The sequence below is a fragment of the Paenibacillus sp. 276b genome, from assembly GCF_900107875.1.
Lineage (GTDB): Bacteria > Bacillota > Bacilli > Paenibacillales > Paenibacillaceae > Paenibacillus > Paenibacillus marchantiae.
This window is the reverse complement of the sequence record NZ_FNRR01000007.1, coordinates 173,015-230,685: the sequence shown is the minus strand read 5'-3', so window position 1 is coordinate 230,685 and position 57,671 is coordinate 173,015. Positions and strand designations below refer to the sequence as shown.

Annotated in this window: 52 protein-coding genes (2 of these 52 running past the window's edge); 43 read left to right on the top strand and 9 right to left on the bottom strand. The window is 47.7% G+C overall.

The window, feature by feature from the left end; translation table 11 throughout:
* From BLV50_RS26585 to BLV50_RS26570, 4 genes are all read left to right on the top strand, one after another.
* On the top strand, nucleotides 1–501 hold the 3' portion of the coding sequence (locus tag BLV50_RS26585; RefSeq protein WP_090810769.1) for a hypothetical protein. 366 nt of this gene lie to the left of the window's left edge; 501 of the gene's 867 nt are visible here — the last part of the coding sequence; its start codon lies off the left edge, out of view; its stop codon occupies nucleotides 499–501.
* A 110-nt stretch (nucleotides 502–611) separates the two neighbouring features.
* Nucleotides 612–1,727: an aminopeptidase gene (locus tag BLV50_RS26580; protein WP_072735360.1), complete on the top strand. Its 1,116-nt coding sequence runs from the start codon at nucleotides 612–614 to the stop codon at nucleotides 1,725–1,727.
* Between the two features lie 96 nt (nucleotides 1,728–1,823).
* Complete coding sequence (locus BLV50_RS26575; RefSeq protein ID WP_024631140.1) at nucleotides 1,824–2,069, top strand: HPr family phosphocarrier protein; 246 nt, start codon at nucleotides 1,824–1,826, stop codon at nucleotides 2,067–2,069.
* 226 nt (nucleotides 2,070–2,295) lie between these two features.
* The gene (locus BLV50_RS26570; RefSeq protein ID WP_024631139.1) at nucleotides 2,296–2,589 is read left to right on the top strand and encodes an Fpa/YlaN family protein; all 294 of its coding nucleotides are present in this window, start codon (nucleotides 2,296–2,298) and stop codon (nucleotides 2,587–2,589) included.
* 191 nt (nucleotides 2,590–2,780) lie between these two features.
* Here the strand turns inward: BLV50_RS26570 and cax are convergent, their stop codons facing one another.
* Entirely contained in the window at nucleotides 2,781–3,851 is a 1,071-nt protein-coding gene (gene cax / locus BLV50_RS26565) for a calcium/proton exchanger (protein WP_063565584.1), read from the bottom strand.
* A gap of 183 nt (nucleotides 3,852–4,034) precedes the next feature.
* Here cax and BLV50_RS26560 point away from each other — a divergent pair, with 183 nt between their 5' ends.
* Complete coding sequence (locus BLV50_RS26560) at nucleotides 4,035–4,397, top strand: Asp23/Gls24 family envelope stress response protein (protein ID WP_024631137.1); 363 nt, start codon at nucleotides 4,035–4,037, stop codon at nucleotides 4,395–4,397.
* A 158-nt stretch (nucleotides 4,398–4,555) separates the two neighbouring features.
* Here BLV50_RS26560 and ftsW read toward each other — a convergent pair whose 3' ends face one another.
* Together ftsW and BLV50_RS26550 are read right to left on the bottom strand one after the other, a co-directional pair.
* Complete coding sequence (ftsW, locus tag BLV50_RS26555; RefSeq protein WP_063565585.1) at nucleotides 4,556–5,842, bottom strand: putative lipid II flippase FtsW; 1,287 nt, start codon at nucleotides 5,840–5,842, stop codon at nucleotides 4,556–4,558.
* Between the two features lie 13 nt (nucleotides 5,843–5,855).
* A complete protein-coding gene (locus BLV50_RS26550) occupies nucleotides 5,856–6,203 on the bottom strand; it encodes a YugN family protein (RefSeq protein WP_090810767.1) in 348 nt (115 codons plus the stop codon).
* A 212-nt stretch (nucleotides 6,204–6,415) separates the two neighbouring features.
* Between BLV50_RS26550 and BLV50_RS26545 the strand changes: the two genes are divergently transcribed.
* The 8 genes from BLV50_RS26545 to BLV50_RS26510 all read left to right on the top strand — a co-directional run bounded on the left by BLV50_RS26545 (nucleotide 6,416) and on the right by BLV50_RS26510 (nucleotide 14,974).
* On the top strand, nucleotides 6,416–7,585 hold the full coding sequence (locus BLV50_RS26545) for a M20 family metallopeptidase (RefSeq protein WP_090810765.1): 1,170 nt from the start codon (nucleotides 6,416–6,418) through the stop codon (nucleotides 7,583–7,585).
* 200 nt (nucleotides 7,586–7,785) lie between these two features.
* A complete protein-coding gene (locus BLV50_RS26540) occupies nucleotides 7,786–9,462 on the top strand; it encodes a DNA repair helicase XPB (protein WP_063565588.1) in 1,677 nt (558 codons plus the stop codon).
* A 50-nt stretch (nucleotides 9,463–9,512) separates the two neighbouring features.
* Nucleotides 9,513–11,423: a helicase-associated domain-containing protein gene (locus BLV50_RS26535; RefSeq protein WP_090810763.1), complete on the top strand. Its 1,911-nt coding sequence runs from the start codon at nucleotides 9,513–9,515 to the stop codon at nucleotides 11,421–11,423.
* Between the two features lie 141 nt (nucleotides 11,424–11,564).
* On the top strand, nucleotides 11,565–12,002 hold the full coding sequence (locus tag BLV50_RS26530) for a YlbF/YmcA family competence regulator (RefSeq protein ID WP_063565590.1): 438 nt from the start codon (nucleotides 11,565–11,567) through the stop codon (nucleotides 12,000–12,002).
* Nucleotides 12,003–12,082: 80 nt separating this feature from the next.
* Nucleotides 12,083–12,346: a YlbG family protein gene (locus tag BLV50_RS26525; protein WP_063565591.1), complete on the top strand. Its 264-nt coding sequence runs from the start codon at nucleotides 12,083–12,085 to the stop codon at nucleotides 12,344–12,346.
* 217 nt (nucleotides 12,347–12,563) lie between these two features.
* Entirely contained in the window at nucleotides 12,564–13,001 is a 438-nt protein-coding gene (locus BLV50_RS26520; protein ID WP_063565592.1) for a hypothetical protein, read from the top strand.
* 131 nt (nucleotides 13,002–13,132) lie between these two features.
* Nucleotides 13,133–14,050 carry a selenium metabolism-associated LysR family transcriptional regulator gene (locus BLV50_RS26515; RefSeq protein ID WP_063565593.1) on the top strand — a complete coding sequence of 306 codons (918 nt, stop codon included), beginning with the start codon at nucleotides 13,133–13,135 and terminating at the stop codon, nucleotides 14,048–14,050.
* 63 nt (nucleotides 14,051–14,113) lie between these two features.
* On the top strand, nucleotides 14,114–14,974 hold the full coding sequence (locus BLV50_RS26510) for a PHP domain-containing protein (RefSeq protein ID WP_090810762.1): 861 nt from the start codon (nucleotides 14,114–14,116) through the stop codon (nucleotides 14,972–14,974).
* A gap of 156 nt (nucleotides 14,975–15,130) precedes the next feature.
* Here the strand turns inward: BLV50_RS26510 and BLV50_RS26505 are convergent, their stop codons facing one another.
* Nucleotides 15,131–15,577: a GNAT family N-acetyltransferase gene (locus BLV50_RS26505; protein ID WP_090810760.1), complete on the bottom strand. Its 447-nt coding sequence runs from the start codon at nucleotides 15,575–15,577 to the stop codon at nucleotides 15,131–15,133.
* Nucleotides 15,578–15,774: 197 nt separating this feature from the next.
* On the bottom strand, nucleotides 15,775–17,541 hold the full coding sequence (locus BLV50_RS26500) for an Rqc2 family fibronectin-binding protein (protein ID WP_063565596.1): 1,767 nt from the start codon (nucleotides 17,539–17,541) through the stop codon (nucleotides 15,775–15,777).
* Nucleotides 17,542–17,855: 314 nt separating this feature from the next.
* Here BLV50_RS26500 and BLV50_RS26495 point away from each other — a divergent pair, with 314 nt between their 5' ends.
* The 20 genes from BLV50_RS26495 to BLV50_RS33190 all read left to right on the top strand — a co-directional run bounded on the left by BLV50_RS26495 (nucleotide 17,856) and on the right by BLV50_RS33190 (nucleotide 39,649).
* Nucleotides 17,856–20,720 carry a cation-translocating P-type ATPase gene (locus BLV50_RS26495; protein ID WP_090810758.1) on the top strand — a complete coding sequence of 955 codons (2,865 nt, stop codon included), beginning with the start codon at nucleotides 17,856–17,858 and terminating at the stop codon, nucleotides 20,718–20,720.
* 184 nt (nucleotides 20,721–20,904) lie between these two features.
* Complete coding sequence (gene dapF / locus BLV50_RS26490) at nucleotides 20,905–21,738, top strand: diaminopimelate epimerase (RefSeq protein WP_090810756.1); 834 nt, start codon at nucleotides 20,905–20,907, stop codon at nucleotides 21,736–21,738.
* A gap of 176 nt (nucleotides 21,739–21,914) precedes the next feature.
* Complete coding sequence (locus tag BLV50_RS26485; protein ID WP_064636607.1) at nucleotides 21,915–23,804, top strand: bifunctional homocysteine S-methyltransferase/methylenetetrahydrofolate reductase; 1,890 nt, start codon at nucleotides 21,915–21,917, stop codon at nucleotides 23,802–23,804.
* Nucleotides 23,805–23,823: 19 nt separating this feature from the next.
* Complete coding sequence (locus tag BLV50_RS26480; protein WP_064636609.1) at nucleotides 23,824–24,723, top strand: YicC/YloC family endoribonuclease; 900 nt, start codon at nucleotides 23,824–23,826, stop codon at nucleotides 24,721–24,723.
* A gap of 51 nt (nucleotides 24,724–24,774) precedes the next feature.
* Nucleotides 24,775–25,035, top strand: coding sequence for an extracellular matrix/biofilm regulator RemA (gene remA / locus BLV50_RS26475; protein WP_006209218.1), 261 nt, complete (start codon nucleotides 24,775–24,777; stop codon nucleotides 25,033–25,035).
* 13 nt (nucleotides 25,036–25,048) lie between these two features.
* Nucleotides 25,049–25,621: a guanylate kinase gene (gene gmk, locus BLV50_RS26470; protein WP_024631121.1), complete on the top strand. Its 573-nt coding sequence runs from the start codon at nucleotides 25,049–25,051 to the stop codon at nucleotides 25,619–25,621.
* Nucleotides 25,622–25,775: 154 nt separating this feature from the next.
* Nucleotides 25,776–25,991, top strand: a complete 216-nt coding sequence (gene rpoZ, locus BLV50_RS26465) for a DNA-directed RNA polymerase subunit omega (RefSeq protein WP_024631120.1) — start codon at nucleotides 25,776–25,778, stop codon at nucleotides 25,989–25,991.
* A 120-nt stretch (nucleotides 25,992–26,111) separates the two neighbouring features.
* On the top strand, nucleotides 26,112–27,347 hold the full coding sequence (gene coaBC / locus BLV50_RS26460) for a bifunctional phosphopantothenoylcysteine decarboxylase/phosphopantothenate--cysteine ligase CoaBC (protein WP_090810754.1): 1,236 nt from the start codon (nucleotides 26,112–26,114) through the stop codon (nucleotides 27,345–27,347).
* Nucleotide 27,348: 1 nt separating this feature from the next.
* A complete protein-coding gene (gene priA / locus BLV50_RS26455; protein WP_090810752.1) occupies nucleotides 27,349–29,898 on the top strand; it encodes a primosomal protein N' in 2,550 nt (849 codons plus the stop codon).
* A gap of 181 nt (nucleotides 29,899–30,079) precedes the next feature.
* Nucleotides 30,080–30,568, top strand: coding sequence for a peptide deformylase (def, locus tag BLV50_RS26450; protein WP_024631117.1), 489 nt, complete (start codon nucleotides 30,080–30,082; stop codon nucleotides 30,566–30,568).
* Nucleotides 30,569–30,580: 12 nt separating this feature from the next.
* A complete protein-coding gene (fmt, locus tag BLV50_RS26445; RefSeq protein WP_090810750.1) occupies nucleotides 30,581–31,534 on the top strand; it encodes a methionyl-tRNA formyltransferase in 954 nt (317 codons plus the stop codon).
* The gene (gene rsmB / locus BLV50_RS26440; RefSeq protein WP_090810748.1) at nucleotides 31,531–33,051 is read left to right on the top strand and encodes a 16S rRNA (cytosine(967)-C(5))-methyltransferase RsmB; all 1,521 of its coding nucleotides are present in this window, start codon (nucleotides 31,531–31,533) and stop codon (nucleotides 33,049–33,051) included. The genes fmt and rsmB overlap by 4 nt, the downstream gene beginning before the upstream one ends.
* Nucleotides 33,052–33,281: 230 nt before the next feature.
* Complete coding sequence (gene rlmN, locus BLV50_RS26435) at nucleotides 33,282–34,322, top strand: dual-specificity RNA methyltransferase RlmN (RefSeq protein ID WP_063565754.1); 1,041 nt, start codon at nucleotides 33,282–33,284, stop codon at nucleotides 34,320–34,322.
* Nucleotides 34,323–34,329: 7 nt separating this feature from the next.
* Nucleotides 34,330–35,106 (top strand): Stp1/IreP family PP2C-type Ser/Thr phosphatase, encoded by a 777-nt coding sequence (locus tag BLV50_RS26430; protein ID WP_063565604.1) that lies wholly within the window; start codon nucleotides 34,330–34,332, stop codon nucleotides 35,104–35,106.
* A complete protein-coding gene (gene pknB / locus BLV50_RS26425) occupies nucleotides 35,103–37,310 on the top strand; it encodes a Stk1 family PASTA domain-containing Ser/Thr kinase (RefSeq protein WP_090810746.1) in 2,208 nt (735 codons plus the stop codon). The genes BLV50_RS26430 and pknB overlap by 4 nt, the downstream gene beginning before the upstream one ends.
* 62 nt (nucleotides 37,311–37,372) lie before the next feature.
* On the top strand, nucleotides 37,373–38,290 hold the full coding sequence (gene rsgA / locus BLV50_RS26420) for a ribosome small subunit-dependent GTPase A (protein ID WP_063565606.1): 918 nt from the start codon (nucleotides 37,373–37,375) through the stop codon (nucleotides 38,288–38,290).
* A 1-nt stretch (nucleotide 38,291) separates the two neighbouring features.
* Nucleotides 38,292–38,951 carry a ribulose-phosphate 3-epimerase gene (rpe, locus tag BLV50_RS26415; protein ID WP_090810744.1) on the top strand — a complete coding sequence of 220 codons (660 nt, stop codon included), beginning with the start codon at nucleotides 38,292–38,294 and terminating at the stop codon, nucleotides 38,949–38,951.
* Nucleotides 38,952–38,953: 2 nt separating this feature from the next.
* Nucleotides 38,954–39,205, top strand: coding sequence for a hypothetical protein (locus BLV50_RS26410; protein WP_063565607.1), 252 nt, complete (start codon nucleotides 38,954–38,956; stop codon nucleotides 39,203–39,205).
* A gap of 167 nt (nucleotides 39,206–39,372) precedes the next feature.
* A complete protein-coding gene (gene spoVM / locus BLV50_RS26405; protein WP_019424875.1) occupies nucleotides 39,373–39,453 on the top strand; it encodes a stage V sporulation protein SpoVM in 81 nt (26 codons plus the stop codon).
* 1 nt (nucleotide 39,454) lies between these two features.
* Nucleotides 39,455–39,649 (top strand): hypothetical protein, encoded by a 195-nt coding sequence (locus BLV50_RS33190; RefSeq protein WP_063565608.1) that lies wholly within the window; start codon nucleotides 39,455–39,457, stop codon nucleotides 39,647–39,649.
* Here BLV50_RS33190 and rpmB read toward each other — a convergent pair whose 3' ends face one another.
* Nucleotides 39,650–39,838, bottom strand: coding sequence for a 50S ribosomal protein L28 (rpmB, locus tag BLV50_RS26395; protein ID WP_024631107.1), 189 nt, complete (start codon nucleotides 39,836–39,838; stop codon nucleotides 39,650–39,652).
* 644 nt (nucleotides 39,839–40,482) lie between these two features.
* Between rpmB and BLV50_RS26390 the strand changes: the two genes are divergently transcribed.
* The 4 genes from BLV50_RS26390 (at nucleotide 40,483) to BLV50_RS26375 (ending at nucleotide 45,640) form a co-directional block, all read left to right on the top strand.
* On the top strand, nucleotides 40,483–42,291 hold the full coding sequence (locus BLV50_RS26390; RefSeq protein ID WP_090810743.1) for a DAK2 domain-containing protein: 1,809 nt from the start codon (nucleotides 40,483–40,485) through the stop codon (nucleotides 42,289–42,291).
* Nucleotides 42,292–42,319: 28 nt separating this feature from the next.
* The gene (locus tag BLV50_RS26385) at nucleotides 42,320–43,183 is read left to right on the top strand and encodes a DegV family protein (protein ID WP_090810741.1); all 864 of its coding nucleotides are present in this window, start codon (nucleotides 42,320–42,322) and stop codon (nucleotides 43,181–43,183) included.
* A gap of 10 nt (nucleotides 43,184–43,193) precedes the next feature.
* A complete protein-coding gene (gene recG, locus BLV50_RS26380) occupies nucleotides 43,194–45,239 on the top strand; it encodes an ATP-dependent DNA helicase RecG (protein WP_090810739.1) in 2,046 nt (681 codons plus the stop codon).
* A 113-nt stretch (nucleotides 45,240–45,352) separates the two neighbouring features.
* Nucleotides 45,353–45,640 (top strand): stage VI sporulation protein F, encoded by a 288-nt coding sequence (locus BLV50_RS26375; protein ID WP_063565612.1) that lies wholly within the window; start codon nucleotides 45,353–45,355, stop codon nucleotides 45,638–45,640.
* Between the two features lie 419 nt (nucleotides 45,641–46,059).
* Here the strand turns inward: BLV50_RS26375 and BLV50_RS26370 are convergent, their stop codons facing one another.
* Complete coding sequence (locus tag BLV50_RS26370; protein ID WP_063565613.1) at nucleotides 46,060–46,641, bottom strand: hypothetical protein; 582 nt, start codon at nucleotides 46,639–46,641, stop codon at nucleotides 46,060–46,062.
* A gap of 704 nt (nucleotides 46,642–47,345) precedes the next feature.
* Here BLV50_RS26370 and BLV50_RS26365 point away from each other — a divergent pair.
* From BLV50_RS26365 to glsA, 5 genes are all read left to right on the top strand, one after another.
* A complete protein-coding gene (locus BLV50_RS26365; RefSeq protein WP_079694304.1) occupies nucleotides 47,346–48,998 on the top strand; it encodes a sensor histidine kinase in 1,653 nt (550 codons plus the stop codon).
* Nucleotides 48,999–49,008: 10 nt separating this feature from the next.
* A complete protein-coding gene (locus BLV50_RS26360; RefSeq protein ID WP_072735342.1) occupies nucleotides 49,009–49,821 on the top strand; it encodes a LytR/AlgR family response regulator transcription factor in 813 nt (270 codons plus the stop codon).
* Nucleotides 49,822–49,941: 120 nt separating this feature from the next.
* Entirely contained in the window at nucleotides 49,942–51,231 is a 1,290-nt protein-coding gene (locus tag BLV50_RS26355) for an L-lactate MFS transporter (RefSeq protein ID WP_177031265.1), read from the top strand.
* Between the two features lie 203 nt (nucleotides 51,232–51,434).
* A complete protein-coding gene (locus BLV50_RS26350; protein ID WP_177031264.1) occupies nucleotides 51,435–51,917 on the top strand; it encodes a GNAT family N-acetyltransferase in 483 nt (160 codons plus the stop codon).
* A 114-nt stretch (nucleotides 51,918–52,031) separates the two neighbouring features.
* Entirely contained in the window at nucleotides 52,032–52,973 is a 942-nt protein-coding gene (gene glsA, locus BLV50_RS26345; protein WP_063565616.1) for a glutaminase A, read from the top strand.
* Between the two features lie 346 nt (nucleotides 52,974–53,319).
* Here glsA and BLV50_RS26340 read toward each other — a convergent pair whose 3' ends face one another.
* Together BLV50_RS26340 and BLV50_RS26335 are read right to left on the bottom strand one after the other, a co-directional pair.
* On the bottom strand, nucleotides 53,320–53,661 hold the full coding sequence (locus tag BLV50_RS26340) for a YolD-like family protein (protein ID WP_064636634.1): 342 nt from the start codon (nucleotides 53,659–53,661) through the stop codon (nucleotides 53,320–53,322).
* Nucleotides 53,658–54,902 carry a DNA polymerase IV gene (locus tag BLV50_RS26335; protein WP_063565618.1) on the bottom strand — a complete coding sequence of 415 codons (1,245 nt, stop codon included), beginning with the start codon at nucleotides 54,900–54,902 and terminating at the stop codon, nucleotides 53,658–53,660. The genes BLV50_RS26340 and BLV50_RS26335 overlap by 4 nt, the downstream gene beginning before the upstream one ends.
* An 861-nt stretch (nucleotides 54,903–55,763) precedes the next feature.
* On the opposite strand from BLV50_RS26335, the gene BLV50_RS26330 reads away from it, so the two are divergent.
* On the top strand, nucleotides 55,764–57,671 hold the 5' portion of the coding sequence (locus BLV50_RS26330; RefSeq protein ID WP_090810735.1) for a hypothetical protein. The gene runs 318 nt beyond the window's last position; only the first 1,908 of its 2,226 coding nucleotides appear in the window; its start codon is at nucleotides 55,764–55,766; the stop codon falls past the right edge of the window.

Below are 57,671 nucleotides of genomic sequence, written 5' to 3'. Positions count from 1 at the left end.
AAACAAGGACAGTGGATGGCTTTAACTGCCCAACATGAGCCCCTGCGCGGATCGCTGTCCCGTTTTAATCCCATCGCTCAAATGGAAAGTATCGATCGGTTGAACAAAACGATAAAGTCCGAGTACGGTTCAGGTCGTCGAACGAAAACACTGCGAATTGAACTCGCACCAAAAGACGCCAAAACGTGGGCACTCGCGCAGCTTAACGACGAGATGAATGCGATTCGGGCAGAGTATATGCACAAGGCAACTGCGGTTAAGGGAGGCAGTCAGGAGAAGCTTGAGAAGGATTTGAACAAAGTGTGGGAACAAGGGGAAACATCGATGCAAGAGATGATGAAGCAGGCCGAGGTACAGACGGTGTATCATCTAACCGTAGATCGGAAAACTAGCTTGCCCTTGCGACTTTCTTCGGAAAGCCAGGTGAGCTATAAGGACATGAACAGCAAAAGGAATAAAGAAGCTCTTGTCACAGATGTAAACTTCAGGGCTTATGAATAGATAAGTTGCGGGGCTGCCTGCTGACGAGATCGTTGTAGCGTGCTACAATAGTATCGTAATTTACCGTTGTTCAATTCAAGGAATGGCGGATGACAGGAGGAGTTTACACGATGAAGGATCCAAGAATTCAGAAGCTCGCAGCCAATCTGGTGGGCTACTCTGTAGATGTACAGCCCGGCGAGAATGTGCTGGTTGAGATGATCGGCACGGAACGTGATCTGATTAATGCAATTATTGAAGAAGTAGGCAAAAAAGGCGGTAACGTCTTTGTACAGCTGACTGACAAAACAGTACAGCGTGCCATGTTCAAAAATGCGACAGAAGAAATGATGAAAACCTGGGCAGAGATCGATCTGAACCGGATGAAACAAATGGATTGTTACATTGGTATCCGTGCAGGGGAGAATGTGAACGATTTGTCCGATGTGCCGGAAGAGAAAATGAAAATGTACAATTCACTTTATTCCCATCCGGTACATAGCGAGCAACGGGTAAAACATACAAAATGGGTTGTGCTTCGTTACCCGAATGCAAGTATGGCACAGCTGGCGAATACAAGCACAGAAGCGTTTGAAGATTTCTACTTCGACGTATGTAACCTGGATTACGCTAAAATGGACAAAGCACAGGATTCATTGGCTAATCTGATGAAACGCACGGACAAAGTGCGTATCACTGGACCGGGAACAGACCTGAGCTTCTCCATTAAAGATATCGGTGCAGAGAAATGTTCTGGCCAAAAAAATATTCCGGATGGCGAAGTGTACAGTGCCCCTGTACGTAATTCAGTGAACGGAACGATTAGTTATAACGCGCCAACGCTGTATAACGGCATTACTTTTGAAAATATTAAATTCACCTTCAAAGACGGTAAAATCGTTGAAGCAACAAGCAACGATACAGACCGCATCAATGAAATTCTGAATTCAGATGATGGCGCTCGTCATATCGGAGAATTCGCAATTGGATTTAATCCACATATCCTGCACCCAATGAAGGACATTCTGTTTGATGAAAAAATTGCAGGCAGCTTGCACTTTACGCCAGGCCAGGCATATGAAGAAACAGATAACGGAAACCGTTCCTCCATTCACTGGGATCTGGTGTTGATCCAGCGTCCAGACTACGGTGGTGGCGAAATTTATTTTGATGATGTATTGATCCGTAAAGACGGGATTTTCGTTATTCCTGAGCTGGAATGCCTCAATCCGGATCGTCTGAAATAGGAACAGTATTTTGCTGTTGCTAGGAAAGCGGATTCACGGTATCATGTAGTGGTAATTAATAGATGATACCAAAAGTGAAAAGACGGAGGGATTCCTATGTCGAGTAATAACGCAGCGGTAGTGGAAATTGCTCAAACAGCGAGCAAGTTTACTTCTTCAATCGTGCTTCATTCAGAGAACAAGTATATCGATGTGAAAAGTATTCTCGGACTGTTTACAACGCTGATCAGCACGCACAGCTATGAACTGCACGTTCATGGCCCGGATGCAGCTGAAGCCAAAGCAGCTATGTCAGAAGTATTTGCCAAACATGGACTGAATGTAAGTATCGCATCCGAGTAATGGCACTAAGAAGCATCTCTGCCTATTATGGCAGAGGTGCTTTTTTTTGCATGAGATAATTCAGGTGTACGGCAAGACCTCCGTAAAATAGGGGGATTAGGCAGGAATAAAGCTCTCCATAATCTATGGTTATTTTGGTCAGGTTCTTGTATTAGCTCCTGATTTCGTCTAATATTAGAGGTAGAACGTCTTTACGCGATTTTTGGGACATAGGGGGGAAAAATGCATGACTTCATCTGATCTGCAGGACCAGTTGCACTTGAAAGCGATCAGTCTTCTTCAAGAAGATGCAGATAAAATACAGAAGCTTATTGAAGTACAGATGGAGAATCTGGCTACCCGCTACTGCCCTCTCTATGAGGAAGTATTGGATACACAGATGTATGGGTTCTCCAAGGAAGTCGATTTTGCTGTTCGTGCAGGGCTTCTTCCAGAAGGTGCTGGTAAGCAGCTGGTAAGCGCGCTTGAGCGGAATCTGGCGATTCTATATGAAGCTTTGAACAAGAAGAATGAGCAATAGCCTGCAATAGCGTGGGTCAGAATAGAAGGCATGCAGGTGTTTGCATGCTTTTTTTGTGCGCCTGAATTGAAACAGCTCGTCTGATGTGGTTTAGGCGAGGGAGAAAAGAAAAAACAGCCTGGAAATGCGATTTCCAGGCTGCCTTTTACGCGCTAATTTTTTGTCTATTATTTAGGATGATGGGAGTACTGTTATACCAGGAAGAACGATACACCCAAAATAACATACACAACCATTAGGAGTAGACCTTCGTACCAGTTCGTTGAACCGTCCTGGGTGATGGACTTGGCGATAAATACGGCTACGCCAATGGCGACCAGCTCAATCGTTGTAAACACAATGTCCATCGTTCTGCCTGTGAAGTAGCTGACAAAAACGAGCACAGGAGCTACAAAGAGTGCGATTTGTAAACTGCTGCCGACTGCGATCTCAACTGCGGCACCGATTTTGTTTTTCATGGCAAGCATAATGGCTGCACTATGTTCCGCGGCGTTACCGATAATGGCAACGAGGAACGCACCGACGAACAGTTCGCTGAGTCCAAATTGTTCAGTAAACACCTCAAGGGTGCCAACGAGCCATTCACTGACGAAGGCAACCATGACGGTTGCAAGAACAAGATAGAGAATTGATTTTTTCTTAGACCACTCGGGTGCATGTTCATGCGGCAACTCTTCATCTTCATCCACAGTGACATCTGCGAGATAGTTCTTGTGCGTAACCATGGAGAACACCAACCACGCTATGTAGGCAAGGATCAGCAAACCTGCGACAATGAGACTGAGTGTGTTCGTATCCTTCTGTGTGATGGAATGGGTATTCAGGAAGACGGCTGGAATAAACAGGGCAATGATGGCTACAATCATCAGGGAGCCGTTTAGACCGGCAAGGGATACGTTATAATTCTGAATTTTGAACTTGAGTCCTCCGGCAAAGATACTTAGACCAAGCACCAGCAGCAGGTTACCGATAATGGAGCCTGTCAAACTGGCCTTAACCATGTCGAACAATCCTTCTTTGACGAGGAAAATGGCGATAATCAATTCGGCGGCATTGCCGAATGTAGCATTCAAAAATCCGCCTAACCGCTGTCCGGCATAGTGGGCTACATTTTCGGTGGCTTTGCCTAAAAAACCGGCCACAAAAATAACCGAAATGGCTGAAATGACGAATTGCAGAATCGAATCCCATTTCAAGTAGTGGGCGACGGCGCTGAGTGCAAAGGTGGCAATCAGCAAAATGGATGAAATTCGGTTTCTCACAACAAACACCTCGGTAACATATTATTTTGTTTTAAACGATATGACTAAATACTTATGAGATTATTTTCATATTTCAATATAACCAAATCATGGTAGGTTGTAAACGCATCTTTTTGAGTTTAATTTGCTTTTTGGGGTCGAAAGGATTTAAAATACGAGTAACGAAGTGAAGGAGGATGTGGCATGGCAGAACAACTTCAACTAGAGGGCGGAAACATCCGGATTGCCGATGACGTAGTGGCGAAAATTGCCGGAATGGCTGCGATGGAGACACCCGGAATTGCCGCAATGTCTGGAGGATTGTCAGAGGGCTGGGCCAAGCGCCTGAGCGGTAAAAACGTACAGAAAGGCGTGGGCGTGGAGGTCGGCCAGCTGGAAGCAGCCATTGATCTGCGCATCATCGTCCTGTACGAGACACCGATTCATGAAGTTTCCCGCATGCTCCAGCAGAATGTAAGAGAAGCGGTAGAGACCATGACCGGGTTACGTGTTGTTGAAGTCAATGTAAAGGTAGAAGGCGTATCTTTCAGAGGCGACGATCTGTAAACTTGAGCAATCCGTGATGGAAGAACAACGGTATATTGACCTGGTTCTTCATCTAGATAAACAACACCAAAAAGACTTCGCATCGAATTCGATGCGAAGTCTTTTTCTGTTTTCAATACATTTTGTTCCAAAACCATTCGTATGACGTTTCCTTCCCATTACCGAATTCGGCGAATGGATTCACGTGAACGAAGTGCGGGAGAAGTACGTGATGTCTGAACCGTCACCGACTTCGTTTTCTCTTCCTTGATGACGTCCAAATTATTGGTACGTGAGATGCTGAGCAGGATACCCATAGCCACCATCATCACAAAGAGTGAGGTACCGCCATAACTGATGAACGGAAGGGTAACCCCTGTCACCGGAATGGTCTGGGTCACGCCCCCAATGTTGATAAAGGCCTGGATCGCAATTAATCCCATAATACCAATACCGACCAGTGTCCCAAATGGATCGGGACAGCGAAGGGAGACGATAATGCCTCGCCAGATGAAGTAGAGGTAGACCAACAGAAATAGGGCAGTTCCAACAAAGCCGAGCTCTTCTCCAATTACAGAGAAAATAAAGTCGTTATAAGCATTGGGCAAATAATGCAGCTTCATCGTGCCTTGTCCGATCCCGGAGCCGGTGATGCCTCCATCCCCGATGGCAACAAGGGAGCGATAGAGGTTAAGGCTTCCGCCTGTTTTGTCGGATAAAGGATCAAGGAATGCCTGAATACGGCCGATTTTATAGTTCTGCGTAGCTTCCGTAGTTGTGGTGCTATCTGCAGTATCTGAAGAAGACATGGAAGAAAACAAGGCATTCGCTCCAAGCGCCAATGCTGCTCCCAACACTACCAGCAAAATAGAACCCATAATGTGTTTCATACTTGCTCCACCCGCATAAATGACCAGTCCGCACGTCGTAACCAGAATAAAGCAGGTACCAAAATCCGGTTGCAACATAATCAGTCCTGCAATGAATCCGACAATGACCAGCACGGGAATATATCCTGTCCTAAGATCCCTGAACCGTTCCCCTTTTTTGGTAATCAGTGCAGCGAGGTACAAAACAATGGCAATTTTGGCAAATTCCGCAGGTTGAATACTGAAGCCGATAATTTCAATCCAGCTTCGGGCACCGTTTACCTTTTTACCTGCAACCAATACAATTAGTAGCAATACCGTGGTGAGTAAGAAAAATGGTGCATAAAGTTTTTTGTATTTGTTAAATCGGATATTCATGGCGAAAAACATGCCCACTAAACCGATAACCGCCCACATAAGTTGTTTTTTCGTGAAGAACAGGGCATCATTGTTAAAATTTTTGTTTGCAATTGCAATGCTGGAACTGGAGCTGAACACCATCACCAGTCCGAAGCCCACCAACAATAAAGTGAGGATTAGCAGTTGAAAATCCGGCGTGCCTCTCTTCGTTTTCGTTTGGGCCGTTTGTTGTTTCATGGTTCGGCCCAGCCTAAGCTTCCAGCAGTTCTTTAAGCTGCTGTAATTTTTGGGCCGCCAGCTTCACGACTGGCTGTGGTACGGTAGAGTCATAATCCAGACCATGCGGAAAGGTTGCTTTTCCAAGATAAATAGCTTCAACTGCGAGAACCGTATCCGGTTTTTCGAGTTTGCCATCTATCGCACGGGTATTAATACGTACAAAGTATTCCGATTTGGTTTGTTCATCTTCAATTTTGTAGTCATATGTAGCACGATAATATTCCCATTGCCACCGGACAAATCCGACTTTCTCGGCGCTCTCATCCAGGTATGCCAAGTCGCTCTTCAAGCCATCCAAGCCTGTATTCTCAAAAATCATAAGCGTCTGATCCTCCTCATAAGCTTCCGAGAGTATAAATCTCGTTCTTTTCTCTAGTTTATGATAGTATGTTTCCCCTTCCCGTGCAAGCTTTCAAGCGGTCATTCGTATCGGTTTTCTTCCAATTCTGCTACAATATACAGCAATAGGTTTCAAGAGGAAGGTTCGGGCTTGATGAAAGTCCAGTATAGAGAGCGAAAGGATGGAGAGACATGACAAATAATATATGGTGGAATGACCTGCAAATCCACATGGTAGAATGGCGTCGTCATCTTCATCGGAATCCTGAGGTTTCCTTTCATGAGGAGAAGACATCCTCTTTTGTAGCGGGTATGCTGGAGAGCTTTGGTGTTGAAGTGAGACGACACGTTGGTGGACACGGAGTTATAGGTACCCTTCGTGGGGACAAGCCAGGGCCTGTCGTAATGCTTCGTGCAGATATGGATGCACTTCCGATTCAGGACGAGAAGGACGTTGAATATGCATCACAACAAGCAGGAGCTATGCATGCCTGTGGTCATGATGGTCACATATCCATTTTGCTAGGCACGGCACTGTATTTCAGTCGCCATAAACATGAGATCAAGGGTGAGATTCGCTTTTTGTTCCAACCTGCAGAAGAGTTGCTACCAGGTGGTGCGCTCAAAGTCATAGCAGACGGCGGACTGGAAGGGGTAGATGTCATCTATGGAATTCATCTGTGGACCCCGCTTCCTGTAGGCGTGGCAGCGAGTACTCCAGGGCCGATGATGGCAGCGGCAGATGACTTTTATATTGAGATCAAAGGAAAAGGTGGACATGGCGGCATGCCGCAATCCACGGTGGACAGCCTCGTGGCTGGTTCAGCCCTTGTGATGCAATTGCAGACGGTTGTCAGTCGCTCGGTGGATCCCTTGCGTCCCGCAGTATTGACGATTGGTACAATGCAAGCGGGCTCAGCACAGAATATCATCGCCGAGTTATGTAAAATGACGGGTACAGTGAGAACCTTTGATGAAGAGACGCGCAGTATCATGAAGGAACGTGTGCATACGATCGTGGCTCAGACCGGAGAGATCTATGGTGCCGAGACGAAGTTGAACTATATTATGGGATATCCTCCTGTCGTGAATGATGAGCAGGAAACGGCACGTTTCTTCAAGGAAGCGGTAGATGTATTTGGTGAAGAACATGTACAGAAGTCACCAATGTTGATGCCAGCTGAAGATTTCGCTTATTACTTACAGCAGATTCCTGGCTGCTTTATGTTTGTTGGAGCAGGTAACCCGGAGAAGAATGCCATCTATCCGCACCATCATCCCAAGTTCGACTTTGATGAGGATGCCATGCAAAATGCTGTGAAACTATTTATAGCAATGGCTAAAGGATATACAGCCGAATGATTTGAGTATAGTTGGGCATCCTATTCATACCAAGGTATGAGCAGGGTGCTTTTTTTTGTTAGGTCTTTATAAAGCTTAAATTAAGGTCGAACTGTTGTATTATACAGGTTCAATTTCGGAAGAAACCGGAACTGGACTTTTTGTGATGCCTGTTATTCGGAAAAACATATAACTCATTTTCAAATTGGGGAGGAAGCGGAATGGAGAAAACGGACGCCTGCATTGTTCAGCGTGATTTTACAGTATTGCTTGAAGTGGGTCATCCTGGATTTGATCAGGCCAGAGCTCAACTAGGGATGTATGCCGAACTGGTGAAGACACCTGCGGCTTTTCATACATATCGCATCACTGCATTATCACTGTGGAATGCCGCTGCACTCGGCTGGAGTGCTGATCAAGTGATAGAAAGTCTGGAATCAGTGTCTCGTTGGAATGTTCCTGCCGCCCTGATTCAAGATATCCAAAGAATTATCCATCAATATGGGAAGTTGCAATTGAAGCCACAGGCAGATCACGGGAGAATGCGTCTCGTGAGTGAAGATGAACGATTGCTGGATGAATTAAGCAGTATGAAGACCATCTCGGCTTTTCGGATGGAACGTGTCGATCCCCATGAGCTCATACTTGGCGGTGAGCAACGCGGATTGCTGAAGCGTGAACTAACTCGTTTGGGTTATCCGGTGCTGGATTATGCGGGATATCGAGAAGGAACAAGTCTGCCGTTTGAATGGCAAGCGAATACTCAAGGTGACAGTTCAGAAGGATTCAGGTTACGCCCTTACCAGCGAGATGCAGTGGATGCATTTGAAGGTAGCGAAGGCATGGGAGGCAGTGGTCTGCTTGTTCTTCCCTGCGGTGCAGGCAAAACGGTTATTGGGATGGCCGTGTTAGAACGTCTGCAATGTGAATGTCTTATCTTGACCTCGAACACCACATCCGTTCGGCAATGGATTCAGGAATTACAGGATAAAACAACGATAACGAATGAACAGATTGGTGAGTATTCCGGTCAGAAAAAACAGGTGAAACCTGTGACCGTGGCAACTTATCAGATTCTTACACATAGAAAATCGAAAGATGCTGATTTTACTCATATCAAATTGCTAAGTGAACGCCAGTGGGGACTCATCATTTATGATGAGGTCCATCTGCTTCCAGCACCTGTATTTCGAGCTACAGCAGATATTCAGGCTACAAGAAGACTGGGATTGACAGCAACATTGGTGCGTGAGGATGGCTGTGAACAGGATGTATTTTCGCTAATTGGTCCGAAACTATATGACATGCCGTGGAAAGAATTAGAGCAGCAAGGGTGGATTGCGAATGTACAGTGCCAGGAAATACGCATTCCGTTTACTCCTGAACTACGATCAAACTATTTGGAAGCAGAGGTGAAGCACCAATTTCGCCTTGCAGCCGAAAATCCGGCCAAATTAGCTGTGATCAGACGGATATTGGACCATCATGAGGGAATGCCAGCGCTTGTCATCGGACAGTATCTGGATCAGCTCGAGAGCATTGCCCGGGAAATTGAAGCGCCGCTCATATCGGGTACGATGTCCCAGCAAGAGCGAGTGAAATGGTTTGCAGCGTTCCGGCGTGGTGAGATCAAAACGATTGTCGTATCCAAGGTTGCCAATTTTGCCGTAGACCTGCCGGATGCTGCTGTTGCACTTGAAATATCCGGCAGTTTCGGTTCAAGGCAGGAAGAAGCCCAGCGATTGGGTCGGATTCTAAGGCCGAAGTCCGGAGAAAATAAAGCTTATTTCTATGCCCTTGTATCGGAGGACAGTAAGGAACAGGAGTTTGCATTACGCCGTCAGATGTTTCTGGTCGAACAAGGATATGAGTACAAAATCGTTCATGAATTGCAATGAAGATGCTGTTTACATCTCTACTTAAAAATAAGAGAAAGGCATGATTAGCAATGCGTACACAAGGTAATCTGGATGTGAATTCATTAAAAGAGCTTTCATTGGTTGAAAGAACGGTACTTGGTGTGATTTTTTGCAAATATGCCGGACAACCCTTTTCCAACATGCTGACATCAGCAGAGTGGGCTGTGGATGGTCTTAGCAGAGCTGAAGCAGTGACGACGTTTATAGCGCTTCGGCATAAAGGCTGGATCAAAGCTGTGCGCAAGTCTTGGGGCGAACGCTTGTATTACATACCAGAATCACTACTTCCTTTGTTAACCATTGCCTACGCAGCACGAGTTGGACAGTTCGCTCAGCTGAAGACGAATGTAATACAGGATGAAATGACACAAGATAAGGCCATATCCAGTATTGAAGTCCACAAAGTGACGATTGTTCGAGAGGGAAAACCGGATATTGCCGCAGAGCTTCTTCATGTACTGGCTTGGATGGTAAGAGAAGGTCAAGCCCAAGGAGGACTCCTATTAACAAGTAAGGGAACGATCCACAAGAAAATGGTGCAGCGATTAAGTCGGATGACGGTTCTGGGCCCTGAAGATTTTGCCGAACTAGGTATTCACTATGATCATGCGGATGTGTATCCAGTCCATGTGGCCCTTATTATTGATTTGCTGCTCAGTCTGGGTTTGATTGAAAAGGCGCATAACCGAATGCATGTGTCACCTGACCGTCTTTATCACTGGTTAACGTTGTCGTGGTCTTCAATGCACCGAGAAATCTATAGCGTATGTATGGACCGATATGGTGCAGCTGAGCCTAAACTTCAGCATTTTCGTTATCAACTGATGATGTTTGCTTCACGGGAAAATGAATGGTTGAGTATTTCAGCAGGGACTTTAGACAACGTTGAGCTGAAAGAAGCAATTAAAATTAGAGAGAGTGAAGGTTCTTCAGGATTATCCTTCTTAACACATATCTGGGGTTGGCTCGATGTTCTGACAGGTTTGGGATATGGTGAGGTTGGTGAGTCAGCTGCGGGAGAGCTTTTATATCGCTGGCAGATTGATCCAAGAATTTTATTGAACTTTGCGAATGACGAGTCAGAAAAACCGGAAAAGAATACGATTTTTGTTCAGCCTGACTTTGAAATTATGGTTCCTCCAGATGTAGCCCCACAGGTCCGCTGGAATCTGGACATTGGTGCAGAGCTTGTGAGTCGTGATCGAATGTCCATATATCGGATAACAAAGGAACGAATCATCGCAGCATCAGAGATCGGTCTTACAGCGGATGTAATGATAAACTTCCTTAGACTGTATGCTGTCTCGGGAGTGCCTGAGCATGTGGAGCTAGCGATCCAGCAGTGGGGACAGGATGCAGACAGACTTTACATGGATGCTAGGCAGAACGTTGATCAGGATGAATCGGTGGATAAAGTTAAGAAAAAGGACACCTGGATATATGAATCGAGAAGTGAATTACTTGAAAAGTTGAACAGGCCAGAGGCGGAAGCCATTCTAGATGAGTCCATTGTCGGAGCAGATGAGTTCAAAGTCGGACTTGAGGTGCAGAAGGAACTCTTTTATATTCGTGGAAGAGCGGGGCTCATTCAATGTGACTCCAATCTGCACACGTATGAACACGATCATTCCATCACGGAGCAGTCAGGTCTGTTTCCCGGATACGGAGAGATCCCTGAGATGTGGCATAACGAGTGGCGAGGATATCATGTATCCACAGCTCGTCAGATTGCTGCGAAAGCCATTGAATGGCAGACAAAACTGGGTCTGAAGCTAGACAGCCATATCGTTTATGTTATCCCTGATCAGATTCAAGGTCATGAAGATTGGACACTAACGGGCTGGTCCATATCGGAGGATGGTACAGATCCCACAGAACGCCGTACTTTCTCACCTAACGAATGGAACCAGATACGCCTGATTATTCCGAACCATGCATAAACTTGATCGACTTTGCCAAAGCAGATCGCCTGTTCCCTTTATTTCTATTTGCAGGAAAAACTCTTCTTAACTTTTCGGGGATATGATATGATGAAGTAGTCTACGTTAAGTAGAACTTTATATATAGATAGGATGAATTTCATGAGCGTAGCGGAAATGAACACGGTCGATATGGCCCAAGTGTTAACGGGCGCATATGAACTGGGCGACATGATTAACCAATCAGCCGAAGTATCGGATTATTTATATTGGAAGCAGCAAGTGGAGACGAGCCCTGAAATTCAGGCGGGGATACGCAAGCTGGAAGCCAAAAAGGAACTATTCGAAGAAACCCAGCGTTTTGGGCATTTTCACCCGGACTATCACGCCGCAAAAGATCAGGTTCAGGCTTTAGAGCTTGAATTGGAACATTTCGAGGCGGTAGCCCGCTTCAAACAGGCGGAGAAAGCATTGGACGATATGTTGTTCCAGATGTCGGAGACGATTGCATTCGCCGTGTCAACGACGATCAAGGTACCGAGCAATGATCCGAATCCGAAGGGCGGCTGCGGTAGCGGAGGCAAGTGTGGTTGTAGCTAAGATTTGATAAGAACATAAATTTATGACAGACCGGACCTTTCCGAGGATCCGGTCTCCATTATAGAAAGGCGGGGAAAATGATGTTTGCGGAAAGGACAGGATTCATTATATGGGTCAGTGATTTGAAAGCGGCTCGTAATCTCGAAAAGTATGGTACCGTTCATTACATCTCCCGCCGTATGCATTATGTCGTCATGTATGTTAATGCAGAGCGGGCTGAAGATACGATGAAAAATGTGAACAGACTCTCCTATGTGCGCAAGGTTGAACGTTCCTACCGGAATGAGATTAAAACAGAGTATGCTAGCAAAACGATGGACAAAACGAGTTTTTACGGGATATAACAAAAATGGTTTGGGAATGTACAGTGAACTTATTGCCACTGTACATTTCGAAACGATTAACCAGAGGGGCCCTTCGGGGCCGCTCTTTTATTGAATTAGGCATCAACTGGATTTTGTGAAAAAATCTGAAGTTACGCCTTGAGGTTGCGGGACTTATGTTGTAATATATTGGGTAAATAAATAGATAGAAAGTCCTATCTGGTGGAGAGTGATTCCCATGCGTGATAAGGTGATGCAACGTTGGAGCACGTACGAGCCTTTTTTCGTGGCTCTTGGAGACAAAAAAGTGGCCGACATCGTCATTACCAATCATGCCAAGATGCGGTATGCAGACCGTATTGAGCCGGCACGTAATGATGATGACCATATTGCGGCATGGTTATGGGAGTGTCTGAAGCAGGACCGTATTACACCATACTACCGTAATGAGCAGGATGTTTACCTGATCGACGAAGATTTGGTCGTGGTTGCTGAATTTTCTGAACTTGAAGGGGAATATGACATTGCTGGCAATCCGCTTCATAAGATGATTGTTGTTACGTTTCTGGGGAAAATGTCCGAGACGATTGAACTGCGGGATTTAAAATCGTATTATTCTTGGCTAAGACATTCAAGACGAATGACTCTTGTCAAGAACAGTCGCAAGCATAAGTAAGTTTGGAATAATCCATATTTTCGAATTGATAGATTCAGGTTACATCGCATGCAGACAAGCTGCATGCTTTTTTTGTTGGAATTCACGAAATCGGCTACAATGGGGAAAGCGTACAGAAGAGGGGCGAAGATATGAATTTTCATCAATTGCATATTTTTTATACCGTAGCAGAGAAGGGAAGTTTTTCAGCGGCTGCGCAAGCACTACATATGACACAACCTGCGGTGACGATGCAGATTCAATCTCTTGAGGATTATTTTGGGACCAAGTTGCTGCATCGTTCCACCAAGAAAATAGAATTATCCGAGGCAGGTCGGACATTACTGCCTCACGCCAAACGCAGTGTAGAGTTGGTCAGACAGACAGATGAGGCGATGTCCGCGTTTACACAGATGCTGCAAGGCAGATTGCAGCTTGGGGCAAGTTTGACGATTGGTGAGTATGTGTTGCCACGAATGCTGGGTCCTTTTGCTCGCCAATACCCGGATATCTCGATCGTTATGAAAGTGATGAATACGACGCAAATTATGGACGATATCTTGAAACATCAGCTTAACTTTGGACTGATTGAAGCGCCAGTAAACCACCCGGATATGATTGTAGAGCCGGTCATGCAGGATGAATTGAAGCTGATTGTTCCGGCAGGGCATGCTCTGGCAGATCGTGGGGAAGTAGAGCTTGAAGATGTGCTGAACTACGCGTTTGTGTTGCGGGAAAAAGGCTCGGGTACCCGTCAGGTGATGGAAGATCAGTTGCAGAAGAGAAATATAGATCCACAGGACATGAATGTGGTGATGGAACTTGGCAGTACAGGTGCTGTGAAATCCGCCGTAGAAGCGGGTGTGGGTATCACCATGTTATCCCCGTCGTCCGTTCAGCATGAGCTGGCCCTTGGACTGGTTCATATCGTGGATATTCGTGGGCTTGAGTTCAAACGACAATTCTACGCTATACATCTGAAATCTTCATTGCTTCCCTTGTCAGCAGTAGCGTTCCTGAATTATTTGCGTCAGCATGAGCAGACAACATCAGAAGGACGAGCGGAATAAGAGGGTCATATTAATTTAAAATCCATTCTGTTACTCACTAGATATAAGAAGGAGCTGTTGTTCATGAATCACTTTAACGGACGTTGTGATCTTCATACGCATAGCCAAGCGTCGGACGGAATGCAGCCACCTGCCGAGAATGTGAAGCTCGCCAAACAAAGAGGACTGTCTGCGGTGGCGCTGACAGATCACGATACAGTAGCTGGTGTAGCCGAGGCACAGTGGGCTGGCCGTGAGTATGGAATTGACGTTGTGGCAGGGGTAGAGATCAGTACCCGCGCTGGCGGCAAGGATATTCATGTGCTGGGGTATTATGTGAATACAGAAGATGAGAAATTTCTGGAGCGACTGCGCGGGCTTCGGGAGGCGAGAGAAGAACGCAATCATCTGATCATTGCCAAGCTACAGGAGCTTGGACTCGAAATTAGCTGGCAGGAGGTCATTGATGGCCTTGGCCGACCGCTGGAGCCGGATGAAAGCATCGGTAGACCTCATATGGCAGACGTGTTGGTACGAAAAGGATATGCTGCTGATATGAGGGATGCATTCAATCGTTATCTGGCTGAAGGCCAACCGGGCTATGTATCGGTTCCCCGAGTTGCACCGGAAGATGCATGCCAGTGGATTAAAGATGCGGGTGGTGCTGCTGTTATTGCCCATCCTGGTTTATACAGAGACGACGAATTGGTTCGTCGCATTCTGGTGGACGCCCATCCTGACGGTATTGAAGTGGTTCATTCGGATCATGGACCAGAAGAGGAGCGCAGATATGCGGAGTTGGCACGGGAATTTGGGCTCATTCAAACAGGTGGTTCGGATTACCATGGTGTAAGGCAAGGGGTAGTATTTCATGGGGATCTGGGTAGCAAAACCGTAACCATTGATGTGCTCGATAAACTCCGGGCTGCAGCCGGAAAGTCTTGATGGGGAAACTTTCTTCATATGTTTTATTAGACTGGGGTATAAGGGATCGGTTGTCATCGTGCTAAAATTGAATATGAAAAAAAAAGGACATAGAGATGGGGTGAGCGTTAGTCGCTAGCCATGTCTCTATGTCCTTTTTGATTGCCTATAATTAAGCTAGGTGATGGAATAATTCACCCATGTGCCGCGAGCAGCTCCAAGGCGTTCAAATAACTGCTGTGCCCGCTCGTTGGTTGCTGCTGTGATCCAGGACATGTAAGCACATCCGTGTTCACGTGTATACTGCTGACAATGTTCAAACAGTTTGGCCTCGGCTTCGCCTTCTCTGCAAGCTTCCGTCACAAACAAGTCATTCATAATGGCAACGCGGTTTGCCTTCATCGTGCTGTAGGTAAAATAGAGTGTAGCGAATCCGATGAGTTCACCCTCCTGCTCTGCAACGAATTGAACACCTATCTGCTGATCAAGCAGGTTTTTGATTAAAAGCTCGATTGCCTGATCACCAGGCCAGGGGTTGTTATAAAAGCCGACGACATACTCGTGCATTAATGCATTCAGCGGTAGTACATCATTAGGGTGAGTTGGTCTGATATTTAGCGTCATGGGACACATCCTTAGAAGTTTATTTATAGATTTATTAATTGAATTATTATACATTAAACTGAATTTATATTCAAAATAAAACAATACACTGAATCACCAACTTAAGTCCATGGTAATTTGAGAAACAAAAAATCCCCCGAACAGTCTTTTGTTCCGGGGGATTTTACGTTGCCTAACCGGGTTGAAAAGCAAGCCTCTTATCCATTTTTGATCGTGGATGGCAAACTTTTAACCAGCTCTTCGTTTGGCGTCACAAATAAGGTCTTCTGGTGGTCATAAATGACAAAGCCTGGTTTGGAGCCACTCGGCTTGCGTACATGTCGGATAAAGGTGTAATCCACCGGCACGCTGCTGGATTCTTTGGCTTGACTGAAGTAAGCCGCGAGTTGTGCTGCTTCCTCCAAGGTTGCTTCGCCAAAGTCGGTGCTGCGAATGACGACATGTGAACCCGGGATGTCTTTGGTGTGCAACCAAGTGTCATTAGAAGAAGCCAAACGGTTGGTGACGTACTCATTTTGCAGGTTGTTTTTGCCTACGAGAAGTTCAATTCCCTCTGAAGAAGTAAACTGATGCACTGTAGGGCGGTCGTTTTTCTTTTTCTTTTTGCCTTTTTTGTTGCGGTCGCGAAGATAACCCTGTTGCACAAGCTCATCGCGAATTTCCTCGATGTCGTTCATGGATGCGATAGACAGTTGCTGGAGCAGATTGTCGAGATAGTCGATCTCGTCTTTCGTTTTTCCAAGCTGCTCATGAATAACAGCCAGACTGTTCTTATATTTGTTATATCGTTTGAAATAACGTTGTGCGTTGTCAGACGGTGTAAGTAATGGGTCAAGCTGAATGGTAATGTTCGCTTGATCTTCATCATAGAAGTTCACAAGCTCCACACTTTTGTCCCCTTTACTAACCTGATGCAGGGAGGCAAACAGCAGCTCACCCCATAATCTGAATTTATCCGCATCGTCGGCTTCCAGCAGATCCTTGTTCAGGTTGTCCAGCTTTTTGATGTTTTTGCTGCGCTCATTTTGCAGAAAACGTAGCAGATCGCTCACTCTTTGCTTAACCGTATCCCGCTCGGCCTTGTCTCCGTAATAATCTTCCATACACTTGCTCATCGTGTCATAGGTTTTCTCTGCGTCCTGAATGCTCTGAAGCTGAACGGCTGAGAAAATCATTTTGCCTTTAGCATTTAGCCCAGTCACAGGCGTATAACTATTATCTCTTACTGGCCCCATGATGGACTCAAAAGCATTCCACAGCGCATCGGCTTCGATTCGAGCCACACCTTCACTTGCAGCTTGATCGTCACCTTGATTAGCAGGTACCCGAGAGGTAATCTCTCCTGCGATCAGCGGACTAAGACCGCTGAATGAATTCACCAGCCAGCGAGAGGCCTCTTCTTCAGCAGCAGTATAGCTATTTTGGAATTCAGTGCTGCTCACTTCCAGCGGATTGCTTTTATGCTGCTCTGGTGGCTCGGTGTACGAAAATCCAGGCATAATGACCCGGTAACTACTGATGGACGGGGTTACGTGATGAATCCCATCCAGAATCGTCCCCGTGATCGGATCGACCAAAACAATATTACTGTGACGCCCCATCAGTTCAATGATGATCCGTTTGACCGAAACATCACCCAGTTCATCGCGCTGACGCACGTCGATATGAATAATCCGCTCCATACCAATCTGACGAATTTCCTCAATGATCGCACCCTCGCAGTGCTTACGCAGCAGCATGCAGAACATGGGAGCTTCAGTAGGGTTAACAAACGTTTTTTCGGTAAAATGCACACGCGGATATGTCGGGCTTGCCGAAATAAGCAATTTGCTATTTCCACGCTGAGCACGGAGGGTCAGTACAACATCATGGCCGTTAGGTTGATGTATTTTGCTGATGCGTCCGCCCTTGCAACCTTGCAGTTCATGTACGATAGCTCGTGTTACGATGCCGTCCAATGCCATTTTTTTCAACGTCCTCTCTATCTATAACTGAAATGAACACCGGGATATGTAAAAAAGAACCCGTTGCAGATTCGTATTCGTTTGTATAGCAATAAATCGGATTGCCACTGTGTATATAACCACAGACCTTTATTTTAGCTTATTCTGCCCATCAGGGAAAGGATTCGCCATCGGGTGCTAATTAGGGTCCTGTCCGAATACATATAGAGCAGGTAGTTTGTCCGGCATCGCGTACAACCTGTTGATTAGCATAGCCGGTGTAGTATGTGTGACGTTTTACAGAGGAAATACAGACTGGGAGGGAATTTTGAAGCATGGAACATACCAAGTGGCACCAACTTAGCGTTGAAGAGCTTCGTAACACTCTTGGCGTCAGTCTTGAGGAAGGATTAACCGAAGAGACTGCAACCGAAAAGAGGAAGGCCGCCGGTTCAAATGAGCTGAGCGAAGGAAAGCGCATATCTCCAATTACATTATTGCTTAATCAATTTAAGGATTTCATGGTTCTGGTGTTGATGGGTGCCACACTGGTGTCCGGATTGCTTGGAGAATACTTGGATGCTGTAACGATTGTTGCCATCATTGTGCTTAATGCCATTCTTGGTTTTGTACAGGAATTCCGGGCGGAGCGTTCCCTTCGTGCATTGAAACAATTGTCGGCCCCACTGGCCAAAGTGCTAAGGTCAGGTCAGGAATTACATCTTGAGGCCAAACTTTTGGTGCCAGGGGATATCGTGCTTGTGGAGAGCGGTGATCGCATACCTGCCGATGTACGCTGGCTGTCCACGAACAGCCTCGATGTGGAGGAATCTGCACTTACGGGGGAATCGGTTCCTGTAAGCAAACATTGCCATCCCATAGCTGCGGAGGATGTGCCGCTAGGAGATCAGAAGAACATTGGATTCATGGGAACGATGGTCACTCGTGGTACCGCCAAGGGCGTTGTGGTCCGGACGGGCATGGATACCGAGATGGGCAAAATCGCCGACTTGATCCAGAATACGGAGGAACAGGAAACACCGCTGCAACACAGGTTGGAACAGTTGGGTAAAATTTTGATTTTTGTGGCGCTCGGATTAACCGTCATGGTTGTTGTTGCAGGTATTTTGCATGGACAACCGGCAGTAGGCATGTTTCTGGCAGGCGTCAGCCTCGCAGTGGCCGCCATACCAGAAGGCTTGCCAGCGATTGTAACGATTGCGTTGGCCCTTGGCGTACAGCGTATGATCAAGCGAAAAGCGATTGTGCGCAAGCTTCCCTCCGTCGAAACCCTTGGTTGTGCCTCGGTCATCTGTTCGGATAAAACGGGTACGTTGACCCAGAACAAGATGACGGTTACGGACGTGTGGCTGGAGGGACGCAGCATCAAGGTCACCGGGGATGGTTATGCACCAGAAGGACAGATGCTGGAGAATGGTCGTACCTTGGAACTGAAGAGTGACCAGACATTGCGGAGAATGCTTCAGATCAGCGCACTATGTAATAATGCCAGTATTATCGAGAGTGTTGGAGATGAGATGCGGAGTAAAAAGAAAGGTAAAGAGACAAATAAGGATAGTAAGAAAGAGGCGAAGAAAGGTACAAAGAAAGATCATGTTAATGAAACGGTCAAGGAAAACAGCGTGGTATGGGAGCTGAAAGGCGACCCTACGGAAGGGGCGCTTGTAACACTGGCCTCCAAAATGGGACTTACCTCCGCTGGCCTCAAAGAGTTATATGCACGTGAGCAGGAGTTCCCGTTTGACTCTGACCGGAAGCGGATGTCTGTCTTGGTTCACCATCAGGGTGGGCGGATGGTCTACACCAAGGGTGCACCAGATGTGCTGATTGGGCAATGCAGCTACATTTTGTGGGAAGGCAATGTGGTACCTTTCACAGGAACGCTGCGGCAGAAAGTCATGGCGGCGAACGAGAATATGGCGGGTTCTGCACTGCGGGTTCTCGGGATGGCTTACCGCGATGTACGGCCGAATGAAAAAGTAGAGAATGAACATGCTGCCGAGAGCCAGCTCGTCTTTGTCGGGCTTGCAGGCATGATTGATCCACCGCGGCGTGAGGCACGGGATGCAATTGCGACTTGTCGCAGAGCAGGCATACGTACCGTTATGATTACGGGCGATCATGGTACGACGGCAGAGGCTATCGCCCAACAGTTAGGTATTCTTCCACGGGGTGGGGCTTCACTTAGCGGCCAGCAATTGGCGGGTATGACGGACGAGCAGCTGGATAAACAGGTAGAGGGCATTTACGTATTCTCACGAGTATCGCCTGAGCACAAACTACGGATTGTAAAATCATTGCAGCGCAAAGGACATGTCGTAGCGATGACTGGAGATGGCGTGAACGACGCACCAGCCATTAAAGCAGCAGACATCGGTATTGCGATGGGAATAACAGGCACGGATGTGACGAAGGAAGCATCGGCGTTAATTCTGAGTGACGATAATTTCTCTACTATAGTAGCTGCAATTGAAGAAGGGCGTAATATTTATGAGAACATCCGCAAGTTTATCCGGTATTTGCTAGCATCCAATGTTGGCGAGATTTTAACGATGTTTTTCGCGATGATGATGGGACTGCCTTTGCCACTCGTGCCGATCCAGATTCTGTGGGTCAACCTGGTGACGGATGGATTGCCAGCGATGGCACTTGGTGTGGATCAGCCGGAAAAAGATCTGATGGAACACAAGCCGCGTGGCGCCAAGGAAAATATTTTTGCCAGACGATTGGGTTGGAAAATTGTCAGTCGGGGTGTATTGATCGGGCTTTGTACACTCGGGGCGTTCTGGCTTACCCTACAGGCCGCGCCAGATGAACCGGGTCAGCTCATTAAAGCTCAATCTGTTGCCTTTGCTACTCTCGTTTTGGCACAGCTCATTCATGTATTTGACTGCCGTAGTTCACGCTCCATTTTCCACCGCAATCCATTGCAGAACAAGTACCTGGTATTTGCAGTTATTTCATCCATCGTGCTGATGCTGGCGGTCATGTATGTAGAGCCGTTGCAGCCTATCTTCAAAACAGTACCACTGGGTATGCGTGAATGGGCCATTTCCATCGTTGCCGCAGGTATTCCAACCTTCCTGATGGGAGTGGGCAGCGTGTGGGGAGGTCGTCGCAACCGTCGCCGCATGGGCCCAGGCCGCTTCGTACCGAAAAGTACAAAGTTTTCGGCATAAAATCAATAGCAATTGCTTATCGTTTTCGTTATGCTATCCTCAAAATGATTCGAGGCGAGATTCCTCGGCATTTTGCAGGATAGCTTTTTTTATTGGAAATGTTGGATATGAATATCCAGGGTATCCTGTAGAGAAGCAAGAATAACGCTTTGGCAGCAGACTGCCAAAAGGAGTGGGCAAGGTTATGGAATTTACAAAAATGCACGGACTCGGCAACGATTTTATTGTTGTGTTTGGAGAACAACAGCTTCCGGCTGATGCAGCAGAATTGGCTGTAAAATGGTGCAACCGTTTCTTCGGTATCGGTGCGGATGGCCTGGTTTATATACTGCCTTCAGAGAAGGCGGATTTTCAGATGCGCATCATGAACTCGGACGGCTCGGAAGCAGAGCAATGTGGCAATGCCATACGCTGTGTATCCAAATATGTATATGATCATGGTCATGTGACCCAAGAACAGATTACGATTGAAACCATTGGTGCGGGCGTACAACCAGTAAGCTTGAACATTCGTGATGGTGAAGTGCAAACCGTTCGTGTGGATATGGGAGAGCCTATCCTGAATGGACTTCAGGTTCCAACGACCGTGGATGCCAATCCAGTGGTGGATCATTCCATTGAAGCAAATGGACAGGAGTTCAAATTTACGGCCGTCTCCATGGGTAATCCTCATGCTGTCATCTATGTGGATGATGCTGTGAATTTTGATCTATCGACATGGGGGCCACTACTTGAGGTTCATCCCATGTTCCCGAAAAAAATCAATGTAGAGTTCGCAACGGTTCGCGATCGCGGCTATGTGGACATGCGTGTGTGGGAACGCGGTGCTGGACCAACACTTGCCTGTGGAACCGGAGCTTGCGCAACACTGGTATCATCCGTTCTGAACGGACATACGGATCGCACAGCGGTGATCAGTCTCAAGGGTGGCGATCTTCATATTGAGTGGAACGAAGCCGACAACCACGTGTACATGACTGGACCTGCTGAAGTTGTTTTCAAGGGAGTCACTTCGTAAAGAATACGTTTAAATGAGGAGGCCTTAGGGCCTCTTTTTTTGCAGTTATATGAATTCCTACTAGTCCAGAGGGTTATAGAAACTGAATTTCACGAAAAACCTGTGTTTTTCTTCGTTTTCAGATGTTTTTTGTGTTACATTAGTATGAAATGATCAGTCAGGCGGGGGGAAAAGGGATGAAGGCGGATTTACGCAGTGTAATGCAGGAACGGGTCCTCATAGGGGATGGGGCGATGGGAACTTTCCTGTATCAGATGGGATTCCCGGTAGGGATTTCTTATGAAGAGTTGAACTTGATATCACCTGAAGTGGTGGCAGATGTGCATCGTCGTTACCGCGATGCAGGTACGGAAATTCATGAAACCAATACGTACTCTGCCAATTACGATAAGTTGTCCAAGTTTGGTCTGGAGTCCAAGGTCGAGGATGTCAACCGTGCCGGTGTACGTATCGCCAAAGAAGTAGCTGGCGCAAACGGTTATGTTCTGGGTGCGGTTGGCTCCATTCGTGGAGGAAAGCGGACGAACGTATCAACAAGTGAATTGAAGCGTTTCTATCAGCAACAGATTTTTGCACTGCTCGAAGAAGGAGTGGACGGCATTCTGCTCGAAACCTTCTATGATATCGAGGAAATGGATATCGCCCTCCTGCAGGCTCGCAAGCTGAGTGATCTGCCCGTGATTGGACAGTTCGCTGTTGAGGATGTAGGGCACACACTGGATGGATATACGATGCCAGAAGCTTTCCGAATCATGCGTGAGCAAGGGGCTGACGTCATTGGTTTCAACTGCCGTTCCGGTCCAAACGGAATTATGCGGGCGATGGAGACGGTGTCAGGCCGTATCGGTGTGCCGATGTCTGTTTACCCGAATGCGGGTGCAGCGGATTACGTCGATGGTCAGTTCCGTTATGGAGCGTCCCCGGAATACTTCGGACAGACGGCAGTGCAATTCGCTGATCTGGGCGCACGTATCATCGGTGGCTGCTGTGGTACAACACCTGATCATATCGCCGCAATTGCCCAGGCTCTTGTTGAATACACACCTGTTCCAATACTGGAACCTGATCCATCCGAGTCGAAACCGCGTATTATCCTGCATGAGAATGTAGATGAACGGTCTGGACGGGGTGGGCAGCCTACGATTGTGGATCTGGTCAAACAACGTCATACGGTCATCGTCGAACTTGACCCACCGCGTGATCTCGACATTGCGAAGTTTATGAAAGGTGCCGAGACATTGAAAGCAGCAGGTGCAGATGCGTTAACATTGGCTGATAATTCCCTAGCGGTTACCCGGATGAGTAATATGGCTCTCGGCCATCTTGTTCAGGACCGTACAGGATTGCGCCCATTGGTGCATATTGCATGTCGTGACCGGAATCTGATCGGGACACAATCGCACATGATGGGATTTGATGCTCTAGGCATTAATCATGTACTCGCTGTAACAGGTGACCCTGCACGATTTGGAGACTTGCCCGGATCAAGCTCGGTATACGATCTGACTTCTTTTGAAATTATACGTATGATCAAGCAGTTGAACGACGGCGTATCCTTCTCCGGTAAACCGCTCAAGCAGAAGGCGGGATTTGTTATTGGTGCCGCATTCAACCCGAATGTGAAACATTTGGATAAGGCTGTACAGCGTCTTGAGAAAAAGATTGCTTCCGGAGCCGATTATATTATGACGCAGCCGATATACGATCCTGAACTAATCGTAGCCATGCATGAAGCGACCAAGCATCTGGATGTGCCGATCTTTGTAGGGGTAATGCCGTTAGCCAGCGGCCGAAATGCAGAATATCTGCATAATGAGGTTCCGGGTATTCAGCTGTCGGATGAAGTGCGTTCCCGGATGGCTGGTCTCGAAGGCGAAGAAGGTCGAGCAATGGGTGTGAAGATCGCCAAGGAGCTTCTGGATGTAGCAACAAAACATTTCAAAGGAATCTATTTAATGACTCCATTTATGTTCTATAGTATGACGGCCGAACTGACCCAATATGTGTGGGAGAAGTCGGAGCATCAATGTCCTACTTGTTTCAACCCTAATAATCAATTACAATAGTGTAACGGATGTGATGCCGATGTCATTCAGTATGACCGGATACGGTCAATCCGCCTTTCATTTTGGAGGCTATAAGGTACAATTGGAAATCAAGTCTGTCAACCATCGTTATTGCGAAGTGATGATGCGTCTCCCGAGAGAGTGGACGTGTTATGAAGACGGATTGAGGAAAAAGGTACAGAGCCGCTTAAAACGTGGGCGGATTGATGTTTATGTAATGAAAGAAAAAGATGAAGACCAGGCTCTTCCCGCTGTTCTGAATGAGCAGGCGGTCAGGGCCTATCTTCAGGCCGCAGAGCAATTGGAAAGCCGCTATGGTATGCAGGGCAAACCGAGTATTATGGATATGCTGGCACTTCCAGATGTCATGGTTCATTCGGATGGGACGAGTTCGCTTCCGGAAGAGCAGAAGGACGAATGGGAGCGTGTCCTGCAGCAGGGGTTGGAAGAGGCTTTATCCGGTCTGGAGCAGATGCGCGCCCGCGAGGGTCTTCATCTGGCCAGTGATCTGGAACGACGTGTCAGTCGTCTGGAATCACTGCATACCGAGATGCTTGCTCTTGCGCCGACTGTGGTGAGTGATCATCGCAACAAGTTAAGACAAAGGCTTACGGAAATGCAGGAAGAAGGCTCTTTCCCTTTTGACGAGCATAAATTAGGTATGGAAATTGCTATGTTTGCCGATCGTTCTAACATAGAGGAAGAGCTTACGCGTCTACAGAGTCACTTTGGACAGAGCAGGGAACTGCTGAAAAGTGATGAGCCAGTAGGCCGCAAGTTGGACTTTCTTATTCAGGAGATGAATAGGGAAGTCAATACGATTGGATCAAAAGCCAACCATTTGGCTCTGGTGAACCGTGTTGTCGAGATGAAGGCGGAACTGGAGAAAATTCGTGAGCAAGCGGCGAATATCGAATGAACGGTCATATTTCGGCAAAAGAGTCGCATGTATAGGGGGAAGAACCTGATTATGGCAATCAAACTCATTAACATTGGATTCGGTAACATCGTATCGGCGAACCGGATTATATCCATCGTGAGTCCGGAATCGGCGCCGATCAAGAGAATTATACAAGAGGCAAGAGACCGTCATATGCTGATAGACGCAACATACGGAAGACGTACTCGTGCCGTTATTATTACGGATAGCGATCATGTCATTCTGTCTGCGGTTCAGCCAGAAACGGTCGCCCATCGTCTTTCTTCGAAAGATGATGACAACGACGAATAAAATGGAGTGTAATATGTCTAAGGGATTACTGGTAGTGTTGTCCGGCCCATCAGGGGTCGGGAAGGGTACAGTATGCAGCGCTTTGCGCAAACGGGTGCCGGAATTGATTTATTCTGTATCGGCAACGACTCGTCAGCCACGTCTGGGTGAGGAACATGGCGTCAATTATTTCTTCAGAAGCCATGAAGAATTCCTGAACATGATTGCTGAAGATCAATTGTTGGAACACGCAGAATATGTAGGGAACTACTACGGAACACCGCGTGATTTTGTGGAGAAAACGATTAACGAAGGCCGGGACATCATTCTTGAGATTGAAGTTCAAGGCGCGTTGAAAGTGAAAGAAAAGTTCCCGGAAGGGATCTTTGTATTTCTGTTGCCTCCTTCATTGGACGAGCTTAAAGATCGCATTCAGGGCCGTGGTACGGAAAGTCAGGCGACGATTGATCACCGGATGTCCGTCGCGGTAGATGAGATCAGTCTGCTGGAGCAGTACGATTACGCTGTCGTTAATGATGAAATTGATTTGGCGTGTAAACGAATAGAAAGCATCATTATCGCCGAACATTGTAAGATCAATAAATAATCCATTTGCCGCCGCAAAATGCGATAATCAGTGGAGCTGCTGTCATAGGATATATGAGAGTAGCTCCAGTCTGGTTAACGTATCCAGCGGTGCACCATGATTCCGTCAGGCGGCGAATTGTGATTATACTAATGCAAAGAGGTGTTTTGTAAATATGCTGTATCCTTCTATTGATGAAATGATGAACAAAGTCGACAGCAAGTATTCCCTTGTTGTTGCCGCTTCCCGCCGGGCAAGACAGCTTCGTGAAGGTGAGAAAACGGATTTGAGAAATGCCAGATCCCATAAACAGGTTGGCGTTGCACTTGAAGAAATTTATGGTGATCTGCTCGTTGTCATCAAAGGACAGGACGAAGAGGAAGAAGAGTAAGCCGCCTGCGGCTGCTCTTCAACTGCATACGGCGCAAGCCGGATTTATTTGACAACCGCGAGGTTGTTATTTTTTTCTCTATTCATCCTTATAAAGGTCGTATATATCGGGGGGATAACCATGTTGAACGGTAAAAAAATCGTGCTTGGTGTGACTGGCGGCATAGCCGCATACAAGGCGGCTACATTATGCAGCAGGCTGGTGCAAAAAGGAGCGGACGTTCATGTCATTATGACGAATTCCGCGAAACAGTTTATTACCGAATTAACGCTGCAAACCTTGACCCGAAATGTAGTATATAGTGATACATTTGATGAGCGGGAGCCTTCGGTCGTCTCGCATATTCATCTGGCTGATATGGCCGATCTTGTGTTGGTTGCTCCGGCAACAGCCAATGTGATTGCCAAAATGGCACATGGGATGGCAGATGATATGCTCTCAACAACCTTGCTTGCAACCACTGCTCCGGTGATGATTGCGCCAGCGATGAATGTACATATGTATGATCATCCGGCGGTACAGCATAATATGTGCCTGTTAACCGAGCGCGGAACCATGATGATTGAACCGGGTGAAGGTCAACTGGCATGTGGGTATGTGGGTAAAGGACGGTTGGAAGAACCAGAGACGATTGTCGATGTGGTGGAACGTTTTTTTGAACAGCAGGAATCTGTTAAACGGGAACGTAATGAACAGCTTTCTTTGTTGAGCGGGAAGAAGGTTGTGGTCACTGCAGGAGGTACCATAGAACGCATTGATCCGGTAAGGTACATTACCAATGATTCCTCAGGAAAAATGGGTTTTGCCATTGCAGCGGCAGCGCATGATCTGGGGGCAGATGTGACTTTGGTTATGGGGAATACCCAGGTTCAGCCACCGGCGAATGTACAGGTGATCCCGGTGCAGTCAGCGCAGGATATGTATGATGCGGTAGTAAGCCAATGGGATAATGCAGATATCGTGGTTAAGGCCGCAGCTGTTGCGGATTATCGCCCCAAGGAAGTGTACACAGAGAAAATCAAGAAGAAAGGCGATACATTATCGCTTGAACTTATTAAAAATATAGATATTCTTGAAACGCTGGGTAAGCAGAAGAGCCATCAATTTTTGATTGGTTTTGCTGCGGAAACAAATTCATTAGAAATGTATGCACGTGAGAAACTGGAACGGAAAAACTGTGATCTGATCGTAGCCAATGATGTCACCCAGGCGGGTGCCGGATTTGGAACAGATACCAACGCGGTGCACATCTATGACCGTGAAGGTTTGGTGGAAGAGCTTCAGGTGGTGGCCAAGGAAGAGGTGGCCCGCCGGTTGCTTTCGATTGCGGCGGAGCGCATTGCCGGGAGGAATTAATATGGAAATCGCCAAGGTTATTGTCGATGTTCCTGTGAAGGAGACGGACCGGCCGTTTGATTATCTGGTGCCGGAATCCATGCGTGAATGGATTGAGATTGGCAGCAGGGTAGGTGTACCTTTTGGTCATCGGACGGTGCAGGGTTTCGTGATTGATCTGGTACCTCGCACGGGTACGGAGAAATTCAAACTCAAACCGATTCAGGAATTGCTAGATATCGTTCCACCGTTGTCAGAAGATTTGGTTGAATTGGCCGAATGGATGAGTGAACGTTATGCCAGCAACCGCATTTTGTCTTTACAGGTGATGGTACCGACTGCGCTGAAAGGGAAAGCAGAACGGTATATCTCCCTTGGAGATGCGCTGGATGGACAAATGGCAGGTTCGGCGTCAGGCGAAGAAGTTCTTTTTGTGTGGGGAGAAGAGTCGACTTCAGAAAAGGTGCAGCAAGACATTATTCGTTTTGTGAAGAGTCGTGGGCAGGTTCCCTTACAACAACTGAGTCGTAAATACCCCAATCATGCTGTGCTGATCAAGAAGTTGCTGCTCAGTGGTGTCCTGCTGGAAAGTCAGGCGATTAAGGACAAGCTGAATAAAAAAACGATGAAATCCATTGATCTTGCTGTGGATGTAGCGGCTGCGGAAGAGGCATTGAATTCATTCCCGGCAAAGGCACAACGGCAGAAGGAAGTTTTGGCTTTCTTGCTGGAAATGAAAGAACTGTTGCCGATGGCGATGAAAGAATTACTGTCCACACTTCAGGTATCAGCGGCTACAGTCAAAGGTCTGGAGGAGAAAGGGCTGGTTGTAACGGAGGACGTCGAAGTCTTTCGTGACCCTTATCAGGGCCGTAAGTTCCGTGCGACCGAGCCATTGAATCTGACCGACGAGCAGCAGCATGTCTATAACAATATTAATGGTCGATTGCAAGAAAGGCGCCATGGCGTCTTTTTGCTTCATGGTGTAACAGGCAGTGGTAAGACGGAAGTATACCTCCAGACCATTCAGCGCTGTATTGAACAGGATCGACAGGCAATTGTGCTTGTACCTGAGATTGCATTGACACCGCAGATGGTTGAGCGTTTTAAAGGACGTTTTGGTGATCAGGTTGCCGTGATGCACAGTCGTCTGTCTGGTGGAGAGCGTTATGATGAGTGGCGCAAAATTCGGGAAGGTCAGGTGAAGGTTGCCATTGGCGCCCGTTCAGCAGTCTTTGCTCCGTTTAGTCGTCTTGGTCTGATTATTATGGACGAGGAGCACGAGACTTCATATAAACAAGAAGAAACCCCGAAATATCATGCCCGTGATGTAGCGGTAAAAAGAGCACAGCAGCATCAGGCGGTCGTTGTCCTGGGCTCAGCGACACCTTCGCTGGAAAGTTACTATGCTGCCCGTTCACAGAGCAATGATGATTTTGCACCACTTTTGTTGGAGATGCCTACCCGCGCACTTGGTAATAAGCTGCCGGAGGTACGGATTGTTGATATGCGCGAAGAGTTGAAGGACGGAAATCGCTCGATGTTCAGCCGTGCCTTGCACAAAGGATTGGAAGAGCGGTTGGAGCGCGGGGAACAGACCGTGCTTCTGCTGAATCGACGTGGCTATTCCACCTTTGTGATGTGCCGCAGTTGTGGATACGTTGCAGGCTGTCCCGAGTGTGATATTTCATTAACCTATCATCAGCGCTCCAATAATCTTCGTTGTCACTATTGTGGATATGCGGAAGCAGCACCAGAAGTGTGCCCGGATTGCGGCAGTGAGCATATTCGATATTTCGGTACAGGTACGCAGCGGGTAGAGGAAGAATTGGCGAAGCTGTTCCCGGGTATTCGCGTCATTCGGATGGACGTGGATACAACGAGCGAAAAAGGTTCGCATGAGAAGTTGTTGAAGCAGTTTCGTGAGAAAAAGGCAGACGTATTGTTGGGTACCCAGATGGTTGCCAAAGGGCTTGATTTTCCTGATGTCACCTTGGTTGGAGTCATCACAGCTGACTCGGCACTTAATTTGCCAGATTTTCGGGCTGCCGAAAAAACATTTCAGCTGCTCACCCAGGTGGCGGGCCGTGCAGGTCGACATCAACTGCCGGGCGAGGTGTTCGTTCAGTCCTATACACCAGAGCACTATTCGATTGGGCATGCGAGCCAGCATGACTATGTTTCGTTTGTCCGGGAGGAATTATTGCATCGGCGCAATTTGCAGTACCCGCCTTACTGTCGCCTGATTTTGGTGACCTTCTCACATGAGCAGCTTCCGGTACTGATCCGGCTGGCTGAGAACTACACACGAATACTGAAAGAAAAGGCAAATGCTGCTGGCTGGTTAAGCAGTTTGGATCGTTTCAGCAATGATGCCTTTGACGTGCTTGGCCCGGTAGCCTCACCAATTCCTCGGATCAAGAATAGATACAGATTCCAATGTATGATAAAATGGCGGGGGGATGTCGACGCCATTGGACTGGCGCTCGCGACGGCCCGGCGCATGGACGACGATGTTCAGGCGCAAAAACTGCAAATTAGTCTGGATGTAGACCCGCAAATGTTAATGTGAGCATTTGTATTAAAATGCGGATGTAAACAAGCGGTATAAACATAGATTAAAAACAACATGAATGATGGCTCGATCTTAAAATCAGTTTTTGATACCTGCTACATAGCAGAAAATCAGTACTATTTTTGAAATGAGCCTGATGTCCTGAAATTATGATGAGGATTAGGAAGGTGCTTACAACATGTCGATTCGTATTATCGTGAAAGAACCAGATGAGGTACTACACAAAAGAGCTAAAGAGGTAACTAAAGTTACACCTAATGTACAGAAACTGCTGGATGATATGGCAGATACAATGTATGACGCTGAAGGCGTAGGTCTGGCTGCACCACAGGTTGGTATTTTGAAACGGCTTATTGTGATCGATTGCGGAGATGAGCAGGGGCTGATCAAGATGATCAATCCGGAGATTATTTCGAGTGAGGGAGAGCAATTTGGACCCGAAGGCTGCTTGAGTATCCCTGGCATTAACGGTGATGTGCGTCGTTTTGAGACGGTTACAGTCAAAGGGCTGGACCGCGAAGGCAAGGAACTGATTATTACGGGCAGCGGGCTGTTGTCACGCGCATTCCAACATGAGATTGACCATTTGGATGGCGTGCTCTTTACGGATATTGCTGAAAAAGTGTACGAAATTGCAGCCGATCAAACTGGGCCGCGTCGTAACTAAGGAGTGATCGATTTGAATATTGTTTTTATGGGAACGCCTGAATTTGCAGTTCCATCTCTCGATATGCTTATTGCCGAGGGATATAACGTGGTTGGGGTAGTGACACAGCCGGATAAACCACAGGGACGTAAAAAGGTGCTTACACGAACACCAGTCAAGGCTGCGGCAGAACGCCACGGCCTGCCTGTATTTCAACCAGTGAAACTGCGTGCTCCAGAAGCTGTAGCCCGATTGGCTGAATGGAAACCGGATCTGATTGTGACTGCGGCTTTTGGGCAGATTCTGCCCAAGGCTGTGCTGGATATGCCTGTTCGTGGTTGTGTGAACGTGCATGGCTCTCTTTTGCCAAAATATCGCGGTGGTGCCCCGATTCAACGCTCCATTATTAATGGAGAGCCAGTGACGGGAGTTACGCTGATGTTTATGGCGGAAGGCTTGGATACGGGAGATATGATCTCACGTGTGGAAGTGGCGATTACGGATGAAGATACATCAGGATCCATGTTTGTAAAGCTCAGCGAAGCGGGTTCCAAATTGCTTCAGGAAGAAATGCCGCGGCTGGTTGCTGGCGAAACAACGGCTGTCCCACAGGATGAAGCCGAGGCTTCATATGCACGTAATCTGACACGGGATGACGAGAAGATGGACTGGAATCGCACGTCGCGTGAATTGTTCAATCAGATTCGCGGTCTTGTGCCGTTCTCGGGTGCATTTACGATGTGGGATGATCAGGTCTTCAAGGTCTGGGCAGCAGCAAATCCGAAGCAGGCGGATGTACTCTCGTCTTCGGATGCTGGACAAGCTGAGCCGGGAACGGTGTTACAATTGGGCAAAAACGGGATTGAAGTTCGCACAGGTGACGGTTCTCTCTGGCTTACTGAGGTTCAGCCCGCGGGCAAAAAAGTAATGCAAGCTGCTGACTTTGCCCGTGGTGGTACCCTGAAACCAGGAACGGTGCTGCAATGAGCGGAAATACACCGGGCCGTCCATCAGGAAATGGTCATAAAGTCGCAGGAAATGCGTCCGGACGCGGAGGAAACCAACGTCGTCCGAACTCGGGGAAATCGGGTCGTGCAGGAAATTCATCTAAATCCCCAGCTTCGGCCAATGGTGCCTCGCGTTCCGAACGGCCCAAAACATCTGCTCGTGCACTCGCCGTAAAGGTACTGAGCGCCGTTGAGCAAGAAGGAGCTTACAGCAACCTTGAGCTGAACCGGCGTCTGAAAGAGGCCGAGCTAAGTCCGGCAGATGCTGGACTGGCTACAGAATTAGTCTATGGTACGATCGCGAGACGGAATACCCTTGATTATTATCTGGAACGCTATGTAGCCAAAGGTGTATCCAAGCTGCAACCTTGGGTTCGCAGCCTGCTGCGCATCAGCGTGTACCAGATGTTATATCTGGACCGTATTCCAGAACACGCGGTAGTGAGTGAAGCCGTCAATTTGGCTAAGAAATTGGGTCATCAGGGCATCTCCGGTATGGTGAATGGCGTTCTGCGGAACATGATTCGCAATCGTGATGAGCTGCGCATCCCTGAACATCTGCCCGCTGCTGAACGTATCTCACTGGAACATTCTCACCCGCTGTGGATGGTCGAACGCTGGATCAGTCAATATGGCGAAGAGACAGCGGAAGCGATCTGTCGTGCAAATAATGAACCGCCTGCGGTTAGTGTTCGTGTGAACACGACAATGACTACACGTGAGAAACTGATGCAAGAGATGGTGAGCACGGGTGCGATCGTGGAACCTTCCCGACTTAGTCCAGACGGTATTCTCGTTCGTAGTGGTGGCAACATGGCTCTTACGTCCTGGTATCGGGATGGCTTGCTGTCCGTTCAAGATGAAAGTTCCATGCTTGTAGCCGAGGCAGTTGGGCCTGAAGAAGGTCAGACTGTATTGGACTGTTGTGCAGCTCCCGGCGGAAAGACAGCCCATATGGCTGAGAAAATGCAGGACCGTGGACGGATTGTGGCCAATGATGTACATGCTCATAAACGTCAGTTGATCATGGATCAGGCAGATCGTCTGGGACTCAGCTGCATTGATGCTGTGACAGGTGATGCGCTTGATCTGGATGCGCGTTATCCGGAGGCATCATTTGACCGTATTCTGCTGGATGCGCCATGTTCCGGTCTAGGTGTTATTCGCCGCAAGCCGGATGTCAAATGGACCAAAACTGTGGAAGATATCCACGAAATCTCCAATCTGCAACGTGAACTGTTGGATCGGGTTGCACCGCTATTAAAGCCAGGTGGTATTCTGGTGTATAGTACGTGTACAATCGAGCCTGCGGAGAACGAGCATAGAGTTGCTGACTTTTTGGACCGGCATCCGGAATACAAGGCGGCTGAAGAGTCTGCCTGGTCTGGTCTGGAAACAGCCGAGTGGAAGGTTGTGAACGGTGGCGTGCAGATCCTGCCACAGTATGCTCACAGTGACGGATTTTTCATTGCCAGGTTGACAAGGATAGCGGATTAACAGTTTAATAGAGCACTGAAGGATAGCCGCCGAGGGGAACTTCGGCGGATTTCTTTGTGATTAGCCTCAAGGTTTAACATCAGTAAAAAGTGATGATAGGGTGCGATGCAGGCACTGAGGTGTTATAATGCATGAAGTACAGGCATCAAGGGTATACATGGATGTAAAGTGGTCTTTGTGATAGAATAGGAAGAATGAAAAGAAAAGAAGGAATAGGTGTTGACAACAAAATGAAACCTTTTATATATGATTATTCCCTGGAGGAGCTGCAACAGTGGGCTGTTGAGAACGGGGAGCCGGCTTTTCGCGGTGGTCAGATCTTCGACTGGATTTATGTGAAACGTGTGAATGATTTCAGTGAAATGACGAACCTGTCCAAAGCGCTGCGTGAAAAGCTGACTGAACAATTTGAATTCGTTACACTTACTGAAATTACGAAATTTGAATCCAAGGATGGAACGGTGAAATTCCTGTTCGGTCTGCATGATGATCATGCGATCGAAACAGTTATCATGAAGCACAACTATGGTAACAGCATCTGTGTAACAACACAGGTTGGCTGCCGGATTGGTTGCACGTTCTGTGCATCCACGCTGGGCGGACTGAAACGTAACCTTACGGCTGGGGAAATTGTCGCTCAGGTTGTGCAAGCCCAGAAAATTTTGGACGAACGCGGTGAGCGGGTCAGCAGCATCGTAATCATGGGTTCAGGTGAACCTTTTGAGAACTATGAAGCAACAATGACGTTCCTGCGTATCATGATTCACGAAAAAGGGCTGAATATCGGTCAGCGCCATATCACGGTGTCCACAAGTGGAATCGTACCAAACATTTACAAGTTTGCAGATGAAGATACACAGATTAACCTGGCGATCTCCATCCATGCGCCAAATGATGCATTGCGTTCCAAATTGATGCCAGTAAACCGCCGTTTTCCTTTTGAGGATGTAATGGAGTCGTTGCGTTATTACTTGGCGAAAACGGGTCGCAGAATTACGTTTGAGTACGCACTTATCGGTGGTGTGAATGATCAGCCGGAACATGCGGCAGAACTGGCAAGCGTGCTTAAGAACATGCTGTGCCACGTGAACCTGATTCCGGTCAACCATGTACCTGAGCGCAAGTACGTAAGGACATCCAGAAGCGACATTTTCAATTTTCAGAAGATTCTCTCGGAGCAGGGTGTTAATGTAACCATTCGTCGTGAACAGGGACATGATATTGCTGCCGCTTGCGGTCAGCTTCGTGCAAAGCATATGGAGTTGAGGTGAGAACGTTTTGATCAAAACAGTTCATGTGAGCCATATCGGACGGGTGCGTTCGGTGAATGAAGATTCATCCTGGATTCGAAATCTCGATACAGGTTATATTCTGGGTATTGTTGCCGATGGTATGGGCGGACATCTTGCAGGAGATACTGCGAGCCGCCTGGCGGTAGAGACGTTGGTGCAGGATCTGGGAACGCTTGAGCCGGGTCTTTCACATGCGTCTTTGTCAGCCGCATTGAGCGATGCTATTTTGCATGCCAACGAAGTGATCTTCCGTACTGCCTCCTCGGATGATAATTACCACAACATGGGAACCACCGTGGTTGCGGCGTTATTAAATGATACGGAAGGCGTTATTGGTCACATCGGTGATAGCAGAGCATACAAAATTGCAAACAAACATGTGATCCAGTTGACCGAGGACCATACACTGGTCAATGAATTGTTCAAAAATGGTCAGATCAGCAAAGAAGATGTCTCTCATCATCCGCGTCGCAATGTGCTGACACGTGCACTTGGCACAGACGCGGAAGTGAAGGTGGATCTGGATACCGTCAAATTGGAAGAAGGCGAAGTTCTTCTCCTGTGCAGTGACGGGCTTAGTAATCTGGTCAGCAATGAGCAGATCATTCAGGTCGCAGGTAATCTGGAACTGGCATTGGAAGATCGTGCGGATCGCTTGCTTCAGCTGGCTTTGCTTGCTGGAGGAGATGACAATATCACGGTGGCATTATTCGAACTGCAAAAGGAAGGTTCCGTGATATCGGAAACGGGGTGTGAGTCATGATTGGGCACCAGCTAGGCGGACGCTATGAAGTGATCGAGCGTGTCGGCGGTGGCGGCATGGCTCTTGTGTATAAGGCCCAGGACCTGTTGCTCAACCGGAACGTTGCCATCAAAGTGTTACGGCAGCAATTTGTTCATGACGAAGAGTTTATCCGCCGTTTCCGCAGAGAAGCACAATCAGCAGCTTCGCTGTCACATCCTAACGTAGTTAGTGTTTATGATGTAGGGCAGGAAGATGACGTTCATTATATTGTCATGGAATATGTTGAAGGCAAAAACCTGAATGAAATTATTAAAGAACGGGCGCCTCTGCAGGTGGACGAGGCCGTTCGAATCGCCTCCCAGATTGCAGATGCTCTCGATCATGCACATCATAATCAGATCATTCATCGGGATATCAAACCCCATAATATATTGATTGGTCGTAATGGCCGTGTGAAAGTAACGGATTTCGGGATTGCCCGTGCGGTTACGTCCACGACGATTACTCAGACCGGCTCAGTGGTCGGTTCCGTACATTACTTCTCACCTGAGCATGCCAAAGGCATCGTGACTGGCGAGAAGTCGGACTTATATTCTCTTGGTATAGTACTCTATCAAATGCTGACTGGGCAGCTTCCGTTCCTGGGAGAGAGTCCAATTAGCGTTGCTTTGAAGCATTTGCAGGAAGAGTTTGATGAACCGCGCAAATTCAATCCGCTTATCCCGCAAAGCGTGGAGAACGTTATTCTGAAATCCATGCGCAAAAATCCGCAGGAGCGTTACCAATCCGCTAAAGAAATGCAGACGGATCTGGAAACCTGCCTGATGCCGGAAAGACGTAATGAAACGAAGATTGATTTTCCGGATGAGGATGATATCGATCAGACCCGTGTTATGCCGGCGATTAAGCCGGAGCCACGTGGAGTTACATCCACAGGTGCTATACCCGTGATGGAGTCTGACCAAGATAACAACAAGGGCAAATCCAAAACAAAGAACTGGAAGAAGCCAGCGCTGCTGATCTCGTTGACCGTGCTTATTCTTATCGCCATGGTTGGAGTTGTGTGGTACGTGAAAGGTATGCTTGTTGTGCCTGACGTGACTGTACCCAATGTGATTGGCCAAACCGAGGAAAAGGCTCGTCAAATGTTGCAGGATAACGGGCTTGTTGTCAGTGATAATGTCATCCGTCAATACAAGGAGGATGTGGAGCCCGGTATTGTATTTGAACAGACCCGAAATGAAGGCGATGTGGTCAAGGAAGGCTCCGAGGTCCAGTTGAGTGTTGGGGCGGAAAAAGAACTGACCAAAATGATCAGCGTCGAAGGCAATACCTATGATGAGGCTGTCAAGAAGTTGATCGCTCTTGGCATCAACGGGGATCAGATCAAACGCAAGGATGATTTCTCGAATGACATTGCATCCGGGAATGTGATCTCCCAGACCCCTGGAGTCAATGAAGAATTTGATCCTGAAGCGACAGAAATTGTTCTAACCGTTAGCAAAGGCTCCGAAACGATAAAAATGCCGGATTTGAAAAACCATACTCGAAGTGAGGCGGAGAGTATGCTCAAATCCGCTGGGTTAATCCTTGCTCAAGTTCAGGAAGAGTCGAGCTACACTGTAGATAAAGGCAAAGTGACACAGCAATGGCCTGTGGAAGCCGGTGCAGACGTGAATCCTGGTGACAAAATTACCATTTTCATTAGTACTGGATATCCGCCAGAGGCATTGAACTACGCCTATAACATTAACGTTTCGCCAAAAGAAATAGGAAAGAGCAGCAAAATTCGAATTACTTTCGAAGATGCTCGTGGCAAAAGTCAAGAATGGGGGACCCGGACAATCAAGTCTGCTCAAACGCTGACAATTCCGCTTATTCTGGCTCCTAACGTCGACGGTGTTGTCTCTGTCTACCGGGATGGCCAATTCTTGGATACGTATCTGGTGTCCTATAGTGATGCCAAAAACGGAACGGTAGTTATGCCTACCATTGAGCCTGAGAAGGGTGCAGACCCCCCTCCAACAACGGAGGAGCCTGAACAAGGCGGTGGTGGTGATGAAGGCACCGTGGATACGAATCAGGAAGGTGAACCGGATACACCTGTTGAGGGTGAAGGGGAAAATGGCGAGGCAGATACTTCTGCGATGAAGAACGGAAATGGTCTCGCCAAGGGAAAAGATAAGAAAAAGGAAGTCGTTAACGCATCAAGCCGTCCATAAGGGCGGCTTATTGCCGACGTTCAGGGTAAATGTACTGTAAATTAAAGGAGGGCGACGGAGCTATGCCAGAAGGTATCATCGTTAAAGCGCTAAGCGGTTACTATTATGTCATGCCACTGGAAGACAGCGGGGTGCCTTCGGTTGAAGGCTCCGCCGTTCAATGCCGGGCCAGAGGTATCTTCAGAAAACGGGGTACTTCACCACTTGTGGGTGACCGAGTCAGCTATATGCTGACAGAGAACGGAGAAGGAACAGTAGATGAGATTCGCAAACGTGAAACGGAGTTAATTCGTCCACCTGTAGCCAATGTAAGTCTGGCTGTTCTGTTATTTTCCGTTAAGGAACCGGACATGAATCTCAATCTGTTGGACAAATTCCTGGTACATATCGAACAAGCTGGACTGGATGCACTGATTGTGCTCACGAAGCAGGACCTGGCTGATCCAGAAAACGATGCCCGTGATACAGTAGCAGAAGTAAAAGCTATGTACGAGCAAATTGGATATGAAGTTATCTCTACCAGTTCACGAACCGGTGAAGGCAATGAACTGCTCAAGGAGCGTCTTGCCGGCAAGATTAGCGTATTCTCCGGGCAATCCGGTGTAGGTAAATCTTCGATGCTGAATGCCTTGATGCCAGGTCTAACCCTGGAGACCAGTGCAATCAGCATGCGCCTTGGCCGAGGGAAACACACCACCAGGCACGTGGAGCTCATACCTCTGGATAATGGTGGCTTTGTCGCGGATACGCCGGGATTCAGCCAACTGGACTTCCTGGAGATTGGTGTGGAGGAGTTATCCACTTGCTTCCGGGAGTTCGCTCAATATGCCGATCAGTGTAAGTTCCGAGGCTGCACCCATACGCACGAACCAGGTTGCCGGGTGCTTGCAGCCAAGGCGGAGGGAATGATTTCCGAAAGCCGTTATAAGCATTACGAACAATTCCTTACAGAAATGAAAGACAAAAAGCGGAGGTATTAATATGATTAAAATTGCCCCATCTATTTTATCTGCGGATTTTGCCCGTCTCGGCGCGGAAGTGGCGGAAGCCCAAGCTGCTGGCGGAGACTGGATTCATGTTGATGTCATGGACGGTCATTTCGTCCCTAATATTACGCTTGGACCTGCGATTGTAAAAGCGATCGCTCCACATACAAGCTTGCCGCTTGATGTGCATTTGATGATTGAGAACCCAGAGCGTTATGTTGAGGAATTTGCAAAAGCTGGCGCGGCTGTCATTACGGTTCATGCTGAGGCTTGTGTGCATCTGCACCGGGTTATTCATCTGATTAAGGAACAGGGAGTTAAAGCAGGGGTTGCCCTTAATCCGGGAACTCCGGCGAGTGCTATTCAGGAAGTGCTGGACGATGTGGATATGGTGCTTGTCATGACCGTAAATCCCGGTTTTGGTGGACAGGCTTTCATCTCTGGCACGATGAACAAAATCAAGCAAATTCGTAGCTGGTTGAACGAAAAAGGACGTCATGACGTGCATATTGAAGTGGATGGCGGTATTGCTGCCGACACGGCTCCGCTTGTGGTTGAAGCTGGAGCGGATGTGCTCGTTGCGGGAAGTGCTGTATTTGGACGTGAAAATCGCGCTGCCGCGATTGCCGAAATTCGCAGTAGTTACGGAGGCTGAGCATGAACCTCAAGGAGACGCTGTGGACCATGGCTGCGAGTCTCGTTACGGGACTGGTGCTTGCTATGTTTGCGGTTATTCAATCCCCATACAATGCGATTACGTCATTGATCGGGGTTGGTGTTGTCATTATGTACTTCCGCAAATTTGACCGTACAGGACTTCGGGTTACTTTTGTGATTTTCAGCATACTGTATTACTTATTGAGTGTATTCATGATCGCTGCTTATCAATATATCCCTACTCAAACCTAAATGACCTGATAACCAGGCTCGTCATTGTGGAATAGGGACAAAGGGTTCCGCATAAATATGGTTACATGAGCAGGTTTCTCATGTAGCCTTTTTTGTCGTGTTTAAGGCAAAGAAGGCCTGGAGCATAGGATACGGCGGATGCATGAGCATGATGGGGAGGGTGAAGTATGAAATTTTACACATTCAAACTGCCGAAGTTTTTGGGAGGGTTTGTAAAGGCGATTCTTAATACGTTTCAAAAGAACTGACATGATTAAAAGGTTCCATTGGCGAATACCGCCGCTTTGGCTTCAGGATCATCTGGAATTCGGACCTGCGAAGCGCCATGCGGCGGACATTCACATGCTGATGTGTGTATTCATGATTTTATTTCTGAATACCAAAAAAGCACCTGCAAGGAACAAGGTGCTTTTTGCTTACCCGATTTATAGTAGCTTTGCGTGATTATACGCGAGTCACTTTACCGGCTTTCAGTGCACGGGTGCTTACGTATACACGTTTTGGTTTACCGTTCACGAGAATGCGGACCTTCTGAACGTTTACGCCCCAAGAACGACGGTTACGGTTGTTAGCGTGGGATACGTGGTTACCGGTGCCCGGTTTCTTACCTGTCACATAACATTTGCGAGACATAGATTACACCTCCTATCCTAAAATAACCAGTTGCCCTAAGGAGACACGAATGCCATTCCAGACGGGCTAAATTGTTCTTCCTGACCACAATGGTCAGGTTCCAGTAGCTAATGGCGTTGTTCAAGCCGGCATAGCCGGATCATTTCCATTACTAAACCTGCATAAAACAATACTTGAATATAATATCATATTGAAAAAAGCTTCGTCAACTGATCCAAAAACTTTATTTATTTCTCCTGTCTAATATAGTACAATGTTGAATAGTCCATAATACAGCGTTGAACAGGCTGTTGCCGCGGGGAAGCCGGAGAAAAAACCGGCCTTAAAGGGTCGGTGGTCTGCTTTTTTGGCAACGCTGTGAGCTGCGGCATTCCATCATTGGCACCAGTCTCCATGCGGCATTCATGCCGGCTCTTGATACCGGTGCATATCCGTATGCCCCGAATTAGGGGTAACAGAGCAATTGCAGGATATCGGTTGCCCGGCCGCCCAGACCGTTAATCCGGCTGACATTATGTATTATTATGCCTGTGCCGGACAAGGTATGGACGAAGAATAACGCGATAAGCGTTTGCGCATGAACAGACCAGATAACATCTTGGTGCAAGATGTTCGTGTATCAAGCTAGGAAGGGGAATTCTCACTTGAGTATACGTTCTTTAAATGGAACAGATTTCACCGCAATGGTACTTGCCGGAGCGGAACAACTTGGACAGCATGCAGAGCACGTCAATTCCCTGAATGTTTTCCCTGTGCCGGATGGTGACACGGGAACGAACATGAATTTGACAATGAGTGCAGGAGTCGCAGAGATTAAACGCAAGAGTTCTGCCTCCATCGGAGAAGCTGCCGGTATTTTATCAAAAGGCCTGCTTATGGGCGCACGGGGCAATTCCGGAGTAATATTATCGCAATTGTTCCGCGGATTCAGTCGTTCAGCTGCTCCTTATGAGGAACTGAATACACTCCAGTTCGCCGCAGCTCTGCAGAACGGTGTGGACGCAGCTTATAAAGCCGTAGTGAAACCCGTTGAAGGGACCATTCTTACCGTAGCCAAGGAAGCGGCGAAACATGCCAGCTACTACGCAAGACGGACGAATGATATAACTGAATTAATGAATGAAGTATTGTTAAAAGCAAAAGAAGCACTGGCAATGACTCCGGAATTGCTGCCTGTATTGAAACAGGTCGGTGTTGTGGATTCAGGCGGTCAGGGGCTTGTATATATTTACGAAGGCTTTATGGACGTTCTGTTGCAAACGGACGGGGCAAGTCGTACATCCTTCCAGAGAGACGTACAACCAACCGTAGCGGCATCTGCATTGAAACCGGCTGCACCGTCAGAAGTGGTTTCTGCGAAGCCTGCACAGCAGGTAATCGTACCGGAGATGCCAATGTCTGCCCAAGCGCGACTGGAAACGGAAGATATTGAGTTCCTGTATGACATGGAGTTCTTTATTAACCGCGAGCTTGGAGAGAACGCAGGTGTTGCATTTGATGACGAAGCATTCCGGAAAGCGTTGTCAGTTAACGGGGATTCCATCATTATTATTGCTGACGATGAAGTGATTAAGGTTCACGTGCATTCCAAGACACCAGGGGATGTATTAAACCTGGCTCTCCGTTATGGAGAAATCACACAAATTCATATTCTCAATATGCGTGAGCAGCATCGTGATCTGCTGACTGCAGGCATGGACATTGCGCCTTCGCCTGAGCTGTTCGCAGAGATTCCACCTGAAGCGGCGCGTAGCGTGGAAAAAGCCGTGCTCCCAGCAGATGAGATGGCACCATATGGTTTCATCGCGGTATCTTCCGGTGACGGCATTGCAGAGATTTTCCAGAGTCTTGGCGTGGATGTTGTTCTGTCTGGTGGACAGACGATGAATCCGAGCACTGAAGATTTTGTGAAAGCGGTGCGTTCGATCGCGGCAGAACAGGTATTTATTTTGCCGAACAACTCCAATATTGTACTTGCTGCCGAGCAGGCTAGGGAGTTGCTTGAAGATGAGCGTCGAATTATTGTGATTCCGAGCAAGACGATCCCTCAGGGCATGGCAGCGGCTTTTGCTTTCCAGGAGGATGAGTCTGCGGAAACCAACCGTGACCATATGCTTGAGGCGATTAGCCGGGTACAGTCCGGTCAAGTGACTCATGCGGTCAGAGATACACAATATGATGAGCTTGATATCAAAGCTGGACACTACATCGGTATCCATAATTCCAAGATCGTTGCAACGGACGAAAGCATGCTGAACGCATGTGAAGGTCTGCTGCAACAGATGATGGAGAGCGGAGATGAAGTGGTGACCATCCTTGAAGGGGACGAGGCTACCCCTGAAATTACCGCTGCGCTTGTCGCATGGCTTGAAGAACAATATCCTGATGCTGAGGTAGAGGTGCATCTTGGAGGACAGCCGGTTTATTATTATTTGTTCTCTGTAGAGTCCTAAAGCACTTAAGCAAAGAGGAGGGGATCTGATGAGCCACAAGGTTGCGATCGTAACCGATAGCACGGCAGATATACCGGAAGAACTGATCCGTAAATACGGGATTCATGTTGTTCCGCTGCGTGTTTTGTTCGGGGAAGAAGCTTATGCAGACGGCGTTGATCTGACTTCGGAACAGTTCTATGCAAAATTGGAGAAGGTATCTGTGCTGCCTACAACCTCACAGCCTTCTCCCACCGATTTTATGAATATCTATAACACACTGTTGGATGATGACCCGGAACGGCCCATTGTATCGATTCATTTGTCTTCCGGCATGAGTGGTACCTATCAATCGGCACTGCTCGGCAAATCGTTGCTGGAACGTGAGGGCGATATAACGGTACTGGATTCGAAGTCTGCATCCTATGGATATGGTTTATTGGTCGTACAGGCTGCCGAGCTTGCCGAACAAGGCAAATCCGCTGCGGAGATCACTGCGGCTGTAGCAGCCATGCAGAAGAGCCGCAAGCTGTTCTTTCTCGTAGATACATTGGAGTATTTGCAGAAAGGCGGCCGGATTGGCAAAGCTGCGGCCATCTTGGGAACATTGCTGAATATTAAACCGATCTTGTCCATTGATGAGGAAGGCGTTATTTACGCAGTGGAGAAAGTTAGAGGTCACAAAAAAGCCATGGCACGCATTATTGAGCTGTTTCAGCAGGATCTGGCGGGTCAACGTGTTAATCTGGCGGTAGGTCATACCGCAGACCCCGGATCAGCGATCGCTTGTGCAGAGCAATTACGTGGACATTTTACACTGAATGAAGTGGTGTATACCAATATTGGAGCTGTCGTTGGCAGCCATGTTGGGCCTGGCGTAATTGCCATCTTTATGTGGCCTGTTCCGGAATGAGGGATTAGACATGAAATGGGAAGAAATATCGGTTAAACAAATTAGCGGCGTGAGTGCTCTCAAAGAGGGAGAGCTTCACGCCTTTGGCATCTCTACTGTAAAAGACTTGCTTGAATATTATCCGTTCCGTTATGAGGATTATCGGCTGCGTTCGCTCAGTGAAGTGAAGGACGGGGACAAAATTACGGTACAGGGTAAAGTGATGGGCATCCCGGTGTTGCAGCGTTATGGCAAAAAGTCACGCCTTACCTGTAAGGTGATGACGGAAGAATGGATGATTTCAGCCACCTGGTTCAATCGGCATTTTCTGAAAGAACAGCTTACGCCCAATCGGGAGATTGTTATTATGGGGAAATGGGAACAGAAGCGTATGCAGATGACCGTAACGGACTCGGAATTCCCGGATAAAGGGGAAGGACGATCGGGCACGCTGCAGCCTGTGTATTCGGTAACCGGCAAGCTAACGCAGTCATGGATGCGCAAAACGATTAATCAGGGGTTAGTCCAATTCGGGGAAATGATCCCCGAAATTCTGCCTCAATCACTCATGAACAAATATGGATTCATGCCTCGCAAACAGGCGATTGCCGGGATTCACCGTCCGCAGGATAACCGGGAAGGCCAGCAGGCCAGACAGCGGATGGTGTATGAGGAGCTATTTTTGTTTCAACTCAAGATGCAGGCGTATCGTGCATTGAACCGGGATCGTATGGATGGTGTAGTGCACACAACGGATAATACGACGATTCGGGAGTTTGTTCGCAGTTTGCCATTTGAACTGACGGATGCACAGAAGAAGGTAGAGCTTGAAATTCTGCATGATATGCGTTCACCGTATTCGATGAATCGATTGCTGCAGGGAGATGTAGGCTCAGGTAAAACGGTTATTGCGGCGATCGCGCTGTATACGACCGTTCGTTCCGGTTTTCAGGGGGCTCTGATGGTCCCTACGGAGATTCTGGCAGAACAGCATATGCGCTCACTGCAAAAGCTGTTTGAACCTTTTGGCGTAACTGTGGGGCTGTTAACGGGCAGCGTGAATGGACGGAAGCGCAAAGATCTGATTGCATCCTTGCAGATGGGTATGATCGATATCGTTGTGGGTACACACGCTTTGATTCAGGAGGATGTATTTTTCCGTGACTTGGGTCTTGTTGTTACAGATGAACAACATCGCTTCGGTGTGAACCAGCGCAGCATTTTGCGGCGTAAAGGCTATAACCCGGATGTGTTAACGATGACGGCGACGCCGATACCGCGAACGCTTGCCATTACAGCTTTTGGTGATATTGAAGTATCGACCATCTCGGAACGTCCAAAGGGGCGGATTCCTATCTCGACGTACTGGGTCAAGCATGACATGATGGACCGGGTTCTTGGTTTTATTTCGCGAGAAGTGGACCAGGGACGTCAGGCCTATCTGATCTGCCCGCTCATTGAAGAGTCGGAGAAGCTGGATGTACAGAATGCCATTGACCTGCATATCCAGATGCAACAGAACTTTCCGAAGTACCGTGTAGGTCTGCTGCATGGACGGATGACGGCTGGCGAGAAGGAAGAGATGATGCGTGACTTTTACAGCAACGAAATTCAGCTTCTGGTCTCCACAACAGTTGTGGAGGTCGGGGTCGATGTGCCTAACGCAACGCTGATGGTCATTATGGATGCGGACCGCTTCGGTCTGTCGCAGCTGCATCAGCTTCGTGGTCGGGTCGGTCGGGGCGCTCATGCATCCTATTGTGTACTCATTGCAGACCCCAAGACAGAGGTGGGGCAGGAGCGCATGAAGGTCATGACGGAAACCGAAGATGGATTCGAGGTATCCCGTCGAGATCTGGATCTGCGGGGACCGGGCGATTTCTTTGGCACCAAGCAAAGTGGATTACCGGAGTTCCGTCTTGCCGACATGGTTGCAGATTTTGAGGTATTGGAGCAGGCGCGAGATGACGTCTCCAGCCTGATTGCGGATGCGAGCTTCTGGACGTCTGTTGACTACGCTCCTTTACGTGACTTTTTACAGCAGCAGCAAGTATTCCAGGGTGATCTGATCGATTGATCGGGCTATGAATGTGTGGTTTTCCACATTTTCCGTGGGAAAATGTCAAGTGTACAGGCCCTCCTGTCATATGAATAAGAAGTGAGTTCATTATTCAGGAGGTGCTGTTCGTTTTGGGTTACCAACAATATGGAATTAGTCCGCAGCTGGTGGAGCGGATCAAAACAAAGATGAAAAATCCCGCTGTCAAAGAGCGTATCAAAAAGTTGATAGATGGGGTCACCAAGTCCGATTTGCAGGATAAGGCCAAGGTAAGAAGGCTGGTCAAGTCGTCAGCGGTCATTTTGAACGAGAATTTTTCTGCGACTCAGGAGGAACAATTTGTTGCTTTTGTTCTTGCGCAGAAGATCGATCCGAACAATACGTTTCATTTGATTAAGTTGTGGGGCATGTTTAGGTAGGGATTCGATAGAATGTTGGGTGGTATAAAATGAAACAGTTTCATTTACACGGGGCCACTCCGAGTGCAGTACCATCTTCCGATCGCTGTTATCCCCGGATTTTTTTGAATTACCCTTTCAAAGGGTAAAATCCGGTGATAAAGGCGAGCGTATGCTTCCGATGCAGCTTTCTTTCAGAAAGCTTTTAGCTTCGCTTCTCCAGATTGGTTCTGCACTCTCCGTTACTGTGTAACTGGAAGTTCATTTTATAAAAACCAAATTACATCGAATGTGTATGAAGTAATTTTAGTGGATGGGGCGGTTCATAAGTCAGGAATATGACTTATGGACCGCCCTTTTGATTGTTTTAGTCAAGAACATGTGTTACTTGATACAAAATACTATTGGATTAAATCTCCTTTAAATTTTCAAGTTGGGATTTAATCTATGTTTTCAATACCCCAGTCACCTTTTTCGTTTTTAGTAAAGAAGTAGGTAATGCCTTGATTCTCAATACTACCGTCTGAGGACTTTCTAACAAAGCGCACACCTACTCTAATTTGTTCTGGATGATCGAGTTTTTCTAAAAGATCCAACTCATAGAACATGAATTGATCGGCTGTGTTTTTGTAATAAAAGCCTTCTCTAATGGATTCCAAAGACTTGTTATTCAGATTCTGCTTAAACTTTTTTTCGTTGTTCTCTACAATCGATTCCAGATTGTTCCTTAACTTAGAGATAATCTTTTCGTCAAAGAAGCTGCTTTTATATTTGTCGAAATCAATGTAGACGCCCTTCTTAAATTCGGCCGCTGTGATGTCCTTAATTTCTTCAATCTCCGCTGGCTCAATCAGACTTTCAAAGTTTTTTGGTGTAATGTTGGTTGAAGGGGCTCCGCTTGTTGTGTTGCTAGGTTTTTCGCTATTGGAAAGGGGGTAATTGTCGTCCGCTTTTCCGCATGCAGAAAGAAGTAAGGCTCCAATTATACATAGAGATAAAATACCACAAGAGAGATTTTTCATTAAGGAAACTCCTCCTTGCAATGCGAGATAAACGAAGCATGTTGATTATAATCCAGTTCTAATAGGAGAGAGACAGGAAACTGGTGTCATCCCATCACTCTTTATTCTTAACAGAATAAGGGCTAGTGGCTATTAAAGATGCAATAAATACTAAAATTAAAATGGCATTAGAAGGTACTGTTTCGTATATGTAGTTTTCAACTATTAGTACGAGGATCGAAATACTTAAAATCACTCTCAGCACATGAGCAGACGAGCGATTAGGGTTTTGGGTACGTTTCGAGATAAAGTAAATGATGTACCACAAACCACTAAAAAGCAGGAGTGAGCCTATCAGTAGCATTACAAACATTTAAATACACCTTTCTTAAATAAATTTCAGTTTGATTAATTAGCATAATGTTCCAATTAATTATAACACAGTGGATTTTTGGAAGTGGAGTTATATGTGTAGGAAAGTGAAGCTTTGTTGGTAGGGAAGAGAATGGTTTGGAGCAAAATTAATTCCGTATCGTCTGTTCAATAGGTTAGCGACTTTCGGCTACTTCCATTTTCACAGGATCGACTTTGCTTTCCTTCTGGGGGAGCGGTAAACTGTTGCATACGAGCATACATGGATTTTAAGGTGAGGAAAACGCTGCTGCGATAATGGGCGTTTATTTTTGACGGATGTGGAGGAAGTCAGATTGACGGAGATGTTTACGATGCTGCTGGGGCTGTTTGAACGGGCGGCACTGCTAATTATATTTTTATTCTTTCTGTCGAGGATACCGCGGTTTAGACAGATTTTGCAAAAGGGAAAATTGAGATGGCAGGAGTACATTGCGGTTACGTTGTTATTCTGTGCATTTGCTATCTTCGGTACCTATACCGGTATTAATGTGGAAGGTTCGCTGGTGAATGTGCGCATTATTGCTGTTATGTCTGGCGGTATTCTGTTCGGGGGGCCTGTGGGCATCATTACCGGGATTGTGTCGGGGGTGCATCGATATTTAATCGATATGGATGGAGTTACGGCGATCCCGTGCCTGATCACGAGTATCCTTGCAGGTCTGGTCTCCGGGTATATACATAAGTATACGCCTAAGTCGAAGCGCTGGATGATCGGTATTGCGGCCGGAATGATCTGTGAGGCGCTTACGATGCTGCTCATCCTGCTGTATTCCTATCCCGATCCACTGGGGGCCGACATTGTCTCGAAGATTGCGCTGCCGATGATATTAGGTGAGGTGAATATTGGGCTAATCGTACTGCTGGTGCAGAGTGTGGAAGGGGAAAAGGAAATGATTGCAGCTCGTCAGGCCAAGCTGGCGCTGGAGATTGCGAACAAGACCTTGCCGTACTTCCGTTCCATTGATGAAGACTCCCTGCGTACGATCTGCCGGATTATTCAGGAGGATATTCAGGCTGATGCGGTTGCGATTACGGATACCCGAAATGTACTGGCTTATGTGGGATTTGGTGAGGAACGATATCACATCGGTAATGAAATTATTAGTGAGATGACGAAGAAGACGATCTCCAGCGGAGAGATTACGATCAGCAATGATGTCATTGACGAAAAAACGCCGGATATCCACTCCCTCCTCATCATTCCACTCAAAGAGCGGGGCGAAGTAACGGGTGCCTTGAAAATCTATTACCGCAAAGCTTACAAGATTACGTATCCGTTGCAAACGATGGCTGTGGGCCTGTCCCAGATTATTTCCACCCAGATGGAAGTATCACGTGTGGAGGAGATCAAGGCTGCGGCCAATAAAGCGGAGCTGCGTGCATTGCAGACCACAATTCATCCTCATTTTCTATTCAATGCGCTGAACGCCATTGCCTCATCCATTCGCACCAAGCCGGATCGGGCACGCGAATTGATTGTGAATCTGTCTGGATATATGCGCTATAACCTGGAGCTATCGGATGAGCTTATCGATATTCACAAGGAGTTGGAGCAGGTCCGCAATTATGTGGAGATCGAGAAGGCGCGCTTCGGCAGCAGGCTTAACGTCATCTATGATATTGATGAGGTGGCTGTGCATATTCCAAGTCTGGTCATCCAGCCACTTGTGGAAAATGCCATTATCCACGGTATTCTCAAGGTAAAAGGACCCGGGACCGTACGGATTCGGGTACAGGATTATCCTGACTTTGTGCGAATTGGGGTCAGTGACACAGGAGCAGGCATTGGAGCCGACATTATTGAGCGTGTTTACCATGACCGGATGCCAGCCAACCAGATCGGGTTGTACAACGTGCATCGTCGGGTGAAGCTCATTTATGGACAAGGGTTAACGATTACACGGTTGGAGCAAGGAACCGATATTTTATTTGATGTACCCAAAGGAGATGTAGTAACAAGGTGATGAACTGTCGATGAGAGCCCTTATTGTTGAAGATGAAATTCCGGCAAGTGAGGAACTGAATTACTTGATACAGGAACATAGCCAAATTGAAGTGGTAGATTGTCTGGAAGATGGACTGGATGTGCTGAAGTTTCTGCAGGAGCAGGAAGTCGACGTTATTTTTCTTGATATAAATATCCCTTCGCTGGACGGCATGATGCTGGCACATCATATTGGAAAGTTTGCGAGCAAGCCATATATCGTATTCACAACGGCTTATAAGGAGCATGCGGCTGAAGCGTTTGAGCTGGAGGCGTTTGACTATATTCTGAAGCCCTATGATGAGAAACGAATTGCCGCGATGCTGCATAAACTCGAAACGGCGTTCAAACGGGATCATGAGCAGGAGAAACGTGAACATGGCAGTGTCGATGGGCAGGCTCACAATGCGGCTCAAGCCAACGATGAATGGTCTGCATCAAATATGCAGGCGCGTGAATCCAATACCCAGACGGAACGACGCATTAACCTGCTGCGCAATGACAATATTATTGTGACAGACACCGCCGATATTTATTATGCGGAAGCTCAAGAGAAAGTTACGAAGGTGTATACCAAAAACGGTGAGTTTACGATGCCGGTCAGTATTTCGGATTTTCACGGTCGATTACCGCTGGAAACCTTTTTCCGCTGCCATCGTTCTTACGTCGTGAATTTGTCTCAAATTCGTGAAATTGTGCCTTGGTTTAACAATACGTACCTGCTTCGTTTGCGTGATCTGGAGGCTGAAGTACCGGTTAGCCGGGGCAAAGTCAAAGAATTCAGGCAGCTCATGCGCATCTAGAGGCATTTCATTCCGCATCTGATGCAACTCATGCTCAAATCGGTGTAATGAATCCCCTTTCATGTATGATTAGCTTGTGAACGCATTCATATATATGACATCGGCAAAGGGGAGATCACGATGAAAGCAGCTATTTCATCCGCACCTAATTCAGCATCTACAACTATGAAAATGAACCGCTGGCTTATTGTACTGGGAACCATCATTGTACAAATGGGTCTCGGAACCATCTACACCTGGAGTTTATTTAATCAACCGTTGTCTGATCGTTTCGGATGGGACGTCAGCTCGGTCGCGATAACATTTTCGATTACCAGCTTTGCTTTGGCATTTGCCACACTATTTGCCGGCCGACTGCAAGAACGATGGGGGCTTCGTCGCCTGATTCGGGTAGCGGGTGTAGTGCTTGGTCTGGGACTCGTGCTCAGTTCTCAAGTGAGTTCTTTGACACTGCTCTATATTCTGGCCGGATTTGTGGTTGGATTCGCGGATGGTACGGCGTACATTACTTCCCTGTCCAACCTGATCAAGTGGTTCCCTGAGCGAAAAGGTCTGATCTCAGGTATATCGGTCGGGGCCTTTGGTACAGGCAGTCTGTTGTTCAAATACGTGAACTCGGCATTAATTGGTGCTGTTGGTCCTGCTCAAGCTTTTATGTACTGGGGCATTATTGTGTTGGTATTGATCGTGGGCGGCTCGTTCCTGATCCGTGAAGCGGTTGTTCGTGAACAAGCTCCAGCAAGTAGCACGGACGGTGCGAAGCAACCAGAAACACGTCATGATTATACGGTCAAAGAAATGCTGCGCACGAAAGAAGCGTATATGCTGTTCGTTATTTTCTTCACGGCCTGTATGAGTGGACTGTATCTGATCGGTATTGTGAAAGACATCGGTGTGCAGTTGGCAGGTCTTAATGTGGCTACGGCGGCCAATGCGGTGGCGATGGTTGCGATCTTTAACACTGCTGGACGTATCATTCTGGGGGCGTTGTCGGATAAAGTAGGACGGATGAAAGTTATTGCCGGAGCACTGCTGGTTACGGCTGTTGCCGTAATGACGCTGAGCCTGGTACCGCTGAGCTTTGGCATCTTCTTCGCCTGTGTAGCCGCTATCGCATTCTGTTTCGGCGGCAATATCACGGTCTTCCCGGCGATTGTGGCAGATTACTTTGGACTGAAAAATCAGAGCAAAAACTACGGCGTCATCTATCAGGGATTTGGATTTGGTGCCTTGGCTGGATCGTTTATCAGCGCCATGCTGGGCGGATTCCATCTTACCTTTATTGTGATCGCTGTACTGTGTGCCGTCTCGCTCTTGCTGGCGTTGATGATTACGCCTCCGGGTCAAGGACGTCGTACACGTCAACGTGAACAGCATTTGAATCTTAACCCTTCATCCCGGGCAAGCTGATCGTAGTGGGGACGAAGTTCTTATAAAAAGCAAGCTGGGCGGTCTCCTACGGAGGCCGCTTTTTTGGTACCTGCTGGACCTGATAGGAATGAGAATTCTGTACATGAAGTGGTTGTGTGCAATGCATACTTGGCTTCTGGTATACTCTAGGTGAAATAAAAAGAGCAAGTCCTTGTTAGCCATTTGGAGGAGGTATGTTCGTCATGAATTTCTTGAAATATGCACCATCTGATTTTGCTGATTATTATGCTCTTGTGTCCAATATTGAAGTCATGCAACAGATTACCGAACGTGCTCTGCCTGAGCATGAAGCTACTGCGGAATTTGAATCCATGCTGAATTATAATCTCTGCAACAATTGTGGCTATTATCGAATATCTGGTGAAGATGGGGTAGGAATGGCCTACGCCAAACTGATCCCGGATGAATCCGATCCGTCCCGGGCGGAAATGGGTTACATGATTCTGCCGGAGCATTGGGGGAGAGGACACGGGACTTCCATCGCAGCTCGGCTGATTATTCAGGCACAGGCGGCGGGAATTGGTGTACTTTATGCGGTTATCGATCCGTCCAATGCGGCATCACGTCGAATATTGCTCAGACAGAACTTTGTATCCACATGGGTTGGAGATTATCATGGGTTACCCGGCGAGATTCTGGAGCTGAATCTTCAGGTGAAGCGGTAAGGGATCAGGCTTGCGGGTAATACATACTATATCGGGCATTTTGCATCACTTCGATGGGAACTCGTCATTCGGAGGCATGCGAAATGCTCATACAGAGATTTGGAGGAGATGGAGATGAGCAATGCTGCAATGGAACGTCTGAACCAGTTGTTGCCGGAATGGCTGGAGACCAGCCGTCTGCACACCGGACAGGGGAAAGTAGCCTCTTATATTCCCGAGTTATTCAAGGCCTCACAGGACGAACTGGGTATACATATCATGAACGCCGAAGGCAATCATGTGTCAGCCGGAGATTGTGGTGTCCCGTTTACGATGCAAAGTATCTCCAAGGTATTTACACTCATTCTGGCCCTGATGGATCATGGGGAGGAAGCGGTCTTTTTTAATGTAGGAAAAGAACCTACCGGCGATGATTATGATTCCATGATCAAGCTTGAACTGGTCGAACCGGGCATTCCGTTTAATCCATTGATCAATGCGGGCGCGATCACGGTATCGTCCCTGATTGCCGGGGATTGCAAAGAGGAGAAGTCACGGCGCATTTTGGAATTTTTCCGCAAGCTCGCGAATAATGATCGGCTGGACTATAACGAGGCGGTATATCGGTCCGAATCGGAGACAGGCCACCTGAACCGCTCGCTTGGTTATTTTCTGAAGCACAATGGTGTGCTCAAGGATGACGTCGAAGATGTGCTTGCCGTCTATTTCCGCCATTGCTCCATCGAGGTGACTTGTGCAGACCTGGCCCGTATGTCACTGGTGCTTGCTTATGACGGGACAGATCCGATCACCGGGATTGAGCTTATTCCTCGTCGTTATGTGCAGATCGCCAAAACGTTCATGACTACCTGCGGTATGTATAATGCATCAGGCGAATTCGCGATTCAGGTCGGGTTGCCTGCCAAGAGTGGAGTGTCGGGTGGAATTCTGACTCTGGTTCCAGGCCAGTTCGGCATCGGTCTTGTAGGTCCGGCTCTGAATCGGAAAGGAAACAGCATTGCAGGCGTGCATCTGCTTGAGCGTCTTTCCAGAGAATTTGACTGGAGTTTGTTCTAACGAAGTCATCCCCTTACCCTCCTGAGTAGTCGATGAATCACCAATTCGTCCTTTTGCTTCTTTGGAACGAAATAGTCCGATAGGAATGTGGCTTGTTGGCTGCTTCAGTCTTGGTTCAGATCCCGTAGGAAAAGGGTCCTGCATAGCAATGGCCATGCTGCATCTATTCCGGTACACCCGCAACGCTGGGGTGAATTCGGGATGCTCCCTTTATATCAAGTTCATTCGCCTCGGGAGAAAATATGGTGAACCAAAAAAAAGCTTCACTCCTTAAGATATGGTTCATATTGACGAGTCAAACACCCAGAAAAGTAAGGCTGTCTGACGTCTGGGTCTTTGGCGCGCATCATTCATTCGCGAGTACCACATCAGTAATAAGATTCATTTGAATGTCCCGAGTCCCACTCTCCATCAGCAGCTTAAGGGTACGGGCAGGGGAGTCCAATCGGAGCACCTGTCCGGTAAAGCGGATATCATCATGTTCATGGAACAGGGTGATGGTGACTGTATCCCCGAGCAGCATGGAGTTACTAAGCAAACGGGACATTTCTTCCGCTGCCTGGGCATCCAGAGATGGACGGGTACGGGGAGCAAGTTGCTCCTGATGAATGATGTAGGCTTCCCGGTGTTCGGGAAGCATCATGCGCGACGACTCAAAAATCCCGTTTTGCTGTAATTTTTTACTCATTTATAGTGACCTCCAATTTTATGAGAACGGTCCTGTGCCTGTGCGGAGGAGCAGAGCGAGGAGGCTCGCATAATCGCGGTTTCTCCAAACTTGCGCTTGATGTCATCCGTGGCACGTTCCAGTTCTCTTTTGCGTTCACGGTCATCGAACCAGGACAGCTGTACTTCGGAATCGGGCACGAGTCCGGTCAATGACACGCTGATGCGGCGAATGGGTAATCCGTCCCAATGGCGCAGAAACAAAGCTGCTGCCGCATCGTATACTTCATCGGTGATGTTGGTAGGTTCATTCACCTTCATCTGGCGGGAGAAGCCGGTTGGACGATCGTAATCCTGCCCCCGACATCCTACAGAGACGACATTGCCCATGAGCGATTTGTCCCGGGAACGCCGGCTGACCAGCTCCGCCAGTTCGAGCAGCACCACTTTGATGTCTTCCCACGATTCATAGTCCCGAGGCAATGTCATCTGATGTCCAATGCCCTGCTGCTGGTGAGCATATGTCCCGGGTTTTACCGGAGAATCATCGATCCCGCGGGCAATACGCCACAGTACCTCACCATTTACACCCCAACGCTCTCTCAGCCGGGACAATGGAGTCTGCGCTAGATCCCCAATCGTATGAATCCCCATCTTATAGAGATGCTGTCCCATCCGGGAACCGACCATAAACATGTCTCGAACAGGCTTTTTCCACAATGTTGTCTGCACGTCCTTGCGGGGCAATGTATAGATGCCTCCGGGGACTTTTTTGGCATACAGGTCACAGGCCATCTTGCTGACAACCTTAGTGTCGCTGATGCCGACGCGGATATAGACGCCAGTCTCTTCCATTACCCTGTCCTGAATGCTGCGGGCAATCGTTTCAGGACTGCCGAACAGGTCTAAACTTCCGGTGACATCGAGGAACTGTTCGTCAATGCTATACGGTTCAACCAGATCGGTATAGGACTGAAGGATACGGGTAATGTGTAGGGAAACACGAATATATTCGGCCATCCGGGGACGAATAACGACAACATCGGGGCATTTGGCAAGAGCCTCACCCAGCCGTTCTGCTGTAGTAATCCCATAGGACTTAGCGAGTGGGCAGGCTGCCAGAATAATGCCTGAACGGCGTGCAGGATCTCCCGCAACAACAAGCGGACGGTCTCTGTATTCAGGATGTGCAGACTTCTCCACACTGGCATAAAATGACTGGCAATCGGCCAGCATAATGACACGTCCGTCTTTGCGGGGCATAGTATTTCTCTCCTTTTATTCATGATTCGGCTGCTTCTGTGCAGTGATGGGATTCATTCAGTCAACGTTATTTTACAGTTTATTTACAGTATGGAACAAGTGTTCCTGTTTTATAAGCATATCCGACAATGCCAGATGCGGCAACCGGAATTATTTTGCAAATTGGACACAATTATTGGATGGACCTATTAGAGTCAAAATTTAGGAAAAAAGATGTATTTTTTTACATTTCGTGTAAGAGATCCGTGACTTCCGGGTGATGACCGGGTGTTCATTGGGCTTTATGTAAAAGTAATATAAATGGGCACAGTCCTATAGGGGGGGACTGATGTCCTTTTTTCATTTTCTGCACTTTTCAGAAAACCTTGATAGGACGCGGGTTTTCAAGGATACGTTATCGGACTATAGTATCAATTTTGTAATCTTTATGGTTAATACTGTAAAAATGTCCGCAACTTTAAAATATCATTAGCGTTTAATGGGGTAAGCGTTCAAGCGGAAACAGATCTCGCAATCCGCGTTGCATATAACAATAACGGGTAGAGATGTGCAAGCCTGGAAGAACCTCAAACGGACGGTTAAAGTGGCATATATTCGTGTCCATGGGACATAAGAGCAAGAAGGGCTCATGGATGCTAGTTGATGGCGCATTTTACGAATTATGGGCAGAATGTTGCAGTTCACGTTTGCTTCCAACAGCCTAGTTACAAATGCAGAGTCTTAGAGCTATAGTGAGAACTACACCGCTGACATCTCTACCCAAAGCGGACATCCGATGCGGGATTTCCCGCAGACCTTCATGTCATTTAAGATCCGCAGATGAAGCAGGATGCATACTAGAGAGGTGAGCAATCAAGAGCCATGAGCAGACGAAGACGAAGACGCTGGTTGCTAACGATGCTGACAGGAGCGGCCGTAGTGACAGGCGGAATATTTGCCGGCTGGCACTATATGCAACCCCAGCTCGTTACGTACACAGCTGATAATGGCACGGAGATGAAATTCAAGACCGATGGAGACCGGTTCATGGAATATGGACCCGATGGCGCATGGCGGGAGATGTTCGTGAAAGGTGTGAACCTGGGTGCTACATCACCAGGACATTACCCGGGCGAATTTCCGTTGACCAAAGAGGATTACTTGAAGTGGTTCCAGCAGATTGAGGATCTGGGGGCCAATGTAATCCGGGTGTACACGGTACATGAGCCGATTTTTTACACCGCATTGGTTGAGTATAACCGTGGCCGGGAGCAACCGTTATATTTTATACAGGGCATATGGTCGCCGGAAGAAGAGTTGATCGAGAAGCAGGATGCCTATGCTGACCATATTGAGCAGACGTTCAAGCAGGAGATTGAAAAGGCGGTATCGGCTGTATATGGGGATGCGGACATTCCCGATAAACCGGGAGAGTCAAGCGGCAAATACAAGACGAATGCCGGGAAATATCTGATGGCTTGGCATGTGGGGACCGAGTGGGACCCTTCGATGGTGAACAACACGAATGAGAGCCATCCTGACGTGCCGCAGTACAAAGGCGTTCATTTTTCCGGGACGCAGGATGCATCACCGTTCGAGAATTGGCTCGCAGAGCTACTGGATTATACCGCCGTGTTGGAGAAGAAATACGGGTGGGAGCATCCAATGACCTTCACCAACTGGGTAACAACCGATGTGTTGGATCATCCGGGCGAGCCGCTGTTCGAAGAGGATTTGGTGAGTGTGGATGCGCGACATATTCAACCGGAAGAGTGGCAGGGCGGATATTTTGCAGCATACCATGTGTACCCTTATTACCCGGACTTGTTCCATACGGACCAGACACTCCAGACGATCAAGGATGAGAACGGCGAGTACAACACGTACAAAAGTTATCTGCGCAAGCTCAAAGCCGAGTTTTCCGATATGCCTGTAATGATTACAGAGTACGGTGTACCTTCTTCGCTTGGAATCTCCCATCTCGGTATGGGAGGTCGGGATCAGGGCGGACATAACGAGGTCGAGCAGGGCGAGATCGACGCATCGCTGACTCAGGATATTTATGATGAAGGGTATGCGGGAGCGATTTTATTCATGTGGCAGGATGAGTGGTTCAAAAAAACTTGGAACACGATGCCGCTTGAAATTCCAGCTGATCGGCGCGCCTACTGGCTGAACGTGCTGACGAATGAGAAGATGTTCGGTCTGCTCGCCATGGACCCCGGTAAGCAGGAACAGCTGACCATCGACGGGAAACTGGATGACTGGAATGCGCTGAAGAAGGAAGAGGTCACCGTCTGGCAAGGCAAGGTAGATGGCATCAAGGAAATGAAAATGACCCATGATGAAGCCTACCTGTACATTGGCATGACGCTGGATCAACCTTTTGACCCGGACCAGACCTTGCTGCGCATCGGAACGGATACGCTGGATGGCGGCAATCAGCCGGGTACGAGACTTCCGGATCGAACGCTGAGTGATGGACTCGAAACAGTGATTACATTGGGGCAGGATGATGAATCACAAGTGGAGATCGCCAAGGACTATGACTTTAACCAGCGCCTCTATGGCAAGGACGGTTACGGGATGCTGCCCGAGGAGCAAGAGAATGCGGCAGATCCATTCCATCCATGGAACCTGGCGGTCAGCCTGCGGATGACCCCACCGGATACCCGTTCCGCCCAACCGTTCATGAATGAGAAGGTGGGTACATTGAAACGGGGAACGACAGCTCCAGATCAATCCGATACCGATTCGTTAACCGCCTGGCAATATAACGGTAATCAGGTC

What these genes read in the sequence shown, in the direction of transcription:
- BLV50_RS26580 (WP_072735360.1), top strand. Translation starts at nt 612, where the DNA reads ATGAAGGATCCAAGAATTCAGAAGCTCGCAGCCAATCTGGTGGGCTAC.
- BLV50_RS26575 (WP_024631140.1), top strand. Translation starts at nt 1,824, where the DNA reads ATGTCGAGTAATAACGCAGCGGTAGTGGAAATTGCTCAAACAGCGAGC.
- BLV50_RS26570 (WP_024631139.1), top strand. Translation starts at nt 2,296, where the DNA reads ATGACTTCATCTGATCTGCAGGACCAGTTGCACTTGAAAGCGATCAGT.
- BLV50_RS26560 (WP_024631137.1), top strand. Translation starts at nt 4,035, where the DNA reads ATGGCAGAACAACTTCAACTAGAGGGCGGAAACATCCGGATTGCCGAT.
- ftsW (WP_063565585.1), bottom strand. Translation starts at nt 5,842, where the DNA reads ATGAAACAACAAACGGCCCAAACGAAAACGAAGAGAGGCACGCCGGAT.
- BLV50_RS26550 (WP_090810767.1), bottom strand. Translation starts at nt 6,203, where the DNA reads ATGATTTTTGAGAATACAGGCTTGGATGGCTTGAAGAGCGACTTGGCA.
- BLV50_RS26545 (WP_090810765.1), top strand. Translation starts at nt 6,416, where the DNA reads ATGACAAATAATATATGGTGGAATGACCTGCAAATCCACATGGTAGAA.
- BLV50_RS26540 (WP_063565588.1), top strand. Translation starts at nt 7,786, where the DNA reads ATGGAGAAAACGGACGCCTGCATTGTTCAGCGTGATTTTACAGTATTG.
- BLV50_RS26535 (WP_090810763.1), top strand. Translation starts at nt 9,513, where the DNA reads ATGCGTACACAAGGTAATCTGGATGTGAATTCATTAAAAGAGCTTTCA.
- BLV50_RS26530 (WP_063565590.1), top strand. Translation starts at nt 11,565, where the DNA reads ATGAGCGTAGCGGAAATGAACACGGTCGATATGGCCCAAGTGTTAACG.
- BLV50_RS26525 (WP_063565591.1), top strand. Translation starts at nt 12,083, where the DNA reads ATGTTTGCGGAAAGGACAGGATTCATTATATGGGTCAGTGATTTGAAA.
- BLV50_RS26520 (WP_063565592.1), top strand. Translation starts at nt 12,564, where the DNA reads ATGCGTGATAAGGTGATGCAACGTTGGAGCACGTACGAGCCTTTTTTC.
- BLV50_RS26515 (WP_063565593.1), top strand. Translation starts at nt 13,133, where the DNA reads ATGAATTTTCATCAATTGCATATTTTTTATACCGTAGCAGAGAAGGGA.
- BLV50_RS26510 (WP_090810762.1), top strand. Translation starts at nt 14,114, where the DNA reads ATGAATCACTTTAACGGACGTTGTGATCTTCATACGCATAGCCAAGCG.
- BLV50_RS26505 (WP_090810760.1), bottom strand. Translation starts at nt 15,577, where the DNA reads ATGACGCTAAATATCAGACCAACTCACCCTAATGATGTACTACCGCTG.
- BLV50_RS26500 (WP_063565596.1), bottom strand. Translation starts at nt 17,541, where the DNA reads ATGGCATTGGACGGCATCGTAACACGAGCTATCGTACATGAACTGCAA.
- BLV50_RS26495 (WP_090810758.1), top strand. Translation starts at nt 17,856, where the DNA reads ATGGAACATACCAAGTGGCACCAACTTAGCGTTGAAGAGCTTCGTAAC.
- dapF (WP_090810756.1), top strand. Translation starts at nt 20,905, where the DNA reads ATGGAATTTACAAAAATGCACGGACTCGGCAACGATTTTATTGTTGTG.
- BLV50_RS26485 (WP_064636607.1), top strand. Translation starts at nt 21,915, where the DNA reads ATGAAGGCGGATTTACGCAGTGTAATGCAGGAACGGGTCCTCATAGGG.
- BLV50_RS26480 (WP_064636609.1), top strand. Translation starts at nt 23,824, where the DNA reads ATGTCATTCAGTATGACCGGATACGGTCAATCCGCCTTTCATTTTGGA.
- remA (WP_006209218.1), top strand. Translation starts at nt 24,775, where the DNA reads ATGGCAATCAAACTCATTAACATTGGATTCGGTAACATCGTATCGGCG.
- gmk (WP_024631121.1), top strand. Translation starts at nt 25,049, where the DNA reads ATGTCTAAGGGATTACTGGTAGTGTTGTCCGGCCCATCAGGGGTCGGG.
- rpoZ (WP_024631120.1), top strand. Translation starts at nt 25,776, where the DNA reads ATGCTGTATCCTTCTATTGATGAAATGATGAACAAAGTCGACAGCAAG.
- coaBC (WP_090810754.1), top strand. Translation starts at nt 26,112, where the DNA reads ATGTTGAACGGTAAAAAAATCGTGCTTGGTGTGACTGGCGGCATAGCC.
- priA (WP_090810752.1), top strand. Translation starts at nt 27,349, where the DNA reads ATGGAAATCGCCAAGGTTATTGTCGATGTTCCTGTGAAGGAGACGGAC.
- def (WP_024631117.1), top strand. Translation starts at nt 30,080, where the DNA reads ATGTCGATTCGTATTATCGTGAAAGAACCAGATGAGGTACTACACAAA.
- rsmB (WP_090810748.1), top strand. Translation starts at nt 31,531, where the DNA reads ATGAGCGGAAATACACCGGGCCGTCCATCAGGAAATGGTCATAAAGTC.
- rlmN (WP_063565754.1), top strand. Translation starts at nt 33,282, where the DNA reads ATGAAACCTTTTATATATGATTATTCCCTGGAGGAGCTGCAACAGTGG.
- pknB (WP_090810746.1), top strand. Translation starts at nt 35,103, where the DNA reads ATGATTGGGCACCAGCTAGGCGGACGCTATGAAGTGATCGAGCGTGTC.
- rsgA (WP_063565606.1), top strand. Translation starts at nt 37,373, where the DNA reads ATGCCAGAAGGTATCATCGTTAAAGCGCTAAGCGGTTACTATTATGTC.
- rpe (WP_090810744.1), top strand. Translation starts at nt 38,292, where the DNA reads ATGATTAAAATTGCCCCATCTATTTTATCTGCGGATTTTGCCCGTCTC.
- BLV50_RS26410 (WP_063565607.1), top strand. Translation starts at nt 38,954, where the DNA reads ATGAACCTCAAGGAGACGCTGTGGACCATGGCTGCGAGTCTCGTTACG.
- spoVM (WP_019424875.1), top strand. Translation starts at nt 39,373, where the DNA reads ATGAAATTTTACACATTCAAACTGCCGAAGTTTTTGGGAGGGTTTGTA.
- BLV50_RS33190 (WP_063565608.1), top strand. Translation starts at nt 39,455, where the DNA reads ATGATTAAAAGGTTCCATTGGCGAATACCGCCGCTTTGGCTTCAGGAT.
- rpmB (WP_024631107.1), bottom strand. Translation starts at nt 39,838, where the DNA reads ATGTCTCGCAAATGTTATGTGACAGGTAAGAAACCGGGCACCGGTAAC.
- BLV50_RS26385 (WP_090810741.1), top strand. Translation starts at nt 42,320, where the DNA reads ATGAGCCACAAGGTTGCGATCGTAACCGATAGCACGGCAGATATACCG.
- recG (WP_090810739.1), top strand. Translation starts at nt 43,194, where the DNA reads ATGAAATGGGAAGAAATATCGGTTAAACAAATTAGCGGCGTGAGTGCT.
- BLV50_RS26370 (WP_063565613.1), bottom strand. Translation starts at nt 46,641, where the DNA reads ATGAAAAATCTCTCTTGTGGTATTTTATCTCTATGTATAATTGGAGCC.
- BLV50_RS26365 (WP_079694304.1), top strand. Translation starts at nt 47,346, where the DNA reads ATGCTGCTGGGGCTGTTTGAACGGGCGGCACTGCTAATTATATTTTTA.
- BLV50_RS26360 (WP_072735342.1), top strand. Translation starts at nt 49,009, where the DNA reads ATGAGAGCCCTTATTGTTGAAGATGAAATTCCGGCAAGTGAGGAACTG.
- BLV50_RS26355 (WP_177031265.1), top strand. Translation starts at nt 49,942, where the DNA reads ATGAAAGCAGCTATTTCATCCGCACCTAATTCAGCATCTACAACTATG.
- BLV50_RS26350 (WP_177031264.1), top strand. Translation starts at nt 51,435, where the DNA reads ATGAATTTCTTGAAATATGCACCATCTGATTTTGCTGATTATTATGCT.
- glsA (WP_063565616.1), top strand. Translation starts at nt 52,032, where the DNA reads ATGAGCAATGCTGCAATGGAACGTCTGAACCAGTTGTTGCCGGAATGG.
- BLV50_RS26340 (WP_064636634.1), bottom strand. Translation starts at nt 53,661, where the DNA reads ATGAGTAAAAAATTACAGCAAAACGGGATTTTTGAGTCGTCGCGCATG.
- BLV50_RS26335 (WP_063565618.1), bottom strand. Translation starts at nt 54,902, where the DNA reads ATGCCCCGCAAAGACGGACGTGTCATTATGCTGGCCGATTGCCAGTCA.